Source organism: Paraburkholderia sp. EG286B, from assembly GCF_040965655.1.
GTDB lineage: Bacteria > Pseudomonadota > Gammaproteobacteria > Burkholderiales > Burkholderiaceae > Paraburkholderia.
This window is the reverse complement of the sequence record NZ_JBFRCF010000030.1, coordinates 1-56,576: the sequence shown is the minus strand read 5'-3', so window position 1 is coordinate 56,576 and position 56,576 is coordinate 1. Positions and strand designations below refer to the sequence as shown.

Genomic DNA, 56,576 nt, shown 5'->3' with positions numbered 1-56,576 from the left:
CATTGGAAGGGCTTCGATCTCGAAATCCTGGGTGACTCCCCGGATCAAGTCGGGAAGCTGCGCTCCGCGTTAGCCAAGCTCGCCCAGCCGCGCAGGATCAAAGCGTCCGACATCTTCGATCTGCTGTTGTATTCCGAGCGCATCGAAGGCTTCGGCGTCGAGAAACCCTACTACTCGCCCTTCATCGCCAAGAAGAGCGTCGACGGCGGTTGGGTGCCGGAGAATATCGACCTTGGCCTGTGGTTCACCGACCCCAAGGGCGAGACGGTGGCGATACCGCTTGATGGGCGCGACTTGGACAAGTTCCGCAAGGAGATCGAGCAGGCCGAGCAGGAGAGTCGAGAGACTTTCTCATTTCCTGGGTGCCCAAAGCCTGTGCCGACGGGCTGGGCTAAAGAGGCTCTCGAAACCTTGGGCAAGGTCAGGGAAGAAGTCAAAGGCGGCAACTACGACCCCGGCAAAGACAAATCGGGTCGAAAGGCGGTCGAGCGCACGGGCTTGGTGGTCAAGCCGAACGTGGATGGGCTCGACTACGAGGAGCGGCGTGGGGAGCTGTCGGCGGACAACGCGCCGCCTGCGTTGCCATCGAGCCTGCGTCCCGGGATCGAGCTCAAAGACCATCAGCGGGAGGGCTTGGCTTGGCTGCAAAAGATGTGGCGGCATTCACCGTCAGCATGCCGCGGCGCGCTCTTGGCCGATGACATGGGCCTTGGCAAGACCATCCAGTTGTTGACCTTCATGGCCTCGCTGATCGAGGCTGAGCCCCGCGTCGATCCTTTTTTGGTCATCGCGCCCGTTTCGCTGCTGGACAACTGGAAAGCCGAGATCGAGAAGTTCTTCGTTGATGGGGCGATGGATGTTCTTATGCTCTATGGCTCAAATCTCGCGGCCAAGCGTGCACCGAAGTCCGCGCTTGATGACGTGCTGATTGAATCGGGTTCGCCCAAGCTCCTCGCTCCAGGCTGGCTGGGATCGGCCAAGGTGGTACTGACGACCTACGAGACCCTGCGCGACTTGGAGTTCTCCCTAGCCGCGCAGAAGTGGTCGGTGGTGGTTTGTGACGAGGCTCAAAAGATCAAGAACCCCAACGCGATGGTGACGCGGGCGGCCAAGAAGCAGAACGCTAGGCTCAAAATCGCGTGTACCGGCACGCCCGTCGAGAATACGCTCGCTGACCTGTGGTGCCTGTTCGACTTTGTGCAACCGGGCTTGCTCGGCTCCTTGAAGGACTTCGGCGGCAATTACCGCAGACCCATTGAGGCAGAGACCGACGACGAGAAGGCACGCATCGAGGAACTACGCGCCCTCATCGAGCCGCAGAAACTGCGTCGCACCAAGGCAGAGGTTGCGAAGGACTTGCCTAAGAAGCTCCTGCATGAGGGCTGCCGTAAGCTCCCGCTGTCCGCACGCCAGCGGGCTCTCTATGCGGATGCGGTGGCCCAGTTCAAGTCGCGCGGGCAAGGGCAGGGCAGTGGCCTGCAATCGCCCTTGGGGCTTTTGCAATACCTGCGCCGCCTTTGCTCCGATCCGCGGCCTCCCGGCTATATCGCCACTACCGACGAATCCGTCGAGGTCACCAGGAAGGCTTCGCCCAAGATGAACTGGATGCTTGGGCGGCTCAAAGAAATTGAGGCGTCGGGATCTGGCGACAAGGTCATTGTCTTCTGCGAGTTTCGGGACTTGCAGCGGGTCATCCAACGGGCCATATCCGAGGTGTTCGGCTTTGTGCCCGACGTGATCAACGGGGATACCTCGACCGAATCCGGCTCCGCCAACAGCCGTCAAGCTCGCATTACGGCATATCAGGACGCTCCGGGTTTTGGCGTGATCATCCTTTCCCCACTCGCTGTTGGCTTCGGCGTTAACATCCAAGCCGCCAACCACGTCATTCACTACACCCGCACATGGAACCCGGCCAAGGAGGACCAGGCCACTGACCGCGCATATCGTATTGGGCAGCGAAAGGACGTGCATGTTTACTACCCGGTCGTGGTCGGCGGGGATTTCGTGACTTTCGACGAAAAGCTCGACCTCCTGCTTGAACGTAAACGCACGTTGTCCCACGACATGCTCAATGGGTCTGGCGATGTGACGCCATCGGAATTCACAGACATCCAAGCACCTGGCGGCGGCTCACCATTCAGCGAAGAGCCTTTCGACCCGGCCGATGTCGGTTCCCTAGGGCCGGATGCGTTCGAGGCCTTCTGCGCGCTGATGTGGAGCAAGCAAGGCTACTTGCGAACGATCAAGACGCCCAAGACGGGTGATGGCGGCGTGGACATCGTGGCCATAGAAGGCAATCGCGGCGCGCTCATCCAATGCAAGAGCTCCGGCGTTGAGGGCAAGGAGATGGGCTGGGAGGCCGTCAAGGATATCTCGGCCGGTTCGGCGGCCTATTCGGCGCGATATCCCGGCGTCGAGTTCCAGCTCTTCGCCGCCACCAATCGCCGGTTCAATCAATCGGCCCGACAGCAAGCGTCGTTGCTGAATGTGACGTTGATCGAAGGCGGCGATCTGATGGATTTGCTTTCCAAGCACCCTACCAAGCGCGGCGAGCTCGATCGTTTCGCGATGGCTGGCTGGTCGCGTTGAGGAATACATGGCAAGGAGTGGAACGTGTAGGCGCGCGTTCTGGTTGCGTTCTGGTTTGTTTACCTTGGACGAGCATCTATCACGTCAACGGCCATTCTCTCTGGGCCGAGTGAGCAAGTGTTTGGTTGGTGGATAAGCTGGGGTAGGGAAGCAAAGTTGGGGGCACTTTTGGGGGCAACTTTTCCTTCTCAGTTCGGGGGATGGTTATCTGTATTGCGGTCGGGAGTTCGATCCCGCGTTTGATGCAGCGCAAAAAAAGCGCGTCCCATTTGCAGGATGCGCATTCCTGTCCGCTTAATCGTCGAAACAGCGGCATCGGCGTGGCAGGTTCGCCAAAGAGACGCTCACCTGGCGTCAATGGGTGACGACAGTTGCGCGCGCACAGAATTCATCTGCCGGCGCGATCGGTTCCCTATCCCCGTCGGGCGAGAGGCGAAGAGGCGAACGGTGCATCACTTCAGGGCTCAAACTTGATTAATTTTCGCCTGCTCAAGCATCCACGCTTCAATCTTGTCATGCCACATTCGTAAAAGATCGAGAGGGCGACGTCGGTAGTGTTTTTCAGCAAGGGCAGACGGCTTATGCCCTTGGATTTGGGCGACAACGCCGACGGGAACCTCGACCCACTCCGACAACGTTCCGAATGATCGGCGCAGGCCATGCAGCGAAATATGAGGTAAACCCGTTGGCGCCAACGCTCGATTGTGCGCATGACGTGGTTCGGCAATTTTCCCGTCCGATGCCGTTTTGCTGGCGAACACCCACTCGGATGGCTCCCACCGTTCGCCCCTTTCAGCGAGACGGGCGGCTTGCCGCTTATTTGGTGGCATTTCGTTTAGACGTTGAAGATTCCGCAATAGGCTCGCCAAGTACGGGGTGAGCGGAATAGTTCGGCCGCCAGTACCTTCCACTTTGTCGTTCATGGTCAGGCTGCGCCACCGGAAGTCTACGTCCTCCCAACGCAGCGCGGCCAACTCCTCTCGACGGGCGCCGGTGATCAAGAGGCCTTGAAGGTACGCGCTAATTACTGGATTGGCGATGCCACGTACCGCGTTAAACCATACAGATAGCTGTTCGCGCTGAAGGCAGTCGTCCTTCGCGGCGCTGCGAGGGAGAATGCCCTTGACTTTAGGCGAAGCATATGCGTCTTGGGGAATTATGCCCCCGTACGTCTCGTGAGTGTCGCACCACCGAATGAACGCCTTGAAAAGGCCGAAGGCATGGCCAGCATTCGTTGGTCCCCTGGGTATTTCAGATTCGAGCCACTCGGACATGCATGTTGCCGTGATCTCGGTTAACTTGCGCTTCATGAGCGGAGCCAATGGACCACGCACTTTTTCTTTGCCGCCGCGTTTTGCAATGCCTCCGCCGGGCGACGAGAGGTTGATATGGTCGAGGATATATCTCTCCGACCGCGGCTTTTTCGTTTTGGGCGAGATCTTTGTTCGCAGATGCTCTAAGTAATGCTCCCACGCTTCGCCGACAGTTACGTCCTGACGGCGCTTCGCTGCCTGCCGGGCTTCGTGTGCGGCCTTTTGCTTCGCCTCTTGTTCGCGCGGATCAACGCCGCCGTCAATAAGCGTCTGGAGACCACGTGCTCGCTCCTGAGCTTTGTCTATCGACCAGCTCCGCGGGTCGCCGATCGTGATCCGCACAGTCGAGCCATGGATCTTCCCTTGGAAAATGTAAGCCTTGGCTCCTCCGGCTGTGGCTCGCAAGCCGAGTCCCGGAGTCTTGCTGTCCCAGAGAAACGACTGCGACTTGCCATGTTCGCAGCGATGCGCCTCTACCCGAGCTGCAGTGAAGTTCACCTTCGCCACCTAGCCTCCTTGTTCGTAAGTTGGCGATCTCATGTAACCACCATGTAACCGAATTATGCGGCAATGGAGGTATGCGGATCAACCCTGATGCGAAGGGCGGTGACGCGAAATCATTGAAATACAATAGGTTATGAAATTGGATCGACGCCGATCTAGTCCGATAAACGTCAACTTGTTCGCATTCGCAATGCGAAGGTCGGGAGTTCGATCCTCCTCCGCCCGTTAGAAAGATCATTTGCACGACCTCAAGCAGGCAGATACGTCCTCTTCAGCGGAACCAGACGTTTCGTCTCCGCATCCGTAGCTTCGTAGTGGTCGATCAAAGCGCGCACGACGTGCTCCGATGTCCAAAGGGTTAGTGGAACCGAAGCACGATCCGCCTCGTAATATGCCTCCTTGCTGAACCCCCCTGTACTGACGTACAAGCCGCGGTCGTCTGGATGGCGTCCACCGAGAAAACTTCGAATCTGCTGAGTCCCCATCTGGCCTTTTCGATGTTTCACCTCGACGATAATTCGGGGATGCTCGAATCCAAAGCCATCTGGTGACGCGATGATGTCTTTACCGCGATCGCTGCCAGCCGGCGACACTTGCGTCTTGTACCCCATTGCACGAAGAATCCCTGCGACCAATTCCTGCATTTCGGACCAGTCGAGACCATTCACGATGTCTTTGATGCGTTCGACTGCGAGAGATTCGAGGCCAGTCAGTGGGTCAGCTTCAGCTTGCTCTTCCAGGACTTCGGGAGAGGGGCTCATGGGTTTTCCAGCCACTTCGCCAAGCAGTTCCTGCATCGCAAAGTCTGCAACGACGAAGATGGTAAGGGTTGAACCGAGGCTATTTTTGCTCGGATCACTCAAGCTGTCCCGTTCGACCTCCTTGTCCGTCCACACCACTGGCCGCGCGAGCGTCATGCCGAAATCTAACAACTCTGGATGATATTGGGCATCTCCGGTTACCTTTCCAATGAGATAGGTGCGATTCGCCGGTGAATACGTTACGACCCAATCATCGATCTTAATTTCGTTCATGAAGCGCCAGACCTGCGATGCACCCGAAATGGCCGTCTTAACTTTCGCGCTAGGTTCGATCAATTGGTATAGGGAGATCAGTTCTTGGCGAGTCATGCCCGCTTTGACATGTGGCGCGAAGTTGGTCCAACCAATAGCTGCGATACCTCGTTCACGAAAATCGTCATAAAGACTCCCGCCTTCGGCCCGAATCATCCACATGGTGCTCATGCAATCTCCTTGTTCGATGCATGAAGTCTACTCTGGTCAGAGAGGTGCAATATTGAGATCAGGTAATATTTTCTTCGGGTTGTTATCGTTATGGGTGACGGCCGCAGTGGTCTGTTTGCTATTCGATCCAGTCCTACCGGACTCGGTGCTAGCCAATTCTACTCATTGATCTAGTAGTTAAATTCGGAGCTTTCTAAGGCCGCGCTGGCGGTCAGAGCAGGCCGCAAGTTAGCTATCAATTTCTTCTTCGAGACGCACATCTATTATTTGATCATAGTTAACAAGTCATTAAAAATAATCGGATTAAAAACGACTCAAGAATTTAGCGATAGTAGATTCGCTACAATGAATGGTGATTTATGAATTCAACGCGTTATTTCCATTCGTGTGCTGTCAGATCTGGATTTAGCCATGAACGAAAAAGATCAAGAGTTTTTTATTGAGCTTGGCGAACGCATTGCCAGGGCGCGAAGAGCGCGCGGCATGACGCAACAAGAATTAGCCGAAGCGCTTGGAATCGCACAGCAAACGCTAGCTCACTATGAAGTCGGGCGCTCTCGCGTGCCGGCATCGTTGCTCCCAGCGCTAGTAGAACAGTTGATGTCCTCTTTCGAAGAGTTGCTGTGCAGTCCAGCCGCGCGACGGCCAGGCCAAGGAAGTCCGATATCGCGCCTCCAACAGCAAATCGCCGCAATCGAACAACTACCCAAGCCCAAACAGCAGTTCGTCTCACAAATGTTGGACACCGTGCTCGCACAGGCACGGAAGTAGTAGGAGTCTCTATGCAGTAAACGAAGCGCGGGCCATGAGTGTTACCGCACTCACGGCCCGCTAACCAAAACCAACTCACCCAGGAGTTGACGATGGCTGACGCCAATCTTAATGCATCGCACGCCCATCCCGAGCGCCGCGTAACCATCCAGCAGTCCTGGCGGTACCGCAAGTACAGTTCGCGGGCAAGAAATGACCCGCCGCTTTACCCCTGGCTCAAGCTTTCCGGCCGTTGGCTCGAAGTCGCAGGCTTTGAACCAGGCCAGCGCGTTCGAATCATGGTAGAAGACAAAAGGCTGGTGATCACCCCAGACTGATCCGCCCGTCAGACAAAGCCAGCACCAAACAAAGAAGGCCACGAACCCACAAGGTTCGTGGCCTTCACGCCTTCCGCAGCCCCATCACCAAATCTTTTTTGAAAGACTGGATCCACAAATCCACTTGGAGTAATCTGCCCCAACGACTCAGCAACCGCAATGGCATCCTCCCGCACCGCACAAAACGGATCAAGCGCACAAAAATGCCTGCCACCAGCGTCCGCAACACCGCCGGCCTAGCCTTAACAGCCGAGGAAGAGGCCTACCGCTTCCTTCTGGAAGCCATCATCGAAGGCCGCTACGCGGCAGGCCAGCGCATCGTCGCCGAGACGGTTGCAGAAGAACTCTCAATGAGCCGCATGCCAGTGCGAGCGGCGCTAAAAAGACTGCACACAGAAGGCCTGATCATCCAGCGCCCCAACCGAGGCGCAATCGTCCGCGGCCTGACCGTGGAAGAAGTCCAGGACATCTTCGACATGCGCATCGCGCTCGAATGCCTGGCCATGCGCGTCGCCGCCCCCCGCTGCACCGAAGCGCATCTCACGAAGCTCCAACGCCTGCTGGAAGACATGGATGCCTGCGTAGGCGACACCGACACCTGGGTCCAACGCCACTGCGCGTTCCACGAATACCTGTGCGAAATCAGCGGCCGCACGCGCCTCTACCAGCAAATTCACTCGCTCTACACGCTGATCGAAGGCCCCATGCGCCTGTGGATCGAGCAGGCCACCTTCAGACGCAAACGCGCGCGCGACGCCCACCAGATCCTCATCGACGCGCTGCGCACCCGCGACCCCGCGCAAGCCGAGCAGGCGCTGCGCGAGCACCTCGAATCAACCGTTCCCCAGATCATCAAGTTCCTCGAATCGCCCGCGTCACGAGCGTAACGCGTCGGCGTCCTAACTGTCGTCGTATCTCACGCAGCTCACTCTCAGCCAGGAGCCTCTCGATGTCAGCAAAACAGTTCAAGCGTCTTCGTCTCGCCGCCTGTGCAGGCTTCGCGCTCCTCGCGCAGGTTGCCGCCGTCTCCGCGGCGCAGGCCGCCGATCTGGGTCTAGTGAAAGGCGGCACGCTCACTTACTGTTCGAGCATGGACGCGCCGCCGCTCGCGTCTTACGACGAGAATCAGCAGCCGCGCGGCTTCTCCGTCGACGTGGCGCATGACGTCGCGAAGCAGCTCGGCAATCTCAAGGTCGAGTGGAAGGTCATGTCGTTCAGCGGGCAGATTCCGGCGCTGCAGGCGAAGCAATGCGATCTCGTGATCGGCCAGCTCTTCGACAAGCCCGAGCGCCGCCAGATCATCGACATCGTCGACTACATGTATTCGAGCCAGTCGATCATGGTGCCGCGCGGCAACCCGCGCCACGTGCGCTCGCTCGACGATCTTTCGGGCATGAAGGTCGCGGTGCTCAACGGCACGACCATCAGCACGCTGCTCGACAAGGAAAACGACAAGCTCAAGGCTGCGGGCAAGCCGCCCATGAACATCGTCGTCTATAGTTCGGATGCCGATGCATTTCAGGCCTTCCGCCTGAATCAGGTCGATGCCTATGGCACCACGTCGGAAAGCGCGGCGCACTTCCAGCAGGTCTCGGGCGACATGTTCGAGGAGGCGGTGCCGGGCTTCAATCGCATCGCGACCGGCATTGGCGCGCGCAAGGGCGAGCCGCTTTCGCCGGCTGTGGCGAAGGCTGTGGCCGATCTAGTGAAGAGCGATCGCTACGGCAAGATGCTCGCCACCTGGAAGCTCGAAAACGATCGCCTGTGAGCGCGGGGTGAGGCCATGAATTTCAGTTGGGAAATCTTCCGGAAATTCCTGCTGGACCCAAGCCCGGCGTATCTGCACGGCTTGTGGCTCACGTTCTCGATCAGCGCGTGCGCGATCGTGTTCGGCGCCACGCTCGGTCTGATCGTCGCGCTCATGCGGCTTTCGTCGAGTCTGCCCGTGCAGTATCTCGCGCGCGGCTATATCTGGGTCATGCGCGGCACGCCGCTGCTTATGCAGATCGTGTTCCTGTACACCGCGTTTGCCGCGGCGAACATCTTTCACTTTCACGATCTCGACTTCGGCATCATTTCGCTGCCCGGCAATATTCAGGCAGCCGTGCTTGCGCTGGGCATGAATTCGGCCGCTTATCAGGCGGAGATCATTCGCGCGGGTTTGAGTTCGGTGGATCGCGGGCAATACGAAGCGTCGCGCTCGCTTGGCATGACTTCGGTGCTGCTCATGCGCCGGGTCGTGCTGCCACAGGCGTTCCGCGTGATCGTGCCGCCGCTCGGCAACGAGTTCAACGTCATGCTCAAGAACACCACGCTCGTGAGCGTGATCGGCGTGCCGGAACTGCTGCTCAGCACGCAGATGATCACCTCGGTGAACTTCCGCGTGTTCGAGCTATATCTCGTGCTTGGCATCTACTTCCTCGCGCTCACCACGCTCTGGGGTTTCGTGCAGCGGCGGCTCGAAGCGCACTTCGGCCGCGGCGAGGCGAAGCCGGCTGCGAATACGCGTCTGTTCGGCGCGCAAACGATGAAACTGCTGCGGGGGCGTTGACATGAACGAAGCACGCGAAATCGTCATCGAGGCGTCGGACATTCACAAGTCGTTCGGCCCGACCAAGGTGCTCAACGGCATTTCGTTGAGTGTCGCGAAGGGGGAAGTGGTGGTGCTGATCGGCTCGTCGGGGTCGGGCAAGACCACGTTCATCCGCTGCCTCAATCTGCTCGAGTCGTACGACAGCGGGCGGGTGCGCGTGAACGGCCATCTGCTCGGCTTCGTCGAGCGCCCGAACGGCACGCTGGTGCGCGATTCCGCGCGCCAGCTCGCACGGCAGCGCCGCGATATCGGCATGGTGTTCCAGCGCTTCAATCTATTTCCGCACATGACGGCGCTGGAGAACGTGATCGAGGCGCCCATCCATGTGCTGAAGATGTCGCGCGAAGAGGCGATCAAGCAGGCGAAGGCGCTGATCGCCCGCGTGGGTCTTGCCGATCGCGCCGACCACTATCCGTCGCAGCTTTCCGGCGGCCAGCAGCAACGCATCGCCATCGCCCGCGCACTTGCGATGCAGCCGAAGGTGCTGCTCTTCGACGAGCCCACCAGCGCGCTCGATCCGGAAACCGTCGGCGAAGTGCTGCAGGTGATGAAGGAGCTGGCGGAGGACGGCATGACGATGGTCGTCGTCACGCATGAAATGGGCTTTGCTCGCGAGGTGGCCGATCGCGTGGTCGTGCTCGACCAGGGAGAGCTGATCGAAGAGGGACCGCCCGAGCGCATCTTCACTGCGCCTTCGCATCCGCGTACGCAGACGTTCTTGAAGCGCACGTTGCGAACCGCCATGCCCGCGTCCGCGTAGGCATGAGCCGCAATGCTGCGTCACGTGAAATAACACATCATCAGGACACCAGAAGAGGAGAACGCTTCGATGCGTAACTTCGAAACGCCGGGACGCTCGCTCGTCATGGCTCGCAACGGCATGGCGGCCACTTCGCACCCGAGCGCGACGCTCGCCGCCGTCCAGATTCTCACCGCCGGCGGCAACGCCATGGATGCCGCGATCGCCGCGTGCGCGGTGCAGTGCGTGGTCGAACCCGGCTCGACGGGCATAGGCGGCGACTGTTTCGCGCTCTATTCGCGCGGCGGCACGGATGACGTGATCGCCTACGACGGCTCCGGCTGGGCCCCCGCTGCAGCAAGCGCCGAGCGTCTGCGCGCCATGGGCGTGGAAACCATCGCGCGCCATTCGCCGCACGCCGTCACGGTGCCGGGCGCGGTGGACGCATGGACCACGCTTCATCGCGATCACGGCCGGCTGCCGCTGCGCGACGTGCTTGCCCCGGCAATCCGTTACGCGGAAGAAGGCTACGCCGTCGCGCCGCGCACAGCGCACGACTGGGCGGCAGAAGTCGAAACGCTTTCGCGCGACCAGGTCGCGCGTACAACGATGCTTGTCGAAGGCGCAGCGCCGCGAGCGGGAAGTACGCACCGTCAACCGCGCCTCGCGAACACGCTGCGCGCCATCGCCGAAACGGGCCGCGACGCGTTCTACCGCGGCGCCGTTGCGGCCGATCTCGTCGCGCAGCTTCAGGCGCACGGCGGACTGCACACGCTGGAAGACTTCGCCGAGTTCCGCGGCGAATACGTCACGCCGATTCGCGCGAAATTCCGCGGCTACGACGTGATCGAATGCCCGCCGGCGGGGCAGGGCGTGATCGCACTGCTGTTGCTGCGCCTGCTCGACAAATACGACGCCGAAGGCAGTCCGCTCGACCCCGACCGTCTGCATCGCGAGATCGAGGCGGCCAAGCTCGCCTATGCAGTACGCGACGCCGTGCTAGGCGACCCGCGCCATGGCGGCGTCGATGTCGAACGCCTGCTTTCCGACGACTACGTGGACAGCCTGCGTAGCCGCATCGACCTCGAAAGCGTCCTGGACCCGGCCGCCGCGCTCACCCAGGTCGAGCACCGCGACACGGTCTACATCACCGTCGTCGATCACGATCGCAACTGCGTGAGCTTCATCAATTCGTTGTTCTATCCATTTGGCAGCGGGCTGATGGGCAGGGAATCCGGCGTGATGCTGCACAACCGCGGCATGAGCTTCTCGGTCGAGCCAGGACACCCCAACGCGATTGCGCCGCACAAGCGTCCGATGCACACCATCATTCCCGGGATGGTCGCGCGCGACGGTCGCGTGCAAATGAGTTTCGGCGTGATGGGCGGCCACTATCAGGCCATGGGCCACGCGCACTTCCTCTCGAAGGTGCTGCATTACGGCCTCGACATGCAGGCCGCGATGGACCTGCCGCGTGTCTTTCCGCGCCCGGGCACGGGCACCGTGGAAATTGAATCGACTTTGCCCGCCAACGCGCGCGCCGTGCTCGCGGATCGCGGCTTCAAGCTCGTGCCCGCTGCCGGGCCGATTGGTGGTTCGCAGGCGATCCGCATCGACTGGGAGCGGGGTGTGTTGACCGGCGCGTCCGATCATCGCAAGGACGGCTGCGCGTTCGGGTATTGAAGCGGCATGCGGTCGAAAAGAAAGGGGCGCGAGCGCCCCTTTTTCGTCACTGCTTGATCTCGGCCTCGACCAGCTTCGCGAGCAGCGCGAGCGACTCCTGCCAGCCCAGATAACACGCCTCGACCGGAATGATCTCCGGTATGCCTTCCTGCACGACGGTCATTTCCGCGCCGAAGAACACCGCGCGCAGTTCCACCGTCGTCTGCATGGTGCCGGGCAGGTGCTGGTCTTCGAACACACCGGTGTAGCGCAAACGCTCGTTCGGCACGAGTTCGAGATATTCGCCGCCGAACGAATGACCGTGGCCGGCCGTGAAATTCTTGAACGACATCCGGTAACGGCCGCCGACTTTCGCGTCGAGTTCATGCACCGTGCAGGTGAAGCCGTTGGGCGGCAGCCATTTCACGACTGCGCTCGCGTCGAGAAAGGCGCGGTAGATGCGCTCGGGCGGCGCGCGCAGCACACGATGCAGGCGGACGGTGTTCGATGCCATATCTCAGCTCCCAGAGTGGTGGATGCCCTGCAATAGTAGGCCACCCGCCCGGGACCCATCGCCTAAACTTCCCAATACCGAATCAATACCGAACACCTGGCCGCATACCCATCGGCCGGATAGCCCGCAGCCGCCAACCCGCGGCACCCGGAGGTCACCATGAGCGCTCAACCGCTTGCGATGCATCAGGTCGACTACGAAGGCTTCGAGATTCACGTCAGCGCCACGCCAGCCGACGAAGGCGCGAACCGCTACACCTACACGGCCTACGTTTGCCATCCCGGCGCGAATCCCGCGAAGCCGGGCCATACGGTCACCTATCACGCGGACGGCGACGAAACCTGGCGCAGCGAGCAGGACGCCACCGAAGAGGCGGTGCATGTGGGCCGCAGCATCATCGACGGCACACACCCCGATCTTTCCGTGCTCTCGCTCGTCACCCACGGCTTCTAGCCCAGCGGGCGCGCCGCCTTCGCGCGCCGCCCGTGCTAGAAAGCGGGCCGCATGCGTTGCGAGAGGGAAGGAGGAAAAAGGCCCGGACCGCAGTCCGGGCAAAGCCACCGGATTTCCGGCGGCGGAGGTTTTCGTGGGCGTGCCGCTTATTTCCACCGCGCGCATTGCACGCGCGGCGCAGAAATGAACGGCGGGCCCGCTGTCTCCCAATCGGGAGAGCGGGCCCGCCTGGCGTTGCTCGCGTAGTGCGCCGGCACTACGTGTGAGCCGCGATTACTGGCCGAAGTAGGTCGGCTTGATGTTCGGAGCGCGGGTGCCGGTTTGGGCGCTGCCGTTCGTCGATGCGCCGTAGGCCGTGGCTTCTGCTGCGCCGTTCTGCTGGGCGACGCGCGCCTGGGCGGCCTGCAGGTCTGCCGGATAGTACGGGCTCGACAGGTTCGGGCGGTAGCCGGCCTTTTCCAGCTGGACCAGTTCGGCGCGAACTTGGGCGCGCGTCACGGGCGCTTGCTCGGCTTGTGCGAAAGACAGGGCCGGAGCGGCGAGGACGGTAGCAGCGAGTGCAGCAGCGATCAGATTCTTCATGGTAACAACCTCCGAAAATTATGTTGTCGATCCGTAACAATCTCGTTGTTCGAACCGTTGATGACACTTTATTGCAGTGCACTTCAAAGAAAAATACCGCAATCCAGCAAACATCATTACTGCGATTGCAATAATTGCGTCGATCTTTGGCGCTTCGACCGGGCCGAACGCAGTCCGGTGAGGCAAAATAGGGCACCCAGGGCCGCGCGGTGCGACGCTGCGTAGCCGGTTCGCTTGCCGCGAAACCCATTTCGACGTTCAAGGAGAAACGCCATGAAGAACACTCTCGGCCGCCAGGCGCTGATCGCCGCCGCGCTGGCGGGTCTTGCGACGGCCGGCGCGGGCGTGGCCCACGCGGACGACACCGTGAATTGCTACGGCGTCGCCAAGGCCGGCCAGAACGATTGCTCGAGCAAGACCGGCGTGCACGACTGCGCGGGCCAGGCCAAGGTCGATCACGACAAGGGCGACTTCAAGACCATGCCGAAGGGCACGTGCGAGAAGCTTGGCGGCACGCCGGAACAATGAGCTTTACGGCTGAGGCGGCGCGCAGCTCGGGGCGCGCAGGATGAGCGCGCCAGGCGCACTCGGTGGCGTAGGTATCGGCCTGCGTCACGCGCACTACGAGGCCTTCATGGCAGGGCCGCCCGCGGTCGACTGGATCGAAGTCCACAGCGAAAACTACTTTGGCGAAGGCGGCTACGACCTGCACGTGCTCGAAACCGTGCGCCGCGATTTGCCGGTGAGCCTGCACGGCGTGGGGCTCGGGCTCGGCTCGGCTGCGCCGCTCGATACGGCGCATCTCGCGAGGCTCGCGCGGCTCGTGGCGCGCATCGATCCCGCCGTGGTTTCCGAGCATCTATGCTGGGGCGCGAGCGCGCAAGGCGCGCTGCACGATCTGCTGCCGATGCCCCTCACGCAAGCCTCGCTCGATCACCTGAGTGCACGCGTCTCGCAGATGCAGGACGCGCTGCACCGTACCGTGCTGATCGAAAATGTTTCGACCTACGTACGATTTCGCGGCGATACCTGGAGCGAGGCGGAATTCCTCGCCGCGCTCGCGCAGCGCACGGGCTGCGGCGTGCTGCTCGACGTGAACAATCTTTACGTGAATCAATGCAACCACGGTGAGGATGCAACGGCGGCCATGGCCGCCCTGCCGCCGCAGATCGTCGGCGAGATTCATCTCGCGGGGCATCGCGCGACGCCCGCCGCCGTGATCGACGATCACAGTTCGCGCGTCGCGCCGGCGGTCTGGTCGCTGTACGAGGCCGCGCTCGAGCGTTTTGGCGCGACGCCCACACTCATCGAGTGGGACACGGCGGTGCCGGCGCTCGAGGTGTTGCTCGACGAGGCGCGTCTCGCGCGCGAACGCTTCGTGAAGCACGCGCGCAATGCAACGGAACTGCGCTCATGACTGCGCGCAACGCGCTGGAAGCGACGCAACGAGCCTTCGCCGCCGCACTGGACGATCCCGCCGCCGATGCGGCACTCACCGGCGAGCTGCTTCCCGCCGATGCCGCGCTGCTGCACGAACGCATGGGCCTGTATCGCGGCAACGGGCGCGCGGCGCGTCGGCTTGCGCTCGCGAACGCGTATCCGGTGCTCGCGGCGCTGACCGGCGAGGCCTGGTTCGATGCGCTCGCGCTAGCCTACGCACGCGCGCATCCTTCGCGCGATGCCGATCTGAACCGCTTCGGCGCCCAGCTGCCCGAATTCGTCGAGCGCTACGAGACCGACGTACGTTATGCGTATTTCGGCGATGTCGCGCGGCTCGAATGGGCGCTGTACGCCGCCAGTTACGCAGCGAACGCCACGCCACTTAGCGCGCAGCAATGGCAAGCGCTCGGCGCGGAGCGTCTGGCGCAGGCGCGTCTCGCGGTGCATCCCGCCTGCGCTGCGCTCGCGTTACGCTTCGATGCCGTGGCGATCTGGCGGGCGCATCAGCCGGGCGGCGTCTGGCCTGAGCGTGTGGATGTGCCGTCGTGGGCGCTCGTGGTCCGGCCGCAGTGGCGGCCAACGCCGCTCGTGCACACGCATGCCGCCCACGCGGCCTTTGTGGCGCTGCGCGACGGCGCCACGCTCGACGACGCGCTTGCACAAGCCTTCGACATCGACCCGGCTTTCGACTTCGGCGGCCAGTGGCGAGCGTGGATCGAGGCGCGCGCCATCGTCGGCGTGCGCGACGACTGACCCTGCAGCATGACAAGCGCACACGTAGTCGCTCGATAAAACAGAGGAATCCAAACTAACCCGGCGCGCACCACTCGAAACACACTTTAATCAGGAGAATAGGGCGAAAAATCGAGCCGCGCCCCAAACGTCCCCCTCGACCGGACTTGCCCGCATAGCCACGCCTCACGCGCCATGCGAGGATGAATGCATACGCACAGCGAGCGCCCGGCAACGGGCGCCGCTGCAAGGCCAGCCCCCGAAGGCCCGAGATGATGATCCGCCGACCGAACGCCGTGCTTGCCATCGGCATCGCGCTGGCCGCAGTGCTCACGCTGATCGCCGCGTGGGTCATGGCGCAGATGCGGCACGACGCGCTCGCGAGCGCCCGCGCTGCCGCCTCCAATATGGCGCTGCTTTTCGAGCGCGACACGGCGCGCAATTTCGACGTCTACGACCTTTCGCTGCAGGCCGTCATCGACGCCATCGACGATCCGCGGCTCGCCGCGCTGCCCCCCGACATCCGCCAGAACCTGCTGTTCGACCGCTCGGCCACGGCGAAGAATCTCGGCGCGATCTTTGTCACCAACGCGGCGGGCGACGTGGTGTTCGATTCGCGCTCGGTGCCGCCGCGCGCGCTCAATGTGGCCGACCGCGACTATTTCATCGCGCAGCGCGACTCGCCGCACGTGGGCCTTTTTCTGAGCCACCCGTTCGTTCCACGCGACGGGCCGGCCAACGCGACCATCGGCATGAGCCGCCGTCTCTCAAACCCCGACGGCTCGTTCGCGGGCGTGGTGGTGGGCACGATGCGGCTCGATTATTTCCGGCAACTCTTCAGCGGCGTGGACATCGGCACGAACGGCACGCTGGCGCTCACGCTCGCCGACGGCACGCTGCTCATGCGCCGCCCGTACGACCCGGCGCTGATCGGCAAGAGCGTTGCTGAATCCGTGTTGTTCCAGCGCTTCCAGCGCTTCCAGCGCTCGCAGGCGAGCGGCTTCTTCTCGCTCGGGCCGGTCGACCGCGTGCGGCGCTGGTTCGCGCTGCGGCGCGTGGACGGCTATCCGCTCGTGTTCAGCGTCGCCGTCGCGGCGGACGACATCTACCGCGAATGGCGCGTGCGCGCCTGGATCATCGGCACGCTCACGGCGGTGCTCGACATCTCGCTGATCGCGCTAGCGTTGATGTTCACGCGCCAGTTGCGCCAGCGCGGCGCGGTGGAGGCGGAGCTGCGCGTGCAGGCGGGCACCGACGCGCTCACCTCGCTCGCGAACCGGCGCGCCTTCGAAACCCGCGCGGACCACGAATGGGCGCGCGCACGCCGCTCGGGCAGCCCGCTCGCGCTCGCGCTGCTCGACGTGGACCGCTTCAAGCTCTACAACGACCGCTACGGCCACCTCGCGGGCGACGGCACGCTCGCGGCCGTCGCGCACGCGCTCGGCGCACACGCACGCCGCGCGGCGGACTGCGCGGCGCGCTACGGCGGTGAGGAATTCGTGCTGCTGCTGCCCGACACGGGCGAGGCCCAGGCACTCGCGCTGGCCGAGAAGGTGCGCGCCGCGATCGAGGCGCTGGCGCTGCCGCACGCCGACAGCCCGAACGGTGTGCTCACGGTAAGCGTGGGCGTGGCCTGCACGACCCAAAGCGCGTTTGCCGACTGGCGCGCGCTGACCGACGCCGCCGACGCGGCGCTCTACACGGCCAAGCGCTCGGGCCGCAATCGCGTGGCGGCATGGCTGCCCGCCACGACCGACGACACGCGCGGCGCGGACGTCGAAGGCCGCTCTGGCTGACCGTGATCAAATTTTACCCGGATGATATTGCACAATAAAATTTACCCGGGTAATATTCGCCCATCACTGGATACCAGGACGGAGAACACCATGGTGGTGGCGAACGGCTGTACGGCATTTGCGGGCACGCGCCTGATCGCGCGCGGCGCGCCGCTTCTGGTGGCGCTGGCGGTCAAGGCGGAACTCGAGCGCGAAGGGAACGAAAACGCGAACGAAAACGGGAACGAAAGCGGCGCAACGGTGCTGGTCTTCGACGACCGCGACGCGCGCCCGGTCGAGTTCGATCTGCGCGGTTCGGCAAAGGACATCGAGGCGCGCATCGCCGCGGAGGCCAGTCGCGAGCAAAGCTCAGCCGCGCCGGACGTCATCGACGAAGCCGCCCCGGAGGACGCCCCGCGCGGCCGCGGCCGCCCGAAGCTCGGCGTGGTGGCGCGCGAGGTGACGCTGTTGCCGCGCCACTGGGACTGGCTCGGCGCGCAGCCCGGCGGCGCGTCGGTGGTGCTGCGCCGGCTCGTGGACGCCGCGCGCCACGCGAGCGAGGCACGCGAACGCGTGCGCACGGCCCAGGAAGCCGCGCACCGCTTCATGACTGCGCTGGCCGGCAATCTGCCTGATTACGAGGAGGCGTTGCGCGCGCTGTACGCGGGCGAGCGTAGCCGCTTCGAAGCGGCGAATGCGCGCTGGCCGGAAGACGTGCGCGACTATGCGCGGGAACTGGCGCGAGCCGCATTCGCCTGAACGCGTGAAAGGCTCAAATTGCGCGGGCAAAAAAAACCGCTCCAGCGGGAAGCAGGAGCGGGGAAGTCGGAGAGTTACAACTTGCCAACTCTGCATGAACTCTCATGGGGGTCACGCAGCAAGGCCAGTCTAGATCCAGCATCCCGCCCTCAATATAGGAGGAGTCTGAAACTCCATTCAGTGTCGACTTCCTGACTCACGTCGACGGCTGCCGCGAATGTTTCGGACGCCCGACATCCGGCTTGCCACGAGGTTTGCGGCTCCGTACACTCCCGCCTGACCTGCATCAAGGGCGGCCGTTGCATCGATGCGTGCGCGCCAACAATCAAAACCACAACCAGATCGCCAATCACGCCGACAAGAGGAACCCATGTCCGACTCCTATTTCCCCCGCTGGCGCGCGCAGACGGGTGACACCCGCGGCGTCGTGGCCCCCGACGAGCGCCTGCCCTGGCCGCAGATGTTCGCCATGGGCGTGCAGCACGTCGTCGCCATGTTCGGCTCGACCGTGCTCGCGCCGCTGCTCATGGGCTTCGACCCGAACCTGTGCATTTTCATGTCGGGTGTCGGCACGCTGCTGTTCTTCGTGGTGGTGGGCGGGCGCGTGCCGAGCTATCTCGGTTCGAGCTTCGCGTTCATCGGTCTCGTGATCGCCGTGACGGGCTACGGCGGGCAGGGCCCCAATCCCAACATTCCGGTCGCGCTCGGCGGCATCATCGCGTGCGGCGTGGCCTATACGTTGATCGGCCTGCTCGTCTCGGCCGTCGGCACCAGGTGGATCGAAACGCTCATGCCGCCGGTGGTGACCGGCTCGATCGTCTGCGTGATCGGGCTGAATCTCGCGCCCATCGCGGTGAAGGGCGTGAGCGGCTCGATCTTCGACTCGTGGATGGCCATCGTCACCGTGCTCTGCGTCGGCGGCGTGGCTGTGTTCACGCGCGGCATGCTGCAGCGTTTGCTGATTCTCGTCGGCCTGTTGATCGCCTATGTGATCTACGCGATCGTCACGAACGGCATGGGCCTCGGCAAGCCGATCGACTTCTCGATCGTCGCGAACGCCGCCTGGTTCGGCATGCCGAAGTTCACCGCGCCGGTGTTCGACCCGCACGCCATGACGCTGCTCGTGCCGATCGCCGTGATTCTGGTGGCGGAGAACCTCGGCCACATCAAGGCCGTTTCCGCGATGACGGGTTACAACCTCGACCGCTATGTGGGCCGCGCGTTCATCGGCGACGGCCTCGCCACGATCGTCTCGGGTTTCGCGGGCGGCACGGGTGTCACGACCTACGCGGAAAACATCGGCGTGATGGCCGTGACGAAGATCTACTCGACGCTCGTGTTCGTGATCGCCGCGCTCATCGCGCTCGTGCTCGGCTTCTCGCCGAAGTTCGGCGCGGTCATTCAGACGATTCCGGGCCCGGTGCTGGGCGGCGTCTCGATCGTCGTGTTCGGTCTGATCGCCGTGACGGGCGCGCGTATCTGGGTCGTCAACAAGGTGGACTTCTCGGACAATCGCAATCTCATCGTCGCCGCGGTCACGCTCGTGCTCGGCGCGGGCGACTTCTCCCTCAAGCTCGGCGGCTTCGGGCTGGGCGGCATCGGCACCGCCACGTTCGGCGCGATCATTCTCTACGCGCTGCTGCGCCGCAAACCGGCGCAGGAAGCGGCGGTTTAAGCCCCTCACCGTTGCACGCGGCGCCGGTCCTCGGCGCCGCGTTTTTCCCTCTCTCTCGTTCCCCCCAACTGCGCCTAAGTGCTCAGTTGCGATTGCGCCCGCGCGTCGTCATCGCGGTTTCCGACAGATCGACTTCGCGCATCAGCTTCGCCAGCGTTTCGTCGTTGATCTGCATCTGGTTGCGCAGCTTGAGCAGCGTCGCGCGTTCGGCGCGCATGCCGGCGAGGCGCATTTCCATTTCCAGCGCGTCCGAGCGGCGCGCGTTCGCGCTGCGGTCGCGGTCGGCGTCGAGCGAGGCGAGGCGGCGGCGGTAGGCGTCCATTACGCGCGCGGTCGTGTCGGCGGCGTAGGCGGCCTGGGATTCGTCGAGATCCTCGCTGACCTTTTCGTGCACCGCGTCCACGGCGCGGATGCCCGCTTGCGCCGCCTGGATGCGCGCCGCGCGCTCCTCGGCCGCGTGCGGTCCCTGCGCGCCGCGCCGCACACCGCGCAGCAGGAGCGGCAGGCCCACGATCGCCACCAGCAGCGAGGCGAGGATCACGCCCGTCGCGATGAAAATGGCGCTGTCGCGCCCGGGCAGCGGGCTGCCGTTGGCGAGCGCCACGGGCAGCGAAAGCACGCCCGCGAGCGTCACCGCGCCGCGCACGCCCGCCACCGTGGTGATCGCCACGGTGCGCAGGCCCGGCACCGCGTTCGCCACGCCGTGACGCGCGGCGCCGCGGCTCGCCACCCAGCGCAGCAGCCAGACCCAGCCGAAGCGCATGGCGTAGAGCGCCGCGAGCACGGCGGCGATATAGCCGATCAGGCGCAGCATCTGCACGTTGCTCGTGTGGTGCGCGTCGAGCAACGCCTTGCCGAGGATCCCAGGGAACTGCAGGCCGAGCAGCGTGAACACCATGCCGTTGAAGACGAACTCGATCATCGACCAGGTGCTCGTGGCGCGCACGCGTGTCGACACCGGTCCTTTGTGCGCGACGCTCGTGAAGTTCATCGTCATGCCGGCGGATACGGCCGCGAGCACGCCCGACACCTCGAGATGCTCGGCGAACAGATACGCCGCGAACGGAATCAGCAAGGTGAGCACGACGCCGGGAGCGGGGTCGCCCTCTTCGGTCATGTTGAGAAAGCGCGCCGACACGAAGCTGAAGAGCCAGCCGATCGCCGCCCCCAGCGCCAGACCGCCCGCCGCGATCACGACGAAGCTGAGCGCCGCCGAGCGCAGCGAAAAGTAGCCGGTGAGCGCGGCCGCGACGGCGAACTTGAGCGCGACGAGGCCCGAGGCGTCGTTCATCAGCGCTTCGCCTTCGAGGATGTGCATCAGCTGCGCGGGAATGCGGTCCTTGCCGGCGATGCCCGCGAGCGCGACGGCGTCGGTCGGCGAGAGCACGGCGGCGAGCGCGAACGCCACGGGCAGCGAGATCTGCGGCACGAGCCAGTGCACGAAATAGCCCACGGCGACGACCGTCAGCAGCACGAGGCCGAGCGCGAGCATGAGGATCGCGCGGCGCTGCATGAAGAACTCGCGTTTGGGCATGCGCCAGCCGTCCGCGAACAGCAGTGGCGGAATGAACAGCGCCATGAAGATGTCGGGATCGAACGTGACGTGCGGGTTCACGAGCGGGAACGTGAGCAGCGCGCCGATGGCGATCTGCACGAGCGGCAGCGGCAGCTTGAGGGGCACGGTGCGCGCGATGATGCCGGACACGGCGACAGCGAGCAGCAGAATGAGAACGGTGAAGAGAATGTCCATCGAAAAACGTAGCGGGGGCCAAACGGGACCAGGCGGGGAAGCGTTGAAGAGGGGGCGGACACCTCTTTTCACGCGCGGTGCGGCACTGCGTTCTGGCGCGCATTAGAGAAGGGCGCGCCGGTCGAGGGACAGTGTAGCCTGACGCGTCTGTAAGCCGCCGCGAAGCGCGCAGGGCGAATGCGCGGCGAGCCCGATATATGCCGAAAACGCGGCAATTTGTCCGCCATGTGTGCGCCACCACGGAAGCAAAGGCGCGTGGAAAGGCGCACGATATCGGTGCGCCGTGCGATGTCTCGCGCGGTGCACGGCGTGCCCCTTCGCGGCGCACGCGATGGGCGCGAACGCATTTGCCGATGCGTGCCAGATCGCAGTGCGAGCGAGCACGGACCTTGCTTGATCCCTCCTCTGACGCAACGAAAATCAGGCTACGGAGGACAAGCGCGGGCCGTGCAGAGGCTGTGCGGACTGCAGCGTCCTTCCTACGCGCTAGAGGATGGCATGATCACAGAGCAACAGGACAAAACAGCCGTGGCCCCTCACGGCTTCGATCTCAGCGTCACTTCGGGGCTGCAGCGCTACAGCGCACACCACGGCGACCTCACGCTCACGAGCGTGTTCCAGCCGGTGTTCAGCCTCTCGCACATGCGTGCGGTGGGCTACGAAGGGCTGCTGCGCGCGCACGACCCGCTCGACCGCCCGGTTTCGCCGCTCGACGTATTCGGCGACGCCGCGCGCGTGGGCGAAGCGCTGCTGGTGGACCGGCTCGCCCAGGGGCTGCACCTGGAGAACTTCGCGCTGCTCGGCGCGGAGCGCGAGTGGCTCTTTCTCAACGTGCATCCGGGCACGCTGATCGAGCCGTATCACTCGGCGGCGCTGCTCGCGAACCTGCGGCGGCTGAACATCGCGCCGCGGCGCGTCGTGCTCGAGGTGCTGGAGGACGACGCGACCGATCTCGACGCCCTCGCGCAGGCCGTGGCGACGTTTCGCGAGCGCGGCTTCCTCGTGGCGCTCGACGACTTCGGCGCGGGCAACGTCGATATCGGCCGCGTGTGGCAGCTCAATCCCGACATCGTGAAGCTCGACCGCATCATGCTCATGCACGCGCAGCATCGCGCCGACATGGCCGCGACGCTGCCGGCGCTCGTGGCGCTGCTGCACGATGCGGGCAAGCTCGTGCTGATCGAAGGCGTGGAGACGGAACACGAGGCGCAGCTCGCGCTCGCATGCAACGCGGACTTCGTGCAGGGCTTCTTCTTCGCGCGGCCCGCGCCCGGACTCGCCGACGCCGCCCAGGCGCAAGGCGTGATCGCCGAGGCGACCGAGCGCTTTCGTCAGCAGACCGAAACGCGCGAGCGCGGCGAGACGAATCGCCTCGTGCCCTATCTGCGTGCGTTCGAGCGCGCGGCCGAACGGCTTTCGGCCGGCGAATCGATGGAGGAGGTGTGCTGGAACTTCCTCGCGCTCGATCATGCGGCGCGCTGCTATCTGCTCGATTCGAACGGCCGGCAGGCGGGCCGCAACGTGGTGCTGCGCGTCGACCGCGCGGAGCGCGACGCGCGCTTTTTGCCGCTCGAGGACGCGCAAGGCGCGAGCTGGCTGCGCAGGCCGTACTTCCGCACGGCGCTCGTCACGCCGGGGCGCGTGCACGTGACCGGGCCGTATCTGTCGATCAACGAGGCCCTGCCGTGCCTGACGCTTTCGATGGCGGTGCAGGTGGGCGAGCGCCTGTGCGTGCTGTGCGGCGACATCGACTGGTTCGAGTAGGCGTGCATCTGCGATCATGTCGTGTTCTTCACGACATGGCGCGCCAACATGCAACACGAACGGGTCCTGCTGGAAGTCATCGCGACGACGGTCGCCGATGCGCAAGCCGCCGAACGCGGCGGCGCGGATCGTCTGGAACTCGTCACCGCAATGGGCGAGGGCGGCCTCACGCCGAGCATCGGCATGATCGAAGCCGTGGTCGCGGCGGTGGCGATTCCCGTGAACGTGATCGTGCGGCCGCACAGCCGCTCATTCATTTACGATGCGAGCGATTACGCGGTGATGCTGCGCGACGTGCGCGCGGCAAAGCTCGCGGGCGTGCATGCGGCCGTGATCGGCATGCTCACGCCTTCGCATGAAGTGGATCGCGAAGGACTGCAGCGCGCGATCGCGGCCGCAGACGGCATGCCGCTCACGTTTCATCGCGCGTTCGACGAAGCGCGCGATCTGCACGAAGCGTTCGACGTGCTGCTCGGTTTCGACGCCGTGACGAACGTCCTTACCTCGGGCGGCAAACCTTCGGTGCTCGACGCGCAGATGCAAATCGAAATGCTCGTGCAGCGTGCGGCCCAGATGCATTGCACGGTGCTGGCGGGCGCCGGACTGACGCTCGACCGCGTGGCGCCATTCGTGAGCGCGACGCGGGTCCGTGCGGTTCACTTCGGCTCGGGCGTGCGCATCGACGGTAAGTCACTCGCTCCCGTCGACGAAAACAGGGTGCGTCGCGTGCGGAACCTGCTCGACGCCTGACCCATAAAAAAGCGCGCGCCATTCAGATGAACGGCGCGCGCTTGCCAGCTTCATTTCGCCTTTACTTCGCCACGACCACCGGAATGCCGCGCAACGCGCCCGCGCCCTTGAACGACGCGAGGGCTTCCTGGACCGCCGCGCTCGTCTTCACGTCGATGGCAAGGCGCGCCGCCAGTTCACGCTCGCTGCGCTTCACTGCCGCGAGATTCGCCAGCTTCACGTGCCCATAGCCGCGCACACGTTGATGCAGATTCGCGAGCTTGGCGATGTCGTCGGCGTTTTCGGCGGTGAGGCTCGCGAAGGCACCGCGCAGCGTCGCCTCGTAGTCGCCGGCGAGGGCGCGCTCCATGCGGCGCTCCAGTGTCTTGCCGAACGGATCGAGCCACGTGCCGCGCACGCTGCGGCCCTTCTTGAGCAGCCCGAACGCACTCCACATCCACTGGCCGAACTGCATCTTGCGCGGAGGCTGGCCGTTCTTTTCACGCGCGATGAGCGGCGGCGCGAGGTTGAATTTCACGGTGAAGTCGCTGCCCGCCGTGCCCTCGAACTGCGCTTCGAGCGCCGCGCGGAACGCCGGATCGGCATGCAGGCGCGCGACTTCGTATTCGTCCTTCACGGCGAGCAGCCGATAGAACGTGGTCGCGACGGCGCGCGCGAGCGTTTTCTCCGCACTCTTGTCCGCGCTGCGCGCGGTATCGACCAGCGCCCGATAACGCTTCACGTAGCTCGCGCCGCCATAAGCGAGCAAGCGCACTTCGCGGTCGGCGATCAGTTCGTCGAGCGTTTGCGTGAGCTTGCGCGCCGTGGCCTTCGCGGCCGCCGCACGTTGCGTGTCGAGCGCTTCGAGCGCAGCGGGATCGGCGGCGGCCATACGGCCGATGGAGAGCGCGAACAGGTTCGCCTTCACCGCCACGTTGTTCAGTTCGATGGCGCGCGTGAGCGCCGCGAGCGAAACCGGCACGAGGCCGAGCTGCCACGCGAAGCCGAGCATCACGATGTTCGCGCCGATCGTGTCGCCGAGATAACGCTGCGCGAGCGCCTGGGCGTCGCAGGCCGAGAGCGGATCTTGCGCTGATGTTGCACCATTCGTCGCCGCGTGCCGCATCTTCGCGAGCAGCGCATCGGCGTGCAGGTTCGCTTCGGGGTTCTGCACGAACGACGCGTTCGGAATCTCATGCGTGTTCACGACGATGCGCGTGCGGTCGTGCCGCACGGTTTGCAGCGCATCGGCGCTCGCGCCCACCACCATGTCGCAGGCGAGCAGCAGGTCGGCCTGCTGGGTGTCGATGCGCACCTGGTTGAGCAGCGCGTCGGTGGCCGCGAAGCGCACGAACGAGAGCACCGAGCCGCCCTTCTGCGCGAAGCCCATGAAGTCGAGCACCGAAGCGCTCTTGCCCTCCAGATGCGCGGCCATGCTGATGAGCGCGCCCACGGTCACGACGCCGGTACCGCCCACGCCCGTCACGAGGATGTCGTAGGGCGCGTTGTCGAGATGCGTGGCCGGCATGGGCAGCGCATTCACGCGCGCGGTGAGCGCCTGGGGATCGAACGCGGCGCCCGCGGCCTTCTTGAGCTTGCCGCCCTCGACGGTCACGAAGCTCGGGCAGAAGCCGTTCACGCACGAATAGTCCTTGTTGCACGACGACTGGTCGATGCGGCGCTTGCGGCCCAGCTCCGTTTCCACGGGTTCGACCGAAAGACAGTTCGACTGCACGCCGCAATCGCCGCAGCCTTCGCACACTTCCTCGTTGATGAAGAGGCGCTTGTCCGGGTCGGGGAATTCGCCCTTTTTGCGGCGGCGGCGTTTTTCGGCGGCGCAGGTCTGGTCGTAGATCAGCACGGTCACGCCCGGCGTTTCGCGCAGTTCGCGCTGGACCGTATCGAGTTCGCTGCGGTGATGGAACGTCGTACCCTTCGGGAACAGGCCGTGATGGCCGTCGTACTTCTCGGGCTCATCGCTCACCACCACGAAGCGCGAGACGCCTTCGGCTTCCACCTGGCGTGCGATCTGCGGCACGGAAATGCTGCCGTCCACGGGCTGACCGCCCGTCATCGCCACGGCGTCGTTGTAGAGGATCTTGTAGGTGATGTTGGTCTTCGTGGCCACCGCCTGGCGAATCGCAAGGATGCCTGAGTGAAAATAGGTGCCGTCGCCGAGATTCTGGAACACGTGCGGCATCTTCGTGAACATCGAGTGCGCGGCCCAGTCCACGCCTTCGCCGCCCATCTGGATCAGGCCTGTGGTGTCGCGCTCCATCCACGAAGCCATGAAATGGCAGCCAATGCCGGCCTGCGCGATCGAGCCTTCGGGTACCTTCGTCGACGTATTGTGCGGGCAGCCCGAGCAGAAGTAGGGCGTGCGGCGCACGGCGTCGGCGGCGTTCGAGAGGATTTGCGGCGCGACGAGATCGACCACGCGCTCGCGGCGGTCGAGCGCGGGCCGGTGCTTCGCGAGCCACGCGGCGAACACGGGCAGGATGCGCGAGGGGCGCAGCTCGCCAAGCTCCGAGAGCAGCAGCGTGCCGTCCTCGGCGTGCTTGCCGATCACAGTGGGGCGCGCGCCTTCCTTGCGGTTGTAGAGGTAGTCCTTGATCTGCTGCTCGATCACCGGCCCCTTCTCTTCGATCACGAGCACGTCGGTGAGGCCCGCGACGAACGCGTCGATACGCGACATCTCCAGCGGGAACGACAGGCCCACCTTGTAGATGCGCACGCCCGCGCGATCGAGATCGTCGACGGTGAGATCGAGACGGCGCAGCGTTTCCATCAGGTCCAGGTGCGCCTTGCCGCAGGTGACGATGCCCACGTTCGCGTGCGGGCTCGGCGCGATCCACTTGTCGATGCTGTTCATGCGCGCGAAGTGGCGCACGGCGTCGAGCTTGGCGGCGAGGCGCTGCTCGATGGCGAGACTCGGCAGATCGGGCCAGCGGTTGTGCAGGCCGCCTGGCGGCGGCGTAAAACCTTCCGGCGCTTGCCAGTCGGTTTTGATGGCATCGAGATCGACGGTCGAGCCGGACTCCACTGTTTCCGAAATCGCCTTGTAGCCCACCCACGCGCCCGAGTAGCGCGAGAGCGCCCAGCCATACAGGCCGAATTCGAGCATGTCCGCTATGTTCGACGGATTCACGACCGGCATGTGCCACGCCATCAGCGCGAAGTCGCTCTGATGCGGCATGGACGACGACACGCAGCCGTGGTCGTCGCCGGCCACCACGAGCACGCCGCCGTGCGGCGACGAGCCGTAGGCGTTGCCGTGCTTGAGCGCGTCGCCGGCGCGATCGACGCCCGGGCCCTTGCCGTACCACATCGCGAACACACCTTCGACGGTGCGCTCGGAGTCCGCTTCCACGCGCTGTGTGCCGAGCACGGCGGTGCCGCCCAGCTCCTCGTTGATGGCGGGCAAGAAGCGCACGTCGGCGGCTTCGAGCAGTTTCTTCGCCTTCCACGCCTGCTGATCGACCATGCCGAGCGGCGAGCCGCGATAGCCGCTGATGAAGCCCGCGGTGTTCAGGCCGTGCGCGCGGTCGAGCGCGCGCTGCATGAGCGCGAGGCGGATCAGCGCCTGGGTGCCGGTCAGGAAGATGCGGCCGCGCGTGGCGGTGAGGTTGTCGGTGAGCTTGTAATCAGCGAGGGGCGGCGTATCAAGCGGCGAGGACGTGTCGCCGAACGCGGGGCGCGCGGTCATTGGGGGAGTCTCCATTTGTCGAACGCAGTGAGCGCTTCAGCGCTGGCTGCGATCCCATGTATAGCTTTGCTGTCGTACGCCCTCCGAGGAGGGCGGCGCAAGAGACTCTATTTTTTCTCGCCAATGACGGAAATTTTTTGCTAACTCTCCGTCGCTGCCGCCTATTCGCGCGAGAGCCTGCCCGTGTCGGGCGATTTTGGAGAGAGATTTTCTCTGCCTCGACGCGATCCCGTCCGGATCGGCCTTCGGGACAATCCGTCAGATCGTCCGAGGCGCGTAGGGCTTCGCCCGATCGAAGGGCACGACATCGTGAAAATGCGTGTAGTCCATCGTGCTCACGCCATCCGCATCGCTCATCAGGTCGACGTAGCGGTAGTCCCAGCGGATCTGCCGGTCCGACCAGCTAAAGCGCGCCTGCATGGTCTGCGCGGTCGACTCGTCGGAGCCCTCGATCACGACATGCAGCGTGCCGTGCTGCTCGGCCAGCATCTCGGGTGTGACGCCGTAGAGCGGGCTCGACTCGTCGATCACGTGCATGAGATTCCAGCCCAGCGTGAAGAGCGGATGCTGGTCGCGCACGAGCTTGAGGTCGTGGATGCGCCGCGCGCGAAAGCCGTCCGACGAGGTTTCGATGCGGATGAGCCGCAGCTTCGCGCCCGCTTCGGCGATCACGTTCTGGCGGGCGTTGGCGGCGCGCGCCATCAGCGTCATGCGGCCTTCGATGGGGTGCACCACCACCTGGCTCGCGAACATGATCTTGGCGCGCGGGCGCGAGAAGCGCGCGAACACGAGGCCGGTCGCCAACGCGATACCCGACATGCCGACGAAGATTTCCAGCGTGGCGACGATATGCGCGTAGAGCGTTTGCGGATGCATGTCGCCGTAGCCAACGGTGGCGAGCGTTTCCACGCTGAAGAAGAACGCGCCGAGAAAGCCCTGCGGGTACTGGTTGGCGATGGGCGCGGCGCCGAGCTGGTAGAGGCACGCGAACACGCCGTTCATGAGCAGGAAGAGGGCCGCGAGCGACGCAAAAAAGGTGGGCCAGCGCATGGTGAGCGCCGTGTGATAGAAGTCGCCCCAGGACTGCGGCATGCCGTAGACGAGCACCTCGCGCGTGCCGATCATCAGCTTGCGCGGCGTGCCGCGTCTGGCTTTTTTCTTGGGCCCCGCGGGCGTTTCGGCCTTGCAGGCGTCCATATCAACGCCCGGCGAAGCCGCGGATGCCGCATCGGCTTGCTGGGCTGCTTCCTGATTGGCGAAGCGCTCCGGCGTCTCGGACGTCATGATGGTCCCTGCGGATCTGAAGTCAGGAGAAGAGCGTAGCAACGCCGCAGGGTCAGGACAAGCGGGCACGCGCCAACGCGCGCTGGCAGGGCGCAGGGCTGGCGCGACGAGAGCAGGAATGAGACCCGGCAGGAGCGGCGTCGTACGAAAGGCTTACGGAAACCCGTGCGGCTTCGGAATGCCCGCGCCGTGTTCGATATCGGCGATCGCCTGGCGGCGCGCGGCGTCCACGGCTTGCGTGGGCGCCTCGAAGCCCGCGTTGCCGCCGACCGTGACCCACGCCTGCACGGCCTTGTCGCGATGCGTGATCTGATACTCGGCGTCCCAGCGAGCGCCCTGCAGTTCGAGCGGATGCACGTGGATGGCGTAGACGCCGTATAGAAAGAGCTGTTCGGACATGGCTAACCTCTCCTGACGACCGCACGTCGTGCGGCCCCATGCAGAGCACCCCCGTCTCATGCAGCGCTGCCGGCAGTCCCTGAGCGGGCACCGGGCTCACCGCGGCGACTTACAGTTCGAGTTCGCCGAGAATGCGATGCGCCAGCGCCTTGGCTTCTTCGAGAGCTTCTTCCGGCGTGCCCGATGCGGCTTCGACTTCATACACCGCGTTTTCGAGTTCCTCGCCGTCGTCGCGCGCCAGGGAGACCAGGCCCTGGTACTGGCCGGCGTTCATGGGCCGCACTGTGGCGACGGCCGTGTAGATCCCCTTGGTGTAGCTGACGTCTTCCATAACGTGCTCCTCGCGGAAGGAAACTCCCCTCGACGGGTCACGTGGATGAAGGCGCGCAAGCGTCGCGCCCGACCCGCAACAAGAGGGAGATTCCATGCTAGCACGTTGCCCGCGCGGCTGCGGGACACGCATATGACGGCTGCGCGGCGCTTTCGTGTCAGTGCCGCGCGGTGTCCGGGCGGCGCGCCAGACGGCGCGCCGCGGGCGCCTTCAGTCGGCGAGCAGCGCGACGACTTCGTCGAGCGTCGGCGAATGCGCGCCGGGCCGGCGGCACGCGGCCGCGCCCGCGGCGAGCGCGAAGGCGAGATGCTGGCGCCAGTTGCGCTGCGGCGCGCTCATGAGGCTGAACAGCAGCCCGCCGATCGACGCGTCGCCGGCCCCCACCGTATCGGCCACTTCGACGCGCGGCGGCGCCGCCTCGATCACCTCGTTGCCCACATAGAGCGTGGCCGCCTGCGCGCCGCGCGTGACGAGCAGCGTGGCGGCCGGATTGAGCGCGCGCACCGCTTCGATGGCTTCGGCCTCGCTCTTGCCCGCGAACAGCATGCGCAGGTCTTCGTCGGAGACCTTGATGAGATCGGCGAGCGCGGCCATGCGGCGCAGGATCGGCTCGTAGCCGTGCGCCATGAGATTGCGGTAGTTCGGATCGAAGCTGATCTTCACGCCGGCCGCGCGCAGCTCGGCGGCGAGCGTGGCGAGCGTTTCGCCGAGCGGCTGGCGCACGAGGCTGATGCAGCCGAAGTGCGCCCACTTGGCGTGCGCGCGCCAGCCTTCGGGCAGCTTCGCGGGATCGAAGGCGAGGTCGGCGCTGTTGTCGCCGATGAAGTAGTACGCGGGCGGATGCGTCTGATGCACGATCGCGAGCAGCGGCGCGCGCTCCACGCGCTGCATGAAGCGCATGTCGAGACCGGCGGCCACGCTCGCATTCCAGAGCTCGTCCGAGAAGTTGTCGACGCCGAGCGCCCCCACGCTCGCCGTGGGCAGCCCGAGGCGCGCGACCGCGCGCGCGACGTTCCAGCCCGCGCCGCCAGGATGCGCGCGCCAGTGCGAGTCCATGCCCGGTGCGCCGGGTTGCGACGTGTGCGGCGTGCCTTCGGGCGCGGGGGTGCGCACGAGATCGGTGAGGATGTCGCCGGCCGAGATGAAGGCCGGGAAGCCGGACGAAAAGTCCGGGCCGGTGCTGCAGGTGCTCATCGTCGTGTTCCTCTCTCTAGTTCTGGCCGCTCGTGCCCGTCAGGCCGGTCGCGCCACCAGCGTCGGCAGCGGTCGCTTCCTCGCGCCCCACCACCGGCGCCATGCCGCGTCCGGGCAGCGCGTTCAGCGCTTCGTAGCACGCGCCCATCGTGTGATAGTCGGTCTTGCCGGCGGGGCTCTTCTCGTCACTGTACTTGCGGTTGTCGCAGGTGAGGATGCGATACCACGCACCGTAACGATGATCGACGAAATTCGCCCAGCTGTAGCGCCAGATTTCGTCGTACCAGTCCCAGAAGCGCTCGTTGCCGGTGCGCTTGCCGAGCAGCGCCGCCGTGGCGAAAGTTTCCGCCTGCACCCAGAAGTACTTGTCGTGATCGCACACGGTGCCGTCCGGGCCGAAGCCGTAGTAGAGGCCGCCGTGATCGTTGTCCCAGGCGTGCGCCATGGCGGCGTCGAACAGTTCGATCGCGCGCGGCAGCAGCCAGGGCAGCGGCCGGTGGCGTTCGAGCAGCAGGAGCAGCTTCGCCCACTCCGTTTGATGGCCCGGCTGGAAGCCCCACGGGCGGAAGATGTTCGAGCTGTCTTCCTCGTTGTAGTGCCAGTCCACCGACCAGTCCGCGTGAAAGTGCTCCCACACGAGCCCTTGCGAGAGCTTCGCCTGGCGCAGCGTGATGTTCGAAGCGACGCGCTCGGCGCGGTCGAGATAGACGAGGTGGCCCGTCGCCTCGTAGGCCGCGAGCAGCGCCTCGGTCGTGTGCATGTTGGCGTTCTGGCCGCGATAGCCCGAGACGATCCAGTCGGCGCTCGCCTCGTCGGCGTAGAGGCCCGCCGCGCCGTCCCAGAAGCGGTGTTCCATCAGATCGAAGGTCGCGCCGATCATCGGCCGCGCTTCCTCGATGCCGGCCATGGCCGCATGCGCGTAGGCGAGCAGCACGAACGCGAGGCCGTAGCAGTGGCGCGTGGCGTCGAGCACGCGCTTCTTGCCGTCGCGCCAGTCGAGCTCCCAGTCGTAGCCCTGCAGTTGCGGGTCCCAGTGGCCCTCGCGCAGGAACTGCAGGCCGTGGCGCGCGTATTCGAGGTGCTGCGGATCGCCGAACTCGCGATACGCCATCGCATAGTTGAAGACGTAGCGGCAGCTGCTCACGAGGTGCCGCGAGTGCGCGTTGTAGATCGAGCCGTCGTCGCGGAAGTAGTGGAAGAAGCCGCCCGAGGGATCGAGCACGTTCGGCGCGTAAAAGCGCAGCGTGTCCTGCACGTGGCCGAGCAGGAAGCCGCGGTCGCGAAAGCTCGCGACGCCCGGTACGGCGACGGGTTGTGCGGTGGCGGAGGTGGCGGTGTCGGCGGTCATCGTCATGGCTTTCTCTTCTGTCCTGGACGTGGCTTCAGCGTAATTTCGATGTGTGTTCAGCGTGTTTCGACGGCGCGCGTCAGGCGCTCTGCGGTGCGCTTGCAGCATGATGAACGGCGAGCGCGGCAACTAGATTCGATGACGCCGCACCCAGCGTGCTCGCACGCGCGACGAGTTGCACCGGCAAACGGATTTCGCTCGCGGCAGGCGTTTCTTCGAGCAGCAGCTCGACGCCGCGCCGTCCGAGCGCTTCCTTGTCGACGGCGATCGTCGAGAGCGGCGGCGTGGCGTGCGTGGCGCCCGCGATGTCGTCGAAACCGATGATGGCGATGTCCTCGGGCACGCGCAGGCCATTGGCGAGGCAAACGCGCATGGCCGCGAGCGCGGCGGCGTCGTTGTAGGCGAAGAGCGCGTCGGGCGGCGGGCGCGAGGCGGCGTTCGCCGCATCGATCAAGCGCTGCATGGCGAGCGACGCGCCCGTGTCGGGATCGAGCCCGCCGTCGATCGTCGTTTCGAGCGACGGGTCGAACAACAGGCCTGCCTCGAAGAACGCGCGCCGGTAGCCGAGCGCGCGCTGCGCGATGCTGTAGTGCGCGAGCGAGCCGCCGATGAACGCAATGCGCCGCCGCCCCAGTTCGAACAGATGCTGCATGGCGAGCGCGGCGCCCGCCGCGTTGTCGATGTTCACCGAGCGCAGACCCGCCGCCCACAGGTCGATCAGCACGAGCGGCCGTTGCAGCGCGACGAGCGCGGCGAGCATTTCCGGCTCGACGAAGCCCGCCACGGCGATGGCGTCGGGTGCGTGCAGGCGCAACTGCTGGACGGTGTCGTCGGCGGGGCCGGCGGTGAGCAGTGCGGGCACGATGCCGTGTTCGCGGCAGGCGTCTTCCACGCCGTGCAGCACGTGCGAGAAGAACGGGCTGGCCGCGAAGTTGTTGTGCTGGCGATGGAGCAGGAAGGTGAGCCGGCGAATGCGCGGACGCAGTTGCGCGCAGTCGTAGCCGAGCGTGCGCGCGACTCCGACGATGCGCTCGCGCGTGGCCTCGGAGAGGCCCGGCTGGTTCTTCAACGCGCGCGACACCGTGCCGATCGACACGTTGGCGGCTTGCGCGACGTCACGAATGGTTGTCCCCATGATTCCTGGCTGGCGGTGGCGCAGTGAGCGTTCCGGGTATGGTCAGGTGTGCGGCGATTGTATAGTAAAAATCTGTTCGAAAAACCCGAATCTACGTCTCGAATTCCAGGTAAATACCAGTAAACAATGAAATAAACGCAAACATTCATGTTTAGTAAAATCAACTAAACGCGCGCGGGCACGACGGTTGCGGAAAGACGGACACCAACAGTCGACTTACGGAGGCATCATGCTCGGCACCCTGCTTCTGGTCATTCTGATCCTGCTGCTCATTGGCGCGTTCCCAGCGTGGCCGCATAGCCGCTCTTGGGGCTACGCGCCTTCGGGCACGCTCGGCATCATCGTCGTCGTGGTGGTCGTGCTGGTGTTGATGGGGACGATCTAGCGACAGCGCAGCGGTCAGGCAACGCAAGCAAAACGGGCCGGCGCGCGGCATGAGCCGCGCGGCCGGCCCGTTCCTGTTCTGGGCTGCCGCAGGGGAGGTTCAGGCCGCTATGCTGTGCCGGCGGTTTCGCCTGCTGCCGAGCTGAGCGTGGGCACGAGGTTGGCGCTCGCGCTGCCGTCGATCACGACGAGTCCGCTCGCTTCCTGTTTCGCGCGGCGCTTGGCGAGGGCCGCGAGCGAGGCGATGGCGTCGCTGCTGTGCTGCGCGCCTTCGCCCGGCGCGATGTGCACGCAGCCGATCGCCATCGTCACGAAGGTGAAGAAGGTGGCGTTGCCGTGGCGATCCTCGCCGTGGATGCCGCCCGCGAGGCGGTCGCCCGGTGCGTAGAAGCGCTGCGCACCCTCGTTGAACGTTTCGATCGCCTGGCGCGCGCGCTCGCGCCATGTCTCGCTCTGGAACAGGATCAGGAAGTCGTCGCCGCCCACGTGGCCGAGGAAGTCGCGCGTGGGGTCGCAGGCATCGGCGAGCACCGTCGCCGCGAACTTCAGCACCTCGTCGCCTTGCCAGTAGCCGTACTGGTCGTTGAAGGGCTTGAACTGGTTCAGGTCGACATAGCACGCGTGAAAGCCCGCGTCGTGCGACAGCAGACGCTCGATATGCGAGCTGATGGGGATATTGCCCGGCAGGAAGGTGAGCGGATTGGCGTAGCGCGCCGCCTGGATGCGCACCTCCGTTACGGCGCGCACGAGGCTCTCGCCGGTGCCTAGCCCGGCGTAGCGGCCGTTATCGGTGATGACGAAGCCATCGGCGAGATAGCGCTGGTCGTCGCTGACGAGCAGCGTCGCCATCTGCTCGACCGTCATCGACTGCTCGATCAGCACCGGCTGCGCGTTGGCGAATTGCAGGCAGGCCTTCTTGCCGAACAGCTCGCGGTGATACGGCAGCGCATAGCGGTCCATGAACGCGCGCCGGTTGATGAGCGCGACGGGCGCTTCGTCTTCCACCACGGCCACCGCGTGCAGGTCGGGTTGACCGTTGAACAGTTCGAGCACATCGTTGTTGGTCGCCTGGCGCGGCAGCGCGGGCGCGCGCACGAGCATCTTGCTGGCGGGGGCGCCGCCGCCCGCGGGCTGCGTGGCGGCGCTGCGCGTGGCCTCGGGGAACACGGCGATATGGTCTGCGCGAATCGCCTCGCGCGCTTCGCGGGCGAGCACGCGCAGCGGCTCCACGTTGGGGCGGCCGAAGAAAAAGCCCTGGCCGCAGTCGATGCCCATGTCGCGCAGCACGATCAGGTCGGCCGCGTTCTCGATGCCTTCCGCCACGAGACGGGTGCCGCTCGCCTGCGCGAAATGCTGCACGGCGCGCACGGCTTCGAACTTGAGCGCGTCGTTGGCGATGTCGTGGATGAAGAAGCGGTCGATCTTCACGACATCCGGCTGCAACTGCACCCAGAGGTTGAGGCTGGCGTTGGCCGTGCCGTAGTCGTCGAGCGCGAACTGGGCGCCGGCCGCGCGCAGCGTTTCGACGACCGGCGAAAAATTGCGCAGGTCGTGGATGGCGCTTTGCTCGGTGAGCTCGATCACGACGCGCGTGGGGTCGATCGGGCCGTCGAAGAGGGCGAGCGCGGCGTCGCCGTCGGCGGTGAGCTGGCGCAGCGCGTCGGCGCTGAAATTGAGGAACAGCTTGCCGGGGCAGTCGAGTCTCGCGAACGTTTCGATGCAGGTGCGGGCGGCTGCGCGCTCGAGTGCGGCGGTGCACTGTTCGTCGCCGGCGCGCGCGAAGAGGGCGGCGGGCGTTTCGAGCGGCGAGCCGGCCGGCCCGCGAATCAGGCCTTCGTAGCCGAGGATCGCGCCACCCTCGAAATCGACGATGGGCTGGAAGACGGCACGCAGCTGGCGCTGGGCGATCAGCGCCCCGACGCCGGGCGCCGCGTGCAGGAGTGGCGCGGGAGCAGACATGGACAGGCCGGAACGGGCGAAGACGATGAACTTAACGGCATATCATCGGATGAATTAAATGAAATTTTGGTGACAGCGCGGGGATGCCCAATCTTTGGGCGTGCGGCGGATGCGCGCGTGACGCGGGGAGGGGAGGCAGGCGGGGGAGGGGGAGACGCCGGGCACTAGCCGCGGCATTGGCTGCAGCGGGGCGGCGAGAAGCCGCCGCGCCGCATGACGTATTGAGATGGATTGAGCGACGCTCAGCGGCGCGCGGCGGCGGCGCTGCGCTCGCTCGCGCCGGCGCGCGATTCGTCGCCCGCGCTGGCGGCGCGCTCGGCGCTCATGTCGCGGGCGCCCCAGCGCTGGGCGAGCGCCGCGCACACCATGAGCTGGATCTGGTGGAACAGCATGAGCGGCAGCACGACCGCGCCCACGGCGTTCGAGGCGAAGATGACCTTTGCCATTGGCACGCCGGCCGCGAGGCTCTTCTTCGAGCCGCAGAAAATGATGGTGATCTGGTCGGCGCGCGAGAAGCCGAGCTTCTTGCTCGTGAACATCGTGATCCCGAGCGCGAGCGCGAGCAGCACGGCATTCACCACGAGCAGGCCGCCGAGCGCGGTGAGCGGAATGTGATGCCAGAGCCCTTCGTTCACGGCCTCGGAAAACGCGCCGAACACCACGAGCAGGATCGAGCCCTGATCGACGAACTTGAGCACGCCCTTGTTGCGCTCGATCCAGCGGCCGATCACGGGGCGCAGCAGCTGGCCCGCCACGAACGGCACGAGCAGTTGCAGCACGATGTTCCACACGGTGTGCCAGGCCGAGCCGCCGCTCGCGCTCTGGTTCGTGACGATCAGGCTCACGAGCGCGGGCGTGACGAAGATGCCGATCAGGCTCGACGCCGAAGCGCTGCAAACGGCGGCGGGCACGTTGCCGCGCGCGATCGAGGTGAACGCGATGGACGACTGCACCGTGGACGGCAGCGTGCAGAGGAACAGCACGCCCGCGTAGAGCGCCGGGGTGACGAGCGGCGAAAGCACGGGCTTGAGCGCGAGGCCCAGCGCCGGAAAGAGCACGAAGGTGCTGAGCAGCACTACGATATGCAGCCGCCAGTGCGTCGCTCCGGCGACGATCGCCTCGCGCGAGAGCTTGGCGCCGTGCAGGAAGAACAGCAGGCCAACGGCCACGTTGGTGAGCCAGTTGAACCCCGTGGCGGCCTGGCCGTGCACAGGGAACAGGCTCGCAAGAATCACCGTGCCGACGAGGCAAAGGGTGAAGTTATCGGGCAGGAATTTCGGACGTGCCATCGGACAATCTCAAGTGCGCGCCTGGGCGCCTGGCTGCGCGCAGATCGATGTGCGTGCAACGGGTGAATCGGGACGTCTATTGTCGGCGCAAGCCGATTGAAAAAGCAAATTCATTTGAAGCATTGATTAATGAAGGATACGCATGTATCGCCGGCATCAATGCCCCCTTTATGCCGGATTCCTCATCGACGTGCGAGGGGCATTCCCGGGCCGCAAAAGTCGTCAGGACTCCGCGTATTCTTCAGATCTTCAGACGGGAATCAAGCATAAAACGAACCGTTCCCAGACCTGCCCTCAGAGCCTTGCCAGGCGGCCTTCCCAGGGTGCACCCGAAGCCAGAAAACCCAGCAGTAACATGGTGTTACAACCCTTCGGGCGGCATAACATCTTTTGGCTCGACACCCATTCGGCACGCCCATAAATTACCGTCAAAGGGACGCCCGGACCGTTGTGGCGGCAATCGTTACGCGCTCGCGCGGCGAGCGTTCCGGGACTGGCCCGCCATGGCCCGAGTGGCGGGTGCCAGGCGCAAATGTCGGGCAGGTGAAACGTCACAATGCACGTAGGGTTGTCAAAACTGGGACAGTGGGTCTTGGGGGCTGGATTAGCGGCCCTCGTTGCGCTCGCCCATGCTCAGCCCGGTTTTCCAGGGCACGGCGGGGGCGGCGGCTTCGCGCGCGCGCCTTCCATGCCGACGATGCCCACCATGCACTCGATGCCCGCGCCGCGCGGCGGCGGCGGCATGGCGTGGGGTGGCGGCTACCACGGTGGCCCTGAACGCGGCCGTGGCCCCGCGGCTTACGGCGCTGCCGCTTCGCCCATGCGTGTGGCCGACCAGGGCGGCCGGTACGAGCGCGGCGGCAACCGTGCGCCGAACCAGTGGCAAGGTCAGGTCCAGCAGCAGGCGCCGCATCGCGACTACAGCTATGGCACGCCGTTCGGCGGCTACGGTGGCTATCGTGGTGGCAATCCCATCACGCCGGTGAGCGCGGAATCGCGCCCGGTGCCACATCCGCCGGCCGACTCGCCGGTGCGCGCGGGCTCGATCCGCGAAGACGTCGCGCGCTACAACGAGGAGCGCGGCGGCAGCTACCGGCAATACCCGCGCAACGGCGGCGAGGTTCCGCGTCCGCCGATGCCTTCGCCTTACCGCAATTGAGCGCTGCCTCGCGGCCCGCTTTTGTTTTCTTCCCTCAGCACGCTTTTTCCCGCTTGCTTCGTTTGATTCTCCTCAGGATTCGCTTCAGGTATTGACCTGTTAGCGCCGCCGAAACACGTCCAAAACAAGTTGCGTTCGTCCATGCCGCGAAAACTGACGCGTGGATACCACACTTTTTTGGAAATCTCTCGTCATACAGAACCCTTTCGTCTCAAATCTCGCTTTCGTTTCGGCGGCGCGTCATTCGCAGCCACGCGCGTGTGGGAGCGCCCCACTGGGCGCGGCCCGGCAGGCCGCGATTAACCGTGACGCAGCGCAGCGCAAAGCAGAGTCGACAGCGGCAAACCGGGTTCGATCGGCGGCAAACTAATCCGCCCGATATACCGGCAATAACACCGGTTATTTTTGACCATAAAAATGGTCCGCAAAGATGGATCCGCCCAGAACGGCCACGCCTGCGAACGACGAAAAATAAAGCTTTGCGCGAGCGCCTCAGCCGCCCGACACCCTTTTTTGACAAAGACTGGAGAACCCATGAATACAACGGTCAGCCGCGCGCTGCGCACTACCCTGAAGGCGAGCGCGCTCGCCGCTGTTCTTGCCGCCGCGTCGTCGTCGGCGTTTGCGCAGTCGAGCGTCCAGCTCTACGGCCAGGTCGACGAGTGGGTCGGGGCGACGAAATTTCCGGGCGGCCAGACCGCCTGGAACGTGGGCGGCGGAGGCATGTCCACGTCGTACTGGGGCATGAAGGGATCGGAAGATCTGGGCAACGGCTACAAGGCGATCTTCACGCTGGAAAGCTTCTTCCGCGCGCAGAACGGCCAGTACGGCCGCTTCGCGGGCGACACGTTCTTCGCGCGCAATGCGTACGTCGGCCTCGAATCGCCGTACGGCACGGTCACGGCGGGGCGCCTGACGACGCAGCTGTTCGTCTCGACGATTCTCTTCAACCCGTTCATCGATTCGTACACCTTCTCGCCGATGGTGTACCACGTGTACCTCGGCCTCTCGACGTTCCCGACCTACACGACCGACCAGGGCGTGGTGGGCGACTCGGGCTGGAACAACGCCGTGCAGTACTCGACGCCCAACTTCAACGGCCTCTCGGGTTCGGCCATGTATGCGTTCGGCAACCAGGCCGGCCAGAACGGCTCGAAGAAGTGGAGCGTGCAGGGTCTGTACTTCCATGGCCCGTTCGCGGCCACGGCGGTCTACCAGTACGTGAACTTCAACAACACGCCGGGCGACATCGGCAGCATCGTGAGCGGCGACACGACCATCATCGGCCTGAAGAGCCAGGGCGTGGCGCAGGTCGGCCTCTCGTACGACCTCAAGTACGTGAAGTTCTTCGGCCAGTACATGTATACGGCGAACTGGCAGCAGGTGGGCAGCTGGCACGTCAACACCGCCCAGGGCGGCGTGACGGTCCCGGCCGGCCCGGGCACGGTCATGGCGTCGTATGCGTACTCGCGCGACGGCGGCGGCCTGAACCAGACGCGCCAGACGGCGGCCATCGGCTACGACTACCCGCTCTCCAAGCGCACCGACATCTACGCCGCGTACATGTACGACCACTTCGACAACATGTCGAGCGGCCAGACCTATGGCGTGGGCATGCGCGCGAAGTTCTAGGCGGCGCAGCCTGTCAGTTCGAAGTTCGACGCGAAAACCCCGCGCTGCGTACAGCGCGGGGTTTTTGCTTTCCGGACCGCCCGATCTAAAGCACGCCTGCGCGTTTCAACACCCGTATTTGATAAAACGAGGAAAATATCGTCGATTGATTCCCGTTTATTCATGTTCGAGTTGAAGGCCGCGCAATGGATACCCTCGTCAGCATGAAAGTGTTTCGCCAGGTGGTGGAGGCGGGCAGCTTTGTCGCGGCGGCCGAGCGCATGAACATGTCCGCCGCGATGGCGAGCAAGCATGTGATGCATCTGGAGCAGCAGCTCGGCGCGCGCCTGTTGAACCGCACCACGCGCCGCGTCGCGCCCACCGAGGCGGGGCGCGAGTACTACGAGCGCGTGTCCCAGGCGCTCACCGAACTCGACGAGGCCGGCCAGGCGGTGGGCGCGGCGAGCGTGGTGCCGCAGGGGCGGCTGCGCGTGTCGTCGCTCACGGCGTTCGGGCTGCGTCATGTGATGGGCGCGGTCGCCGACTACGCCGCGGGGCATCCGCAGGTGACCGTCGACATCACGCTGTCCGACCGCGTGGTCGAGCTGATCGACGAGGGCTTCGACGTGGCGATCCGCGCCGCGCCGTCAGGGCTCAAGTCGTCGTCGCTGATCGCGCGGCCGCTCGCCACCGCGCACATCGTGCTGTGCGCCTCGCCCGAGTACCTGCGCCGCCACGGCGCGCCGAAAAGCGTGGCCGATCTCGCGCGGCACAACTTCGTTCAGTACGCGGGGGCTTCGGCCCAGGAACTCGCGCCGTTCGCAGAGGGCGCGGGCGGCGTGAAGCCCAAGCCAGGCGGCAACCTCATCGTCAATCACCTGGAAGCGCTGCGCGTGGTGGTGCTGCAAGGCGGCGGGCTGTCGATGCTCGGCACCGAGGTGGTGGGCGACGATATCGCCGAAGGGCGCCTCGTGCCGCTGCTCGTCGACGCACTGCCGCCGCGCGAGCTGCCGATCTACGCCGTGTACGCGAGCCGCCGCCATCTGTCGGCGAAGGTGCGCTCGTTCGTCGATTTCCTGGCCGCGCGTTTTTCGGAGCGCGAGCTGTGGCCGGGCGTGGAGGCGATCCGCGCGGCGGCGCTCAATGCCGATGCCGCACGCATTGCGTCCGGCCGGGATTGAAGCCAGGCCCGCCTGCGTTCAGCGGCCCACGCCCAGCCGCGCCTTCGTCGCCTCGTACTCGTGCTTCAGGCGTGCCACGAGATCCGCCACCGAGGGCACGTCGTCCATCAGGCCCACGGCCTGACCCGCCCCCCACACGTCTTTCCAGGCCTTCGCCTTCGAGGTGCCCGCGCCGAAATCCATCTTCGACTTGTCCGACTCGGGCAGCGCATCGGGATCGAGCCCGGCGTTCACGATGCTCTCGCGAATGTAATTGCCGTGCACGCCCGTGAAGAGGTTCGTGTAGACGATGTCGGCGGCCTTCGCTTCGAGAATGGCGTGCTTGTAGTCGTCCACGGCGTGCGCCTCTTTCGTCGCGATGAAGCGCGTGCCCATGTAGGCGAGGTCCGCGCCCATGGCCTGGGCGGCGAGGATCGAGCCGCCGTTGGCGATCGCCCCCGACAGCACGATCGGGCCGTCGAAGATACGCCGCACTTCGCCCACCAGCGCGAACGGCGAGGTCGTACCCGCATGGCCGCCCGCGCCCGCGGCCACGAGGATCAGGCCGTCCACGCCCGCTTCGAGCGCCTTGCCGGCGTGGCGCAGGTTGATGACGTCGTGCAGCACGATGCCGCCGTAGCTGTGCACCGCGTCGAGCAGTTCGCGCGGCGGCGCGCGCAGGCTCGTGATGAAGATCGGCACATGGTGCTCGACGCACACGCGCACGTCGTGCTCGAGCCGAGCATTCGACTGATGCACGATTTGGTTGACGGCGACCGGCCCGATGACGGCCTCGGGGTTCGCGCTCTGGTAAGCGGTGAGCTCCTCGCGGATCTGCGTGAGCCAGACGCCCAGCTCCTCGGCGGGGCGCGCGTTGAGCGCCGGAAACGAGCCGACGATGCCCGCCTTGCACTGCGCGAGCACCAGCTCCGGGTAGCTGACGATGAACATCGGCGAGCCCACGACGGGCAGCGAGAGGTTTTGCAGGACGGCGGGCAGTGCCATGGAGAGGTCTCCTTGCGGCGCTTCGATCGATGGCGGGGGCGCGAAATCGGCCGTTCGATTATAGGCGTGGGGTCGTTCGGGCATCGCACGTGCGGGTCCCTCGTGCGGTTTTCGAGGGAGTGCTCGGTTTCTACCGCTGTGGGCCCAAAAGCACATTTTCGAGTCGCGCGCGCCTCATACAATGACCGCAGACCAACAAACACAAGAGACTAGCCCCATGCCCTTCGACGGATTCCAGCCTTTCACCGTTCGCACTGCGGGCGGCGTAGACATCTGCGGCGTGAAGGGCGGCGACGGACCGCCGCTATTGCTGCTGCACGGCCATCCGCAGACGCATATGATCTGGCATCGGTGCGCCACCTCGCTCGCGCAGCACTTCACCGTCATCGCGACGGATCTGCGCGGCTACGGCGCCTCCTCGAAACCGGCCAGCGACGACACGCACGCCGCCTATTCGAAACGCGCGATGGCGGCCGATCAGGTCGAAGTCATGCGCCACTTCGGTCACGAGCGTTTTCTCGTGTGCGCGCACGACCGCGGCGCGCGCGTCGCGCACCGCATGGCGCTCGACCACGCCGACGCCGTCGAGCGGCTCATGCTGCTCGACATCGCGCCCACGCTCGCCATGTACGAGCAGACCGACCGCGAGTTCGCCACGCTCTACTTCCACTGGTTCTTCCTGATCCAGCCCGCGCCGCTGCCGGAGACGCTGATCGAAGCGAACCCCGACGTCTATATCGAGCGCGTCATGGGCAGCCGTCACGCGGGTCTTGCGCCGTTCGCGCCGAAGGCGCTTGGCGCCTATCGCGCGGCGCTGCGCCAGCCGGGGGCCGTCCACGCGATGTGCGAGGACTACCGCGCCTCGGCCACCATCGACCTCGAGCACGACCGCGCCGATCTCGAGCGCGGTAACAAGGTGGCGTGCCCGCTGCGCGTGCTGTGGGGCGCGGAAGGCGTGATCGAGCGCTGCTTCGACCCGCTCGCCGAATGGCGCAAGGTGGCGCGCGACGTGAGCGGGCGTGCGCTGCCGTGCGGGCATTACATTCCCGAGGAGGCGAGCGAGGCGCTGGTCGAGGAGATGCTGGCGTTCTTCGAGGCCACGGAGCACTGACGGGCTGCCGGCGCCCGGGCTTCAGCGCAGCGGCGGCAGGCGGCGCGGCACCGGCGTGGACTTGACAATGGCGGTGCTGGTTTCGGCGCGCTCGGTGACTTTCGCGAGAATCTCGTCGAGCTGTTCGATCGAATGCAGATAGAGCCGGGCGATGAAGCAGTCGTCGCCCGTGACCTTGTCGCACTCGACGAATTCGGGAATGCGCCGCAGCACCTCTTCCACCAGATGCAACTGTCCGGGCAGCGGCTTCACGCGCACGATGGCCTGCAAGGTGTAGCCGAGCGCGCGCGGATCGATCTGCACCGTATAGCCGCCAATCACGCCTTGCGCTTCGAGCCGGCGCAGCCGCTCGGACGTGCTCGGCGCCGACAGCCCCACGTGCTTGGCGAGTTCGGCGACGCTCGTGCGGGCGTCCTCGGCGAGCGCCGCGAGCAGCATGCGGTCGATGTCGTCGAGCGGGGCAGCGGCGGGCGTGGGGTTCGGACGTCGGTTCATGATTGCGCGGGTGCTCCGCCAGGTTGGCCTTTCAATCGAAGGCAAGTCTTGCCTCTCGCCTAAGTTTAGCCATGTATTCCTCGCCTTGCAGCCGATAAACTGGCTTGCAGATGCGAAGGGCTGCGCGCCCTTCGTCCGCTACAACGAGGATGCAAGCTCATGTCTTCCAACACTCCTGAAATTCGCCGCGGCGCCGCCGAGATGATCGTCGCGATGCTGATGTCCGGCACCATCGGCTGGCTCGTGGTCGCCTCGCGGCAGGCCCCGATCAACATCGCCTTTTTGCGCTGCGTGCTGGGCGGCGCGACGCTCACGCTCGTGTGCGCCGCGCTCGGCCTGCTGCGCCGCAAGCACCTGCCGCCGCGCACGCTCGCGCTCGCCGTGCTGGGTGGCGCGGCCATCGTCGCGAACTGGGTGCTGCTGTTCGCCGCCTATTCGCGTGCGTCGATCTCCATGGCCACGGCCGTCTACAACACGCAGCCGTTCATGCTGGTCGGTCTCGGCGTGGTCATTCTGCGCGAGCGCGTGAGCGCGTCGACGGTGGCGTGGCTGGCGGTGGCCTTCCTCGGCCTCGTGTGCGTGGTCGAGGTGCAGCCCGCCGTGCTCGCGGTGCCCGGCGAGTATCTGCAGGGGGTGGCCTACGCGGCGGGCGCGGCGTTTCTCTACGCGATCTCGTCGATCATCACGCGCCATCTCAAGGGCACGCCGCCGCACCTCATCGCGCTCGTGCAGCTCGCGTTCGGCGCGCTCGCGCTCGCACCGTTCATCCACTACGGCACGCTGCCGGCCACTCCTGTGCATTGGGCGCAGCTCGTCACGCTCGGCATCGTCCACACGGGCATCATGTACGTGCTGCTCTACGGTGCGATCCAGAAGCTGCCCACGGCGATGACGGGCGCGCTCTCGTTCATCTACCCCGTGGTCGCAATCCTCGTGGACTGGTTCGCGTTCGGCCAGCGTCTCGCGTGGATCCAGGTGGTGGGCGCTGCGCTCATCCTCGTCGCGGCGGCGGGCGTGAATCTCGGCTGGCGCATCGTGCCGCAGCGCCGAAGCCCGCGTTCGGCCTGAGGCGTAGCGAGCGTGCAGCGCTGACGGGGCGTGCCGGCGAGCAGCGGTTGGCGCGCGGGCAGCATAATGTCGCGATTCGAATCCGCGACTCCCTGCTCCTCATGACGCCTTTGCACGCCCCCCGGGACGAAGCCGAACTCGCGCGCGCCAAGCGCCAGGCGCTGGCGTTTCTGCTGGCTGCAGCACTCGTGTTCGCCGGCACGGCACTCTTTTTTCCACCTGGCGTCGTGACGGACGGCGTCAAGTCCGTGAGCGAAGCCGCCATGGTCGGCGGCCTCGCCGACTGGTTCGCGGTGGTCGCGCTGTTCCGGCGCGTTCCGATACCGTTCGTTTCGGCGCATACGGGCGTGATTCCGCGCAACAAGGAGCGCATCGCCGACGAACTCGCCGCCTTCGTGCGCGACAAGTTTCTCGACGTCGGTTCGCTGGTCGGGCTGATCCGGCGCCACGATCCGGTGGCGCGGCTTTCCGGCTGGCTCACCGCGCCGCAGAATGCGCAGCGCCTGGGCGACTACGCGGTGCGCATGATGTCGGGCGTGCTCGGCCTCACCGACGACGCGCGCATCCAGGGCTTCATCCGCGACAGCCTGCACGCGGCGCTCGCGCGCGTCGACATCTCGAAGTCGGCGGGCGCGATTCTCGACACGCTCACCCGCGACGGCCGCCACCAGGAGCTGCTCGACCAGATGCTCGAGCAGCTCGCCATCGTGTTGCGCGACGACGGCACGCGCGCCTTCGTCGCATCGGCCATCGTCGACTGGCTCAAGAGCGACTATCCGACGACCGAGAAGTTTTTGCCGAGTGAGTGGATCGGCGAGAGCGGCGCGCGCGTGGTGGAAAGCGCCGTGAACCGGCTGCTGCTGCAGGTGAGCGAGGATCGCGAGCATCATCTGCGCCAGAAGTTCGACGAGGTCGTGGAAAAGCTGATCGTGAAGCTCAAGAGCGATCCGGCGTTCCTGCGCAAGGGCGAGGAACTGAAGGCGAGCCTGCGCGAGGGCGGCGCGCTCAACGATTACACGCGCGCGCTGTGGGACAGCCTGCGCGCGTGGCTGCGCGACGATCTGGAGCGCGAAGACTCGGCGCTGCACGCGAAGGTCGCCGCAACGGGCCAGTGGCTAGGCGAGACGCTCGCCGCCGATGCTGACCTGCGCGCCTCGCTCAACGGCCATCTCGAAGACGCCGCGCGCGCCATGGCGCCCGACTTTGCTCGCTACCTTACGCACCACATTCGCGACACCGTGAAGAATTGGGACACGCGCGAGACCGCGCGGCTCATCGAGTTGAAAATCGGCAAGGACCTGCAGAAGATCCGCGTGAACGGCACGGTGATCGGCGGCGCGATCGGGCTCGGACTCTACCTGTGTTCGCATCTGTTCGAGCTGGTGCGGCTCAAGCTCGGGCAGTGAGATTGATTCGGATTCCAGATGAATGGGTCCTGTGAGCATGCGTCAGGCCTGCGCTCGTAGGTCATCTGTAGGGAAATCACCGATGCTTCGGGAATTCTGGCGCGAGTATCATCGGCTCGACAGTTTGATCACGTCAGAGCTAATTCCAACGCTCGTCCGGAAACGGACGAGCGTTTTTTTTCGCGCTTTTCCCGCTTTTCGCTGCAGCCCGGCTAGACCTCGGCCGCCGGGGCTTCGAGGCGTTCGCCGTCCACGACCAGCGCGCCGCTCTTCGCCAGTTCCCCAGCCAGTTCGCGCAGCAGCGCCGGCCACGCGCCGCGCGAGGCGAGTTGCTGCGCCGCGGCGTGCAGGGAGGCGGCGTTTTCCAGCATCGCCAGTAGCGAGTCGAAGGTCATCGTGCGCACTTCCAGCAGCTTGAAGACGATCAGCACCTTGAGCGCGTTCTTCGCGTTGCGGGCCGGGTCGGCGCGCAGCCAGGCGAGGCGCGAGAACGCGCGCTCCAGCGCCGCCTCGACGTTGGTGAACGGCTTGCCGTGGCCCGGAATCACCACCCGCACGTCGAGCTTCGCGATGGCTTCGAGCACCGCATGCTGCTCGGCGAACCCGCTTTCGCCTTCGAGCTCGGGAAAAATCACGCCGAAGCCGTGCTCCCAAAGCGCATCGGCGCTGATGAGCAGGCGCGGCCCGGCAGCGTAGAGCATCACCGAGTCGGGGTCGTGCCCCGGCGCGCCGATCACTTCCCATTCGAAGCCGCCTAGCGCGAGCCGTTCGCCCGCCGCGAGCGTGCCTGTGAACGCGAATCGGTCGCAGGTCTGCCCGGTGGCGAGAAAGCTCAAACGCGCCTCGTCCCAGTCGCGCACGATCGGCGCGCTCGCCGCGGGGATCAGCGTCGCGCAGGGCCATTGCGCCTGCAGCCGCGCGTTGCCGCCGCAATGGTCGGAGTGCAGGTGCGTGTTGACGATGAGGTCGAGTGCGCGCGGGCCGAGCGCGTGGCGCACGAGCGCGAGCGTCTGTTCGGCGTGCGTGGCGTAGCCGGTATCGACGAGTGCGGCGCTCGCCTCGTCGACGAGCAGCACGTTGTTCGACGACAGCCAGCCACGCTCGAACACGCGGATCGATTCAGGCAGTGCGGGCGCGGCGCTCATGCCGCTGCATGCGCCGGTGCGTGCCCGGCCTTGGGCATGACGAGGATCGTCGCGCGCCCGACCACGAGCGTTTCGCCTTTCTGGTTCACGGCCTCGCCCGCGAGCTTCACGAGATCGCCGTTCAGGCTCGGCTTCCACCACGCTTCATCCACGCGCCACTCGAACGTGATCGTGTCGTTCGCGTGGGCGGCGCGCTTGAGCTTCATGTCGAATTCGAGCCCGAGCGGTTGTGCATACTGCGAGTAGTGCGTGGCGAGCAGCGCCATGAAATGCGCGGTGGGTTGCGTGCCCGATGCGATCAGGCCGCCAAAGCGGCTTTGCGCCGCGTAGGCTTCGTCGTGGTGCAACGGGTTCAGGTCGTTCACGAGCAGTCCGAACGATTTCACCGATTCGGGCGTGAGCTGAAGCGTCGAGCGGAACGTCTCGCCGACCGTGACGACGCGGGCGGGCGCGTTCATTGTTTTTCTCCTTGCGACGCCGATGCGAAGCGCTGCGCGACCCATTCGGTGTGCCGCGTCTCGATCGCATCCCAGACGGCGCGTTTCGCCTCGTCGTCGAACGTGGACCAGCCGGCAATTTCGTCGATGGTGCGCAGGCATCCCTCGCACAAGCCGCTGCGCTCATCCATGCGGCAGATGTTGATGCAAGGCGAGGGCGGCGGCGTGACGGTGGCGTGACTCGCGGTCATGCTCACGCGTCGCGCAGCGCGACGTCCACCACGGGCGCGCCGGTCAGCGCTTCGAGTTCCTGTGGCGAGAGGTTGAACACCGCATGCGGATGGCCGGCGGCGGCCCACAGGCTTTCGAGCGCGAACAGATCGGCGTCGATCAGCGTGACGGGCGTCGTGGCGTGGCCGATCGGGCACACGCCGCCGATGGCATAGCCGGTTTTCTCGCGCACGAACTTCGCGTCGGCGCGGCCGATCTCGCCCACGTGCGCAGCCACTTTCTTTTCGTCCACGCGGTTCGCGCCGCTCGCGATCACGAGCACGGGCGCGTCGTCTGCGCGGCGGCGGAACAGGATCGACTTGGCGATCTGCGCGACTTCGCAGCCAAGGCCCGCGGCGGCTTCGGTAGAAGTCTTGCCGGTCTCGGGCAGCATCACGACCGGCCTCGCGTGGCCGCGCTCGCGCAGCATCAGGGCGACACGGCGCGCGGACTCGGGCAGGGCGTCGAGGTTGTCGAGGGTTTCCGTCATGAGTTGATTTCCTTCGTACTACGATTCGATGGGTCGCTCGTCACGCGCAGGCGGCTTCGCTGCGGGCCTTCGCAAGCAGGGCCTTGCCCGCGCGCGAGACGTTGGCCCGGCCGATGGCGGTCGAAATGAAGTCGCCCGCCGCGACGACCTGGTTCAGGTCGACGCCGGTTTGAATGCCCAGGCCGTTCATGAGGTACAGCACGTCTTCGGTCGCGACGTTGCCCGTGGCGCCCTTCGCATACGGACAGCCGCCGAGGCCCGCGACCGAGGCGTGGAAAATGGCGATGCCTTCTTCGAGCGCCGCGTAGATGTTGGCGAGCGCCTGGCCGTAGGTGTCGTGGAAGTGGCCCGACAGGCGCTCGCGCGGGAACACCTTCGTCACCGCTTCGAACACTTCGTGCACGCGTTTCGCCGTGCCCACGCCGATGGTGTCGGCAATGTCGATCTCGTCGCAGCCGAGCGCGGCGAAGCGCTCCACCACATCGACGACCGAAGCGACCGGCACTTCGCCCTGATACGGGCAGCCGAGCGAGCACGACACGCTGCCGCGAATGCGCACGCCGTGCTCCTTCGCGGCTTGCGCCACGGGCGCGAAGCGCTCGATGCTTTCCGCGATCGAGCAGTTGATGTTCTTCTGCGAGAACGCCTCGCTTGCCGCGCCGAAGATCACGATCTCGTCCGCGCGCGCGGCGAGCGCGCCTTCGAAGCCGCGCAGATTCGGCGTGAGGACCGAATAGATCGCGCCGCTGCGGCGCTCGATGCCGGCCATGACTTCGGCGCCGTCGGCCATCTGCGGCACCCATTTCGGCGAGACGAACGAGGCGGCCTCGAGGTTCGGAAAGCCCGCGGCCGAGAGCCGGTTGATCAGTTCGATCTTGGTCGCGGTGGGAACGAATTCCTTCTCGTTCTGCAGGCCGTCGCGCGGGCCGACTTCGACGATTTTCACTGCGGTGGGTAATGCCATTGCCGTGTCTCCAACGATTTTTTGAAAAGGCTTCGCGATGTGCTGCCGCGACGTTCAGTAACCGCGCCCGACATGCACCACGCCGCTCACGGTCTCGCCGCGAGCCAGTGCGCCGATCTTGTCGGCGACCTGCGAGATCGCCTCGTCGCGCAACGTGAGCGCCGAACTGTGCGGCGTGATCGTGATACGCGGCTCGCGCCAGAACAGGTGATCGGGCGGCAGCGGCTCTTCGCGGAACACGTCGAGCGTTGCCGCCGCGAGCGTGCCGTTGGCCAGCGCGTCGAGCAGGTCCGGTTCGTCCAGATGCGTGCCACGCGCCACGTTCACGAGATACGCGCCGCGCGAGAGCTTGCCGAAGGTGCGCGCATTGAGCACGCTTTCGGTGTCGGGCGTGGCGGGCAGCAGGTTCACGAGCAGTTTCACGCCGTCGAGGAAGGCGTCGAACTGCTCGCCGTGCAATTCGCCCGAATACGTTTCGATGCCCTCGATCGTCTTCATGCTGCGCGAAAAGCCGCGCACCGGCACGCCGAGCGAGGCGATCGCGTGCGCGACCTGCGCGCCCAGCACGCCGAGACCCAGCACGCCCACCGTGAAGGTCTCGTGTGGATGCGGCGCGAGCACGTGCCATTCGCGGCGCGCCTGGGCGAGCGCGTATTCGTCGAAGCGGCGCAGGTAGCGCAGCACGGCATGCTGCACATACTCGCTCATTTGCCGGCCCATGCCCGAGTCTTCGAGCCGCACGAGCATGGCGGTGCCGGGCAGCGTGCCCGGCCGCTCGCGTTCGTGGGCGAGGATCGCGTCGACGCCCGCACCCAGATTGAAGATGGCGCGAAGTCCCGGCACGCCGAAAAGTTCGCGCGGCGGGTGCCAGACGACCGCGTAGTCGGCGGGGTCGGTGTCGCCGGGCTGCCACTCGCGCAACTCGGCATCGGGCAGGGCGCGCGCGAGGCCGTGGAGCCACGTGGAGGCGTCGGTCTGCGGGAACCAGAAAATGATCTTCATGATGGGTGAACCTGTCCCTGGTAACGGCTGCGCGCCTCGAACCTACGCGCGCTGTTGCATTGCGTGCGGCCCGTGAGCGCCGCGTGCACCGGCACCATTCTACTTTTTCAGGCCCGGGGCCGCCGGGCAAATCGCGGCGCGCCTGCCCGCGGCCTGTCTCGGGCCGAACCAGGCCGGTGGCGCCGAAAAGCTAAGCAAAAAAAATTGGTTCGGCGCGCGCGGCTCGCAGACCACAATCGATTCACGCCGTGTTCCAGCGAGGAAAAAATCATGCTTTCGTGCGCGCAAATGCGTTGGCCGCCCCGCCTCGTCACCGTGCCGGGCCTGCACGGCAGCGACGGCGCTCACTGGCAGAGCTGGCTCGAACGCCAGTTCGCGCGCTCGCTGCGCGCGGAGCAGGACGACTGGGACGCGCCGGATCTCGCGGTCTGGGGCGCGGGGCTCGCGCGGCGGCTGGCGGGCGAACGCGGGCCGTTCCTGCTGGCCGCGCACAGCTTCGGCTGCCTCGTGGCGGCGCATGCGCTGCACACGGGCGTGCTGGGCGAAAGCGGCGCCGACATCGCCGGTGTGCTGTTCGTCGCGCCCGCGAGTCCCCAGAAATTCTGCTTTGCCGGCGCGTTCGAGGCGCGGCAGCTGCCCGTGCCGTCCATCCTCATCGGCAGCGAAACCGATCCGTGGATGCCGCTCGAAGGCGCCCGCGCGCTCGCGCAGCAACTGGGCAGCACGTTCGTGAACCTCGGCGATGCGGGACACATCAACACGGCGGCGGGCTTCGGGCCGTGGCCGCGCGCGAAGTATTTCGTCGATACGCTCGTTCATGGCGCCGTGCCGGGCCGGTTGCGCGACGCGGCATTCGACCAGAGTGGTCCGGCGTACGCCTGATACGCGGCGCGGCGAACCGCAGCGCCGTGCGGCGGCTCAGCGGTCCTTGCGCGCGTGAGGTTGCACAGACCCGCAATGCAGTAGCAACTGGCGAGCCTGCGCTGTTCTCTGGCGAAGACTCCTCCCGCGAAGACGTTTGATGCCCGCTCAGTGCCTGAGCGCAGCCCGCAACAACCGTGCCGTATGGAGCGCGATCATCCCTTCTTCGTCGGTGCGGATCGCGAAAACGGGAACGCGGCTTTCGCGCGTGCTCACGCGCTCGTTGCCGTTACTGCTGCCCACCTCGTTGACCTGCGCGTCGAGCACGGTGCCGAACACCGGTGCGAGCCGCTCGCATACCTGCGCGCGAATGGGCGCGGCATGCTCGCCGATGCCGGCCGTGAACACGAGCGCGTCGAGCCCGCCCAGCACCACGGCGAGCTTGCCCACGTCCTGCGCGATGCGATACGTATAGAAGTCGATTGCGAGCTTCGCCCGGTCGCTGCCGCTCGCGAGCAGCTCGCGCATGTCGCTGCTCAGGCCCGACAGGCCCTTCAGGCCCGACTCCTGATACAGCACCTTCTCGATGGCGTGGTAGTCCATGCCCTTCGCCATCATCCAGAGCACGGCGCCCGCGTCGAGCGCGCCGCAGCGCGTGCCCATGGGCAGGCCGTCGAGCGCGGTGAGGCCCATGGTGGTCTCGATGCTCTTGCCGTCCTTCATCGCGCACAGGCTCGCGCCATTGCCCAGATGCGCGACGACCACGCGCCCGCGCGCAACGTCGGGCGCGACCTGATGCAGGTGCCTGGCGATGTATTCGTACGAGAGACCGTGAAATCCGTAGCGCCGCACGCCCTCGCCGTAATAGCTGTACGGCAGCGCAAAGAGCTGCGCCATGATGTCGTTGCCCGCGTGGAACGCGGTGTCGAAGCACGCCACCTGCGGCAGTTCGGGCGCGGCCTGACGCACCGCGCGAATCGCGGCGAGGTTGTGCGGCTGATGCAGCGGCGCGAGCGGCGTGAGCGCGTCGAGCTCCTGGATCACTTCGTCGTCGATGAGCACGGCGTCGGCGTAGCGCGCGCCGCCGTGCACCACGCGGTGGCCGATCGCGGCGGGCGGCGTGTCGCGCAGGCCCACGGCGAGCACGAGGCGCAGGAGGCGAAACGCGGCGTCGTGATCGGCGACCTGGGCCACCGGAAACTTCTCGTCGACGATCAGGCGCCCGTCGGCCATATGCGCGACCACGCGCGGCGCGACGCCGATGCCCTCGATCTGCCCGCCCGCGCCATGCAGTGCGCGCGCACCGCCCTCCACGTGGTCGTCTTCGATCACGCGAAACACCGAACACTTGATGCTCGACGAGCCCGCATTCACGACGAGCACGACATGGCCTTCCACGGCCGGCTGGGCTTGGACGCTGCTCACAGGATCTCCGTTGCTTTGCGCGCGCGCCGCGCATGCGCGAGCAGCACGGCGATCGCGCAACTGCCGATGCGCGAGCGCACGCTGTCGGCGCGGCTCGTGAGGATGATCGGCACGCGCGCGCCGAGGACGATGCCGGCCGCTTCCGCGCCGGCGAGGAAGGTGAGCTGCTTGGCGAGCATGTTGCCCGCTTCGAGGTCGGGCACGAGCAGGATGTCGGGGTCGCCTGCAACGGGCGACGTAATGCCCTTGATGCGCGCGGCTTCGGCGCTGATCGCGTTGTCGAAGGCGAGCGGGCCGTCGAGCAGGCCGCCCGTGATCTGGCCGCGGTCGGCCATCTTGCACAGGGCGGCGGCGTCGATGGTGGAGGGCATCTTTTCGGACACCGTTTCCACGGCGCCGAGAATGGCGACCTTCGGTGTGCCCACGCCCAGCGACTGCACGAGGTCGATCGCGTTGCGCACGATGTCGGCCTTGTCGGCGAGCTTGGGGAAGATGTTGACGGCCGCATCGGTGATGAAGAGCGGCTTGTGGTACGAGGGCACGTCCATCGCGAATACGTGCGAGAGGCGCCGCTCGGTGCGCAGGCCATTGGCGCCGATCGCGACCTCGTGGAGCAGTTCGTCGCTGTGCAGGCTGCCCTTCATGAGCAGTTCGGCCTGGCCCTCGCGCACGGCGCGCACGGCGAATTCGGCGGCGGCGTGGCTGTGCGGCGCGTCGATGAGGGTGATGCCATCGAGGCGCAGATCGGCTTCCTCGGCTACCGCGCGGATTTTCGCTTCCGGGCCGACGAGGATCGGCACGATCAAGCCGAGATTCGCGGCGTCGAGCGCGCCGGTGAGCGAGGACACGTCGCAGGGATGCGCCACGGCGGTGGGCACGGGCGCGAGGCCGCCGCAGCGGGCGAGCAGAACCGAATACTTGTCAGGCGATGAAGTCATGACGGTCTCCTCCAGGATGTGTATCTGGACCATGCTGCGGCGCGCAAAGCCGTAACAGTGTAGACCAGCGCGAACGAGGCAGTCGGCTGGATGCACGCGTGGCCGGCGCGGCATCGTGACGCGCGGTGCTCAGGCCCGGCGGTCGCGCCTGTCATGCTTCGTTCACAGGGCGTTGCGATCATCGGGGAGGCACCGGGGCCCGCCGCGAACCTTGACTTTCGCAGGGCCGCCGCCTAAGTTTTTAGATGCCGCAGTGCAACATGATCTGACTCTTTTCACGTCGCGGTCGCGAGGCGCACGAAACGCGCACGCGGCCGCGAAACTCTTTTGCCGGCCCCGTTGCCCGCCATGCCGCCGCTGTGAGGGCGGCAGAACAGGGGCAGCGGCCAAGGCCCCGCGCGTCATTCGTCGTGAAGGCGCGCGTCCACGGCCCGCGCCGGCCTGGCGCCTGCTTGCCGCGAGGCGAGCCGGCGCTCCCTTAAAGGAGATTCGTCTCGTGGCAGTTCCCACCTCCTCGCCGCTCGTTTCGTCGCCGTTTTCGTTTCTGCCCACGCTCGCATCGGGCACGTCTTTCTGGCCCTTTGCGCCTTTCTGGCCCCTCGCGGGCGCAACCGACGAGGAGTCATCGCCCCACACGCCGCTGACCGACGCGGCTTCGGCCGTGTCCTCGGCCGTGAACCAGGCAATCGAAACGGCGCAATCTGCGCCAACGGTCGCACAGCCGCTCTACGACTACCTCTACGACGCCTGGCAGCGCAGCGTGCTGTTCCTCGACGTGCTGCGCGAGCGCGGCAACCAGACTTATGTGCACGAGCAGGCGGGCATGCCGCCGGTGCTCGCGTTCGACTACGAAGTGATCGTCGACGGCCGCGAACTCGACGATCCGTGCAACTACGCACTCCTGCGCATCAAGCCCGAAGAGGGCGTGCCGACCGATCCGCGCATGCGCCCCTTCGTCGTGATCGATCCGCGCGCGGGCCACGGCCCCGGCATTGCCGGCTTCAAGATGGACAGCGAAGTGGGCATCGCGCTGCGCAAGGGCCACCCGTGCTATTTCGTGACGTTCTTCCCGCTGCCTTGCGAAACGCAGACGATCCAGTCGGTCGCGCAGGCCGAAGCCGTCTTCATTCAACGCGTGCGCGAGTTGCATCCTGACGCGGACGGCCTGCCGTTCATCATCGGCAACTGCCAGGGCGGCTGGGCCGCGGCGCTGCTCGCGGCTTCCGCGCCCGGGCTGGTCGGCCCGCTCATGCTCGCGGGCTCGCCGCTGTCGTACTGGGCCGGCGTGCGCGGCAAGAACCCCATGCGCTATTCGGGCGGCATGCTGGGCGGTTCGTGGATGTCCTCGCTCGCAGCGGATCTGGGCGATGGCCGCTTCGACGGCGCGTATCTGGTGCAGAACTTCGAGTACCTCAATCCGGCCAACACGTACTGGGGCAAGCTCTACAACCTCTACTCGAAGGTCGATTCCGAGCGCGAGCGCTTCCTCGAATTCGAGCGCTGGTGGGGCGGCCATTTTCAGCTGAACCGCGCCGAGATCGACTGGATCGTGCAGAACCTCTTCGTGGGCAACCACCTCACGCGCAACGAGGTATTCGCGAAGAATGCGCGCTCGCCGGTGGACCTGCGCAACATCCGCACGCCGATCATCGTGCTTGCCTCGTGGGGCGACAACATCACGCCGCCGCAGCAGGCGCTCAACTGGATTCCCGACCTCTACGCGAGCGTCGACGAGATCGTCGCCAACGAGCAGGTGATCGTGTACTGCCTGCACGACAAGGTGGGGCATCTCGGCATCTTCGTTTCGGCGAGCGTGGCCAATAAGGAGCACACCGAACTATTCTCGGCGCTCGACCTGATCGACGTGCTGCCGCCGGGCCTCTACGAAGCGAAGATCACCGACTCGACGCCGGAAGCCGCGCGCCTCGAAGCGCTCGAAGGGCGCTACGAGATCCGCTTCGAGCTGCGCACCATCGAAGATATTCTCGCGCTCGACGACGGCCGCGACGACGAGCAGCCCTTCGAGGTGGTGCGCCGTCTCGCGGAGAACAACCAGCGCCTGTATGACCTGTTCGTCTCGCCGTTCGTGCGGGCGTCGAGCAACGCGTTCAGCGCGCATGCGCTGCGCGAGTCGCATCCGTCGCGCGTGGAGCGCAGCGTGCTGAGCGACGCAAATCCGACGCTCGGTGTGCTGCCCGCCATGGCGGAAACGGTGCGCGCGCATCGCAAGCCGGCCGCGCCCGACAATCCGTTCACGCTGCTCGAAAAGCAGGCTTCGGCGACCATCGAGGCAACGCTGGATGCGTATCGCGACGCGCGCGACGCGTGGGTCGAGAGCACCTTCTACAACGTGTACACCGCGCCGTGGGTGCAGGCCTGTGTGGGCGTGGCGCCCAACCAGCCGCTCGAGCCGATCGCGCCGCCGCTCATGGCGCTGCGCAAGGAGCTTGCACAGTACCGCCTGCGCGCGGCGCGCGCGCATCTCGCGAAGGGCACGCTCGTCGACGCGTTCATGCGCATCGCCGCGTACATCGTCGATGAAATGCATACCGTGCAGTACCGGCCGTTCCAGCGCATGCGCGAGCTCGCGCGCGAGTATCTCGGCGATCGCCAGCCAAGCATCGCCGAGCTGAAGGAATCGGCGCGCCGCCAGGGCGCGATCGTGCAGCTCGATCCGCAGGCCGCGATCGACGCGTTGCCCGAGATCGTGCCCGACATGAAGACACGCCGCGCGCTGCTCGCGGCCGTGTACCGCATCGCGACCGTGTCCGGGCCGCTCGAAGGCGAGCGTCGCGAGCGCTATCGCCACGTACAACGCGCGCTGGGCGTCGAGCCGGGCAGCGAGAAGACCGGACTGCCGCCGCTCGATGGCGGCGGGTCGTCGTCGGAAGGCGGCGGTGCTTCGGGCGCTGGCGGCGGCACGCCTGGCGACGGCGGTTCCGAACAGGGCGTCAAGGCATACTCTGCCGCAGAAGCCGCAGAAGCCGCAGAAGCCGCAGAAGCCGCAGAAGCCGCAGAAGCCGCAGAAGCCGCAGAAGCCGCAGAAGCCGCAGAAGCCGCAGAAGCCGCAGAAGCCGCAGAAGCCGCAGAAG

Annotated in this window: 50 protein-coding genes (1 of these 50 running past the window's edge); 26 read left to right on the top strand and 24 right to left on the bottom strand. The window is 65.7% G+C overall.

The window, feature by feature from the left end:
- Positions 1–2,592: the 3' portion of an SNF2-related protein gene (locus AB4Y42_RS38030; RefSeq protein WP_368697116.1), read on the top strand. It extends 1,173 nt beyond the left edge of the window; 2,592 of the gene's 3,765 nt are visible here — the last part of the coding sequence; the start codon falls outside the window, past its left edge; its stop codon occupies positions 2,590–2,592.
- 464 nt (positions 2,593–3,056) lie between these two features.
- Here AB4Y42_RS38030 and AB4Y42_RS38025 read toward each other — a convergent pair whose 3' ends face one another.
- Both AB4Y42_RS38025 and AB4Y42_RS38020 read right to left on the bottom strand, forming a co-directional pair.
- A complete protein-coding gene (locus AB4Y42_RS38025; RefSeq protein WP_368697115.1) occupies positions 3,057–4,412 on the bottom strand; it encodes a tyrosine-type recombinase/integrase in 1,356 nt (451 codons plus the stop codon).
- Positions 4,413–4,657: 245 nt separating this feature from the next.
- On the bottom strand, positions 4,658–5,653 hold the full coding sequence (locus AB4Y42_RS38020; protein ID WP_368697114.1) for a restriction endonuclease: 996 nt from the start codon (positions 5,651–5,653) through the stop codon (positions 4,658–4,660).
- Positions 5,654–6,064: 411 nt separating this feature from the next.
- On the opposite strand from AB4Y42_RS38020, the gene AB4Y42_RS38015 reads away from it, so the two are divergent.
- From AB4Y42_RS38015 to ggt, 7 genes are all read left to right on the top strand, one after another.
- Positions 6,065–6,424, top strand: coding sequence for a helix-turn-helix domain-containing protein (locus AB4Y42_RS38015; RefSeq protein WP_368697113.1), 360 nt, complete (start codon positions 6,065–6,067; stop codon positions 6,422–6,424).
- 92 nt (positions 6,425–6,516) lie between these two features.
- On the top strand, positions 6,517–6,741 hold the full coding sequence (locus AB4Y42_RS38010) for a SymE family type I addiction module toxin (protein WP_368697112.1): 225 nt from the start codon (positions 6,517–6,519) through the stop codon (positions 6,739–6,741).
- 98 nt (positions 6,742–6,839) lie between these two features.
- The gene (locus AB4Y42_RS38005) at positions 6,840–7,628 is read left to right on the top strand and encodes a GntR family transcriptional regulator (protein WP_368697111.1); all 789 of its coding nucleotides are present in this window, start codon (positions 6,840–6,842) and stop codon (positions 7,626–7,628) included.
- A gap of 62 nt (positions 7,629–7,690) precedes the next feature.
- Positions 7,691–8,509 (top strand): ABC transporter substrate-binding protein, encoded by an 819-nt coding sequence (locus AB4Y42_RS38000; RefSeq protein ID WP_368697110.1) that lies wholly within the window; start codon positions 7,691–7,693, stop codon positions 8,507–8,509.
- 15 nt (positions 8,510–8,524) lie between these two features.
- The gene (locus AB4Y42_RS37995) at positions 8,525–9,292 is read left to right on the top strand and encodes an amino acid ABC transporter permease (RefSeq protein WP_042265588.1); all 768 of its coding nucleotides are present in this window, start codon (positions 8,525–8,527) and stop codon (positions 9,290–9,292) included.
- A 1-nt stretch (position 9,293) separates the two neighbouring features.
- Positions 9,294–10,094 (top strand): amino acid ABC transporter ATP-binding protein, encoded by an 801-nt coding sequence (locus AB4Y42_RS37990; RefSeq protein WP_368697109.1) that lies wholly within the window; start codon positions 9,294–9,296, stop codon positions 10,092–10,094.
- Between the two features lie 69 nt (positions 10,095–10,163).
- Positions 10,164–11,756 carry a gamma-glutamyltransferase gene (gene ggt / locus AB4Y42_RS37985; RefSeq protein WP_368697108.1) on the top strand — a complete coding sequence of 531 codons (1,593 nt, stop codon included), beginning with the start codon at positions 10,164–10,166 and terminating at the stop codon, positions 11,754–11,756.
- Between the two features lie 46 nt (positions 11,757–11,802).
- Here the strand turns inward: ggt and AB4Y42_RS37980 are convergent, their stop codons facing one another.
- Positions 11,803–12,249 (bottom strand): SRPBCC family protein, encoded by a 447-nt coding sequence (locus AB4Y42_RS37980; protein WP_133185444.1) that lies wholly within the window; start codon positions 12,247–12,249, stop codon positions 11,803–11,805.
- Positions 12,250–12,408: 159 nt separating this feature from the next.
- Between AB4Y42_RS37980 and AB4Y42_RS37975 the strand changes: the two genes are divergently transcribed.
- On the top strand, positions 12,409–12,702 hold the full coding sequence (locus AB4Y42_RS37975; protein ID WP_028201729.1) for a hypothetical protein: 294 nt from the start codon (positions 12,409–12,411) through the stop codon (positions 12,700–12,702).
- A gap of 273 nt (positions 12,703–12,975) precedes the next feature.
- On the opposite strand, the gene AB4Y42_RS37970 is transcribed toward AB4Y42_RS37975, so the two are convergent.
- Entirely contained in the window at positions 12,976–13,284 is a 309-nt protein-coding gene (locus AB4Y42_RS37970; RefSeq protein WP_368697107.1) for a DUF4148 domain-containing protein, read from the bottom strand.
- Between the two features lie 273 nt (positions 13,285–13,557).
- On the opposite strand from AB4Y42_RS37970, the gene AB4Y42_RS37965 reads away from it, so the two are divergent.
- The 6 genes from AB4Y42_RS37965 (at position 13,558) to AB4Y42_RS37940 (ending at position 19,665) form a co-directional block, all read left to right on the top strand.
- Positions 13,558–13,812 carry a DUF2282 domain-containing protein gene (locus AB4Y42_RS37965; RefSeq protein WP_324159952.1) on the top strand — a complete coding sequence of 85 codons (255 nt, stop codon included), beginning with the start codon at positions 13,558–13,560 and terminating at the stop codon, positions 13,810–13,812.
- 40 nt (positions 13,813–13,852) lie between these two features.
- Positions 13,853–14,701: a DUF692 family multinuclear iron-containing protein gene (locus AB4Y42_RS37960; RefSeq protein WP_368697106.1), complete on the top strand. Its 849-nt coding sequence runs from the start codon at positions 13,853–13,855 to the stop codon at positions 14,699–14,701.
- Positions 14,698–15,477 (top strand): putative DNA-binding domain-containing protein, encoded by a 780-nt coding sequence (locus AB4Y42_RS37955; RefSeq protein WP_368697105.1) that lies wholly within the window; start codon positions 14,698–14,700, stop codon positions 15,475–15,477. Before AB4Y42_RS37960 ends, AB4Y42_RS37955 begins: the two co-directional genes overlap by 4 nt.
- Positions 15,478–15,728: 251 nt before the next feature.
- On the top strand, positions 15,729–17,252 hold the full coding sequence (locus tag AB4Y42_RS37950) for a diguanylate cyclase (RefSeq protein ID WP_368697104.1): 1,524 nt from the start codon (positions 15,729–15,731) through the stop codon (positions 17,250–17,252).
- 90 nt (positions 17,253–17,342) lie between these two features.
- Complete coding sequence (locus tag AB4Y42_RS37945; protein ID WP_368697103.1) at positions 17,343–17,990, top strand: DUF2239 family protein; 648 nt, start codon at positions 17,343–17,345, stop codon at positions 17,988–17,990.
- A 370-nt stretch (positions 17,991–18,360) separates the two neighbouring features.
- Positions 18,361–19,665: a solute carrier family 23 protein gene (locus tag AB4Y42_RS37940; protein WP_368689386.1), complete on the top strand. Its 1,305-nt coding sequence runs from the start codon at positions 18,361–18,363 to the stop codon at positions 19,663–19,665.
- A gap of 82 nt (positions 19,666–19,747) precedes the next feature.
- Here AB4Y42_RS37940 and AB4Y42_RS37935 read toward each other — a convergent pair whose 3' ends face one another.
- A complete protein-coding gene (locus tag AB4Y42_RS37935) occupies positions 19,748–21,415 on the bottom strand; it encodes a Na+/H+ antiporter (RefSeq protein ID WP_368689385.1) in 1,668 nt (555 codons plus the stop codon).
- Positions 21,416–21,913: 498 nt separating this feature from the next.
- Here AB4Y42_RS37935 and AB4Y42_RS37930 point away from each other — a divergent pair, with 498 nt between their 5' ends.
- Positions 21,914–23,179 carry an EAL domain-containing protein gene (locus AB4Y42_RS37930; protein WP_368697102.1) on the top strand — a complete coding sequence of 422 codons (1,266 nt, stop codon included), beginning with the start codon at positions 21,914–21,916 and terminating at the stop codon, positions 23,177–23,179.
- A gap of 48 nt (positions 23,180–23,227) precedes the next feature.
- A complete protein-coding gene (locus AB4Y42_RS37925; protein ID WP_368697101.1) occupies positions 23,228–23,929 on the top strand; it encodes a copper homeostasis protein CutC in 702 nt (233 codons plus the stop codon).
- 61 nt (positions 23,930–23,990) lie between these two features.
- On the opposite strand, the gene AB4Y42_RS37920 is transcribed toward AB4Y42_RS37925, so the two are convergent.
- The 7 genes from AB4Y42_RS37920 to AB4Y42_RS37890 all read right to left on the bottom strand — a co-directional run bounded on the left by AB4Y42_RS37920 (position 23,991) and on the right by AB4Y42_RS37890 (position 33,305).
- A complete protein-coding gene (locus tag AB4Y42_RS37920; RefSeq protein WP_368697100.1) occupies positions 23,991–27,614 on the bottom strand; it encodes an indolepyruvate ferredoxin oxidoreductase family protein in 3,624 nt (1,207 codons plus the stop codon).
- A gap of 258 nt (positions 27,615–27,872) precedes the next feature.
- Complete coding sequence (locus tag AB4Y42_RS37915; RefSeq protein ID WP_368697125.1) at positions 27,873–28,811, bottom strand: ion channel; 939 nt, start codon at positions 28,809–28,811, stop codon at positions 27,873–27,875.
- Between the two features lie 240 nt (positions 28,812–29,051).
- The gene (locus AB4Y42_RS37910) at positions 29,052–29,297 is read right to left on the bottom strand and encodes a hypothetical protein (RefSeq protein ID WP_368689381.1); all 246 of its coding nucleotides are present in this window, start codon (positions 29,295–29,297) and stop codon (positions 29,052–29,054) included.
- 109 nt (positions 29,298–29,406) lie between these two features.
- On the bottom strand, positions 29,407–29,628 hold the full coding sequence (locus tag AB4Y42_RS37905) for a hypothetical protein (RefSeq protein WP_069265166.1): 222 nt from the start codon (positions 29,626–29,628) through the stop codon (positions 29,407–29,409).
- A 210-nt stretch (positions 29,629–29,838) separates the two neighbouring features.
- Positions 29,839–30,822, bottom strand: a complete 984-nt coding sequence (locus AB4Y42_RS37900; RefSeq protein ID WP_321923026.1) for a carbohydrate kinase — start codon at positions 30,820–30,822, stop codon at positions 29,839–29,841.
- Between the two features lie 16 nt (positions 30,823–30,838).
- Positions 30,839–32,176, bottom strand: coding sequence for an AGE family epimerase/isomerase (locus AB4Y42_RS37895; protein ID WP_368697099.1), 1,338 nt, complete (start codon positions 32,174–32,176; stop codon positions 30,839–30,841).
- Positions 32,177–32,249: 73 nt separating this feature from the next.
- Complete coding sequence (locus tag AB4Y42_RS37890) at positions 32,250–33,305, bottom strand: LacI family DNA-binding transcriptional regulator (RefSeq protein ID WP_368697098.1); 1,056 nt, start codon at positions 33,303–33,305, stop codon at positions 32,250–32,252.
- A 229-nt stretch (positions 33,306–33,534) separates the two neighbouring features.
- Here AB4Y42_RS37890 and AB4Y42_RS37885 point away from each other — a divergent pair, with 229 nt between their 5' ends.
- On the top strand, positions 33,535–33,690 hold the full coding sequence (locus AB4Y42_RS37885) for a DUF3309 family protein (RefSeq protein WP_035512102.1): 156 nt from the start codon (positions 33,535–33,537) through the stop codon (positions 33,688–33,690).
- A 107-nt stretch (positions 33,691–33,797) separates the two neighbouring features.
- On the opposite strand, the gene AB4Y42_RS37880 is transcribed toward AB4Y42_RS37885, so the two are convergent.
- The gene (locus AB4Y42_RS37880; protein WP_368697097.1) at positions 33,798–35,648 is read right to left on the bottom strand and encodes an EAL domain-containing protein; all 1,851 of its coding nucleotides are present in this window, start codon (positions 35,646–35,648) and stop codon (positions 33,798–33,800) included.
- 242 nt (positions 35,649–35,890) lie between these two features.
- Complete coding sequence (locus AB4Y42_RS37875; RefSeq protein WP_368697096.1) at positions 35,891–36,937, bottom strand: bile acid:sodium symporter family protein; 1,047 nt, start codon at positions 36,935–36,937, stop codon at positions 35,891–35,893.
- 688 nt (positions 36,938–37,625) lie between these two features.
- Between AB4Y42_RS37875 and AB4Y42_RS37870 the strand changes: the two genes are divergently transcribed.
- From AB4Y42_RS37870 to AB4Y42_RS37860, 3 genes are all read left to right on the top strand, one after another.
- Entirely contained in the window at positions 37,626–38,096 is a 471-nt protein-coding gene (locus AB4Y42_RS37870) for a hypothetical protein (protein WP_368697095.1), read from the top strand.
- A gap of 534 nt (positions 38,097–38,630) precedes the next feature.
- Positions 38,631–39,728, top strand: coding sequence for a porin (locus AB4Y42_RS37865; RefSeq protein WP_368697094.1), 1,098 nt, complete (start codon positions 38,631–38,633; stop codon positions 39,726–39,728).
- Positions 39,729–39,913: 185 nt separating this feature from the next.
- Complete coding sequence (locus AB4Y42_RS37860) at positions 39,914–40,888, top strand: LysR family transcriptional regulator (protein ID WP_368697093.1); 975 nt, start codon at positions 39,914–39,916, stop codon at positions 40,886–40,888.
- Between the two features lie 18 nt (positions 40,889–40,906).
- On the opposite strand, the gene AB4Y42_RS37855 is transcribed toward AB4Y42_RS37860, so the two are convergent.
- Positions 40,907–41,872 carry an NAD(P)H-dependent flavin oxidoreductase gene (locus AB4Y42_RS37855; protein ID WP_368697092.1) on the bottom strand — a complete coding sequence of 322 codons (966 nt, stop codon included), beginning with the start codon at positions 41,870–41,872 and terminating at the stop codon, positions 40,907–40,909.
- Positions 41,873–42,089: 217 nt separating this feature from the next.
- On the opposite strand from AB4Y42_RS37855, the gene AB4Y42_RS37850 reads away from it, so the two are divergent.
- Entirely contained in the window at positions 42,090–42,983 is an 894-nt protein-coding gene (locus AB4Y42_RS37850) for an alpha/beta fold hydrolase (RefSeq protein WP_368697091.1), read from the top strand.
- 21 nt (positions 42,984–43,004) lie between these two features.
- Here the strand turns inward: AB4Y42_RS37850 and AB4Y42_RS37845 are convergent, their stop codons facing one another.
- Positions 43,005–43,478: an Lrp/AsnC family transcriptional regulator gene (locus AB4Y42_RS37845; protein ID WP_368697090.1), complete on the bottom strand. Its 474-nt coding sequence runs from the start codon at positions 43,476–43,478 to the stop codon at positions 43,005–43,007.
- A gap of 159 nt (positions 43,479–43,637) precedes the next feature.
- Here AB4Y42_RS37845 and AB4Y42_RS37840 point away from each other — a divergent pair, with 159 nt between their 5' ends.
- Both AB4Y42_RS37840 and AB4Y42_RS37835 read left to right on the top strand, forming a co-directional pair.
- Entirely contained in the window at positions 43,638–44,546 is a 909-nt protein-coding gene (locus tag AB4Y42_RS37840) for a DMT family transporter (protein ID WP_368697089.1), read from the top strand.
- A 101-nt stretch (positions 44,547–44,647) separates the two neighbouring features.
- Positions 44,648–45,952 carry a DUF445 domain-containing protein gene (locus tag AB4Y42_RS37835; RefSeq protein WP_368697088.1) on the top strand — a complete coding sequence of 435 codons (1,305 nt, stop codon included), beginning with the start codon at positions 44,648–44,650 and terminating at the stop codon, positions 45,950–45,952.
- Between the two features lie 212 nt (positions 45,953–46,164).
- Here the strand turns inward: AB4Y42_RS37835 and AB4Y42_RS37830 are convergent, their stop codons facing one another.
- The 6 genes from AB4Y42_RS37830 to AB4Y42_RS37805 are packed head-to-tail and all read right to left on the bottom strand — an operon-like array spanning position 46,165 to position 50,260.
- A complete protein-coding gene (locus AB4Y42_RS37830; RefSeq protein WP_368697087.1) occupies positions 46,165–47,097 on the bottom strand; it encodes an MBL fold metallo-hydrolase in 933 nt (310 codons plus the stop codon).
- A complete protein-coding gene (locus AB4Y42_RS37825; RefSeq protein WP_368697086.1) occupies positions 47,094–47,555 on the bottom strand; it encodes a MaoC family dehydratase in 462 nt (153 codons plus the stop codon). Before AB4Y42_RS37825 ends, AB4Y42_RS37830 begins: the two co-directional genes overlap by 4 nt.
- Positions 47,552–47,785, bottom strand: a complete 234-nt coding sequence (locus tag AB4Y42_RS37820; RefSeq protein WP_368689367.1) for a DUF1289 domain-containing protein — start codon at positions 47,783–47,785, stop codon at positions 47,552–47,554. The genes AB4Y42_RS37825 and AB4Y42_RS37820 overlap by 4 nt, the downstream gene beginning before the upstream one ends.
- 2 nt (positions 47,786–47,787) lie before the next feature.
- Entirely contained in the window at positions 47,788–48,294 is a 507-nt protein-coding gene (locus AB4Y42_RS37815; RefSeq protein WP_368697085.1) for a YbaK/EbsC family protein, read from the bottom strand.
- Between the two features lie 40 nt (positions 48,295–48,334).
- The gene (locus AB4Y42_RS37810; RefSeq protein WP_368697084.1) at positions 48,335–49,258 is read right to left on the bottom strand and encodes a hydroxymethylglutaryl-CoA lyase; all 924 of its coding nucleotides are present in this window, start codon (positions 49,256–49,258) and stop codon (positions 48,335–48,337) included.
- A 54-nt stretch (positions 49,259–49,312) separates the two neighbouring features.
- A complete protein-coding gene (locus AB4Y42_RS37805) occupies positions 49,313–50,260 on the bottom strand; it encodes a 2-hydroxyacid dehydrogenase (protein ID WP_368689364.1) in 948 nt (315 codons plus the stop codon).
- A gap of 270 nt (positions 50,261–50,530) precedes the next feature.
- On the opposite strand from AB4Y42_RS37805, the gene AB4Y42_RS37800 reads away from it, so the two are divergent.
- Positions 50,531–51,142 carry an RBBP9/YdeN family alpha/beta hydrolase gene (locus AB4Y42_RS37800; protein ID WP_368697083.1) on the top strand — a complete coding sequence of 204 codons (612 nt, stop codon included), beginning with the start codon at positions 50,531–50,533 and terminating at the stop codon, positions 51,140–51,142.
- A 147-nt stretch (positions 51,143–51,289) separates the two neighbouring features.
- On the opposite strand, the gene AB4Y42_RS37795 is transcribed toward AB4Y42_RS37800, so the two are convergent.
- Together AB4Y42_RS37795 and AB4Y42_RS37790 are read right to left on the bottom strand one after the other, a co-directional pair.
- Positions 51,290–52,546 (bottom strand): acetate/propionate family kinase, encoded by a 1,257-nt coding sequence (locus tag AB4Y42_RS37795; RefSeq protein ID WP_368697082.1) that lies wholly within the window; start codon positions 52,544–52,546, stop codon positions 51,290–51,292.
- Positions 52,543–53,484: a bifunctional enoyl-CoA hydratase/phosphate acetyltransferase gene (locus AB4Y42_RS37790; protein WP_368689361.1), complete on the bottom strand. Its 942-nt coding sequence runs from the start codon at positions 53,482–53,484 to the stop codon at positions 52,543–52,545. Before AB4Y42_RS37790 ends, AB4Y42_RS37795 begins: the two co-directional genes overlap by 4 nt.
- Positions 53,485–53,980: 496 nt before the next feature.
- Here AB4Y42_RS37790 and AB4Y42_RS37785 point away from each other — a divergent pair.
- A partial coding sequence (locus AB4Y42_RS37785) for a DUF3141 domain-containing protein (RefSeq protein WP_368697081.1) occupies positions 53,981–56,576 on the top strand: 2,596 nt, incomplete at its 3' end.

Bases quoted from the DNA above. Each gene is read 5' to 3' on its own strand.
- AB4Y42_RS37950 (WP_368697104.1), top strand. From the start codon at position 15,729: ATGATGATCCGCCGACCGAACGCCGTGCTTGCCATCGGCATCGCGCTG.
- AB4Y42_RS37845 (WP_368697090.1), bottom strand. From the start codon at position 43,478: ATGAACCGACGTCCGAACCCCACGCCCGCCGCTGCCCCGCTCGACGAC.
- AB4Y42_RS37885 (WP_035512102.1), top strand. From the start codon at position 33,535: ATGCTCGGCACCCTGCTTCTGGTCATTCTGATCCTGCTGCTCATTGGC.
- AB4Y42_RS37920 (WP_368697100.1), bottom strand. From the start codon at position 27,614: ATGACCGCGCGCCCCGCGTTCGGCGACACGTCCTCGCCGCTTGATACG.
- AB4Y42_RS37930 (WP_368697102.1), top strand. From the start codon at position 21,914: ATGATCACAGAGCAACAGGACAAAACAGCCGTGGCCCCTCACGGCTTC.
- AB4Y42_RS37990 (WP_368697109.1), top strand. From the start codon at position 9,294: ATGAACGAAGCACGCGAAATCGTCATCGAGGCGTCGGACATTCACAAG.
- AB4Y42_RS37955 (WP_368697105.1), top strand. From the start codon at position 14,698: ATGACTGCGCGCAACGCGCTGGAAGCGACGCAACGAGCCTTCGCCGCC.
- AB4Y42_RS37825 (WP_368697086.1), bottom strand. From the start codon at position 47,555: ATGAACGCGCCCGCCCGCGTCGTCACGGTCGGCGAGACGTTCCGCTCG.
- ggt (WP_368697108.1), top strand. From the start codon at position 10,164: ATGCGTAACTTCGAAACGCCGGGACGCTCGCTCGTCATGGCTCGCAAC.
- AB4Y42_RS37865 (WP_368697094.1), top strand. From the start codon at position 38,631: ATGAATACAACGGTCAGCCGCGCGCTGCGCACTACCCTGAAGGCGAGC.
- AB4Y42_RS37800 (WP_368697083.1), top strand. From the start codon at position 50,531: ATGCTTTCGTGCGCGCAAATGCGTTGGCCGCCCCGCCTCGTCACCGTG.
- AB4Y42_RS37895 (WP_368697099.1), bottom strand. From the start codon at position 32,176: ATGACGATGACCGCCGACACCGCCACCTCCGCCACCGCACAACCCGTC.
- AB4Y42_RS37810 (WP_368697084.1), bottom strand. From the start codon at position 49,258: ATGGCATTACCCACCGCAGTGAAAATCGTCGAAGTCGGCCCGCGCGAC.
- AB4Y42_RS38000 (WP_368697110.1), top strand. From the start codon at position 7,691: ATGTCAGCAAAACAGTTCAAGCGTCTTCGTCTCGCCGCCTGTGCAGGC.
- AB4Y42_RS37880 (WP_368697097.1), bottom strand. From the start codon at position 35,648: ATGTCTGCTCCCGCGCCACTCCTGCACGCGGCGCCCGGCGTCGGGGCG.
- AB4Y42_RS38015 (WP_368697113.1), top strand. From the start codon at position 6,065: ATGAACGAAAAAGATCAAGAGTTTTTTATTGAGCTTGGCGAACGCATT.
- AB4Y42_RS37875 (WP_368697096.1), bottom strand. From the start codon at position 36,937: ATGGCACGTCCGAAATTCCTGCCCGATAACTTCACCCTTTGCCTCGTC.
- AB4Y42_RS37790 (WP_368689361.1), bottom strand. From the start codon at position 53,484: ATGACTTCATCGCCTGACAAGTATTCGGTTCTGCTCGCCCGCTGCGGC.
- AB4Y42_RS37915 (WP_368697125.1), bottom strand. From the start codon at position 28,811: ATGGACGCCTGCAAGGCCGAAACGCCCGCGGGGCCCAAGAAAAAAGCC.
- AB4Y42_RS38010 (WP_368697112.1), top strand. From the start codon at position 6,517: ATGGCTGACGCCAATCTTAATGCATCGCACGCCCATCCCGAGCGCCGC.
- AB4Y42_RS37805 (WP_368689364.1), bottom strand. From the start codon at position 50,260: ATGAAGATCATTTTCTGGTTCCCGCAGACCGACGCCTCCACGTGGCTC.
- AB4Y42_RS37840 (WP_368697089.1), top strand. From the start codon at position 43,638: ATGTCTTCCAACACTCCTGAAATTCGCCGCGGCGCCGCCGAGATGATC.
- AB4Y42_RS38020 (WP_368697114.1), bottom strand. From the start codon at position 5,653: ATGAGCACCATGTGGATGATTCGGGCCGAAGGCGGGAGTCTTTATGAC.
- AB4Y42_RS37945 (WP_368697103.1), top strand. From the start codon at position 17,343: ATGGTGGTGGCGAACGGCTGTACGGCATTTGCGGGCACGCGCCTGATC.
- AB4Y42_RS37820 (WP_368689367.1), bottom strand. From the start codon at position 47,785: ATGACCGCGAGTCACGCCACCGTCACGCCGCCGCCCTCGCCTTGCATC.
- AB4Y42_RS37965 (WP_324159952.1), top strand. From the start codon at position 13,558: ATGAAGAACACTCTCGGCCGCCAGGCGCTGATCGCCGCCGCGCTGGCG.
- AB4Y42_RS37855 (WP_368697092.1), bottom strand. From the start codon at position 41,872: ATGGCACTGCCCGCCGTCCTGCAAAACCTCTCGCTGCCCGTCGTGGGC.
- AB4Y42_RS37890 (WP_368697098.1), bottom strand. From the start codon at position 33,305: ATGGGGACAACCATTCGTGACGTCGCGCAAGCCGCCAACGTGTCGATC.
- AB4Y42_RS37905 (WP_069265166.1), bottom strand. From the start codon at position 29,628: ATGGAAGACGTCAGCTACACCAAGGGGATCTACACGGCCGTCGCCACA.
- AB4Y42_RS37910 (WP_368689381.1), bottom strand. From the start codon at position 29,297: ATGTCCGAACAGCTCTTTCTATACGGCGTCTACGCCATCCACGTGCAT.
- AB4Y42_RS37870 (WP_368697095.1), top strand. From the start codon at position 37,626: ATGCCGACGATGCCCACCATGCACTCGATGCCCGCGCCGCGCGGCGGC.
- AB4Y42_RS37835 (WP_368697088.1), top strand. From the start codon at position 44,648: ATGACGCCTTTGCACGCCCCCCGGGACGAAGCCGAACTCGCGCGCGCC.
- AB4Y42_RS37970 (WP_368697107.1), bottom strand. From the start codon at position 13,284: ATGAAGAATCTGATCGCTGCTGCACTCGCTGCTACCGTCCTCGCCGCT.
- AB4Y42_RS37815 (WP_368697085.1), bottom strand. From the start codon at position 48,294: ATGACGGAAACCCTCGACAACCTCGACGCCCTGCCCGAGTCCGCGCGC.
- AB4Y42_RS37900 (WP_321923026.1), bottom strand. From the start codon at position 30,822: ATGAGCACCTGCAGCACCGGCCCGGACTTTTCGTCCGGCTTCCCGGCC.
- AB4Y42_RS37940 (WP_368689386.1), top strand. From the start codon at position 18,361: ATGTCCGACTCCTATTTCCCCCGCTGGCGCGCGCAGACGGGTGACACC.
- AB4Y42_RS37980 (WP_133185444.1), bottom strand. From the start codon at position 12,249: ATGGCATCGAACACCGTCCGCCTGCATCGTGTGCTGCGCGCGCCGCCC.
- AB4Y42_RS37975 (WP_028201729.1), top strand. From the start codon at position 12,409: ATGAGCGCTCAACCGCTTGCGATGCATCAGGTCGACTACGAAGGCTTC.
- AB4Y42_RS37830 (WP_368697087.1), bottom strand. From the start codon at position 47,097: ATGAGCGCCGCGCCCGCACTGCCTGAATCGATCCGCGTGTTCGAGCGT.
- AB4Y42_RS37850 (WP_368697091.1), top strand. From the start codon at position 42,090: ATGCCCTTCGACGGATTCCAGCCTTTCACCGTTCGCACTGCGGGCGGC.
- AB4Y42_RS37925 (WP_368697101.1), top strand. From the start codon at position 23,228: ATGCAACACGAACGGGTCCTGCTGGAAGTCATCGCGACGACGGTCGCC.
- AB4Y42_RS37995 (WP_042265588.1), top strand. From the start codon at position 8,525: ATGAATTTCAGTTGGGAAATCTTCCGGAAATTCCTGCTGGACCCAAGC.
- AB4Y42_RS37960 (WP_368697106.1), top strand. From the start codon at position 13,853: ATGAGCGCGCCAGGCGCACTCGGTGGCGTAGGTATCGGCCTGCGTCAC.
- AB4Y42_RS37935 (WP_368689385.1), bottom strand. From the start codon at position 21,415: ATGGACATTCTCTTCACCGTTCTCATTCTGCTGCTCGCTGTCGCCGTG.
- AB4Y42_RS37860 (WP_368697093.1), top strand. From the start codon at position 39,914: ATGGATACCCTCGTCAGCATGAAAGTGTTTCGCCAGGTGGTGGAGGCG.